General features: G+C 67.2%; 54 protein-coding genes and 1 tRNA gene (1 of these 55 only partly in view). 26 read left to right on the top strand and 29 right to left on the bottom strand.

What is annotated here, in order from left to right:
* From AC5JDC_RS07975 to AC5JDC_RS07945, 7 genes are all read right to left on the bottom strand, one after another.
* Positions 1–348, bottom strand: the 5' portion of a protein-coding gene (locus tag AC5JDC_RS07975) for a cytochrome c oxidase assembly protein (RefSeq protein ID WP_495840665.1). It extends 312 nt beyond the left edge of the window; 348 of the gene's 660 nt are visible here — the first part of the coding sequence; it begins with the start codon at positions 346–348; the stop codon falls past the left edge of the window.
* Positions 345–728: a hypothetical protein gene (locus tag AC5JDC_RS07970; RefSeq protein ID WP_106772994.1), complete on the bottom strand. Its 384-nt coding sequence runs from the start codon at positions 726–728 to the stop codon at positions 345–347. The genes AC5JDC_RS07975 and AC5JDC_RS07970 overlap by 4 nt, the downstream gene beginning before the upstream one ends.
* The gene (ctaD, locus tag AC5JDC_RS07965; protein WP_495840663.1) at positions 728–3,235 is read right to left on the bottom strand and encodes a cytochrome c oxidase subunit I; all 2,508 of its coding nucleotides are present in this window, start codon (positions 3,233–3,235) and stop codon (positions 728–730) included. Before ctaD ends, AC5JDC_RS07970 begins: the two co-directional genes overlap by 1 nt.
* Positions 3,232–4,155 carry a cytochrome c oxidase subunit II gene (coxB, locus tag AC5JDC_RS07960; protein WP_495840661.1) on the bottom strand — a complete coding sequence of 308 codons (924 nt, stop codon included), beginning with the start codon at positions 4,153–4,155 and terminating at the stop codon, positions 3,232–3,234. Before coxB ends, ctaD begins: the two co-directional genes overlap by 4 nt.
* 178 nt (positions 4,156–4,333) lie before the next feature.
* On the bottom strand, positions 4,334–5,572 hold the full coding sequence (locus AC5JDC_RS07955) for a c-type cytochrome (RefSeq protein ID WP_495840659.1): 1,239 nt from the start codon (positions 5,570–5,572) through the stop codon (positions 4,334–4,336).
* Positions 5,573–5,574: 2 nt separating this feature from the next.
* Positions 5,575–7,335, bottom strand: a complete 1,761-nt coding sequence (locus AC5JDC_RS07950; RefSeq protein WP_495840657.1) for a GMC family oxidoreductase — start codon at positions 7,333–7,335, stop codon at positions 5,575–5,577.
* A gap of 39 nt (positions 7,336–7,374) precedes the next feature.
* Complete coding sequence (locus AC5JDC_RS07945; protein WP_495840655.1) at positions 7,375–8,073, bottom strand: gluconate 2-dehydrogenase subunit 3 family protein; 699 nt, start codon at positions 8,071–8,073, stop codon at positions 7,375–7,377.
* Between the two features lie 229 nt (positions 8,074–8,302).
* On the opposite strand from AC5JDC_RS07945, the gene AC5JDC_RS07940 reads away from it, so the two are divergent.
* Positions 8,303–8,806, top strand: coding sequence for a cytochrome b (locus AC5JDC_RS07940; RefSeq protein WP_106772988.1), 504 nt, complete (start codon positions 8,303–8,305; stop codon positions 8,804–8,806).
* A 153-nt stretch (positions 8,807–8,959) separates the two neighbouring features.
* On the opposite strand, the gene AC5JDC_RS07935 is transcribed toward AC5JDC_RS07940, so the two are convergent.
* Together AC5JDC_RS07935 and AC5JDC_RS07930 are read right to left on the bottom strand one after the other, a co-directional pair.
* A tRNA-Arg gene (locus AC5JDC_RS07935) sits at positions 8,960–9,036 on the bottom strand.
* A 307-nt stretch (positions 9,037–9,343) separates the two neighbouring features.
* The gene (locus tag AC5JDC_RS07930) at positions 9,344–10,837 is read right to left on the bottom strand and encodes a sensor histidine kinase (protein ID WP_106772987.1); all 1,494 of its coding nucleotides are present in this window, start codon (positions 10,835–10,837) and stop codon (positions 9,344–9,346) included.
* Positions 10,838–11,148: 311 nt separating this feature from the next.
* Here AC5JDC_RS07930 and rpmH point away from each other — a divergent pair, with 311 nt between their 5' ends.
* From rpmH to AC5JDC_RS07910, 4 genes are read left to right on the top strand one after another with little or no spacing between them, the layout of a single operon-like run.
* On the top strand, positions 11,149–11,283 hold the full coding sequence (rpmH, locus tag AC5JDC_RS07925) for a 50S ribosomal protein L34 (protein WP_008833937.1): 135 nt from the start codon (positions 11,149–11,151) through the stop codon (positions 11,281–11,283).
* A gap of 16 nt (positions 11,284–11,299) precedes the next feature.
* Positions 11,300–11,653 (top strand): ribonuclease P protein component, encoded by a 354-nt coding sequence (gene rnpA, locus AC5JDC_RS07920; RefSeq protein WP_495840651.1) that lies wholly within the window; start codon positions 11,300–11,302, stop codon positions 11,651–11,653.
* 7 nt (positions 11,654–11,660) lie between these two features.
* A complete protein-coding gene (gene yidC, locus AC5JDC_RS07915) occupies positions 11,661–13,460 on the top strand; it encodes a membrane protein insertase YidC (RefSeq protein WP_495840649.1) in 1,800 nt (599 codons plus the stop codon).
* 45 nt (positions 13,461–13,505) lie between these two features.
* Positions 13,506–17,153: a hydantoinase B/oxoprolinase family protein gene (locus AC5JDC_RS07910; protein ID WP_495840647.1), complete on the top strand. Its 3,648-nt coding sequence runs from the start codon at positions 13,506–13,508 to the stop codon at positions 17,151–17,153.
* A 128-nt stretch (positions 17,154–17,281) separates the two neighbouring features.
* On the opposite strand, the gene AC5JDC_RS07905 is transcribed toward AC5JDC_RS07910, so the two are convergent.
* The gene (locus AC5JDC_RS07905) at positions 17,282–17,431 is read right to left on the bottom strand and encodes a lipoprotein (protein WP_495840646.1); all 150 of its coding nucleotides are present in this window, start codon (positions 17,429–17,431) and stop codon (positions 17,282–17,284) included.
* Between the two features lie 269 nt (positions 17,432–17,700).
* On the opposite strand from AC5JDC_RS07905, the gene AC5JDC_RS07900 reads away from it, so the two are divergent.
* A complete protein-coding gene (locus AC5JDC_RS07900) occupies positions 17,701–18,339 on the top strand; it encodes a CatB-related O-acetyltransferase (RefSeq protein ID WP_495840645.1) in 639 nt (212 codons plus the stop codon).
* A complete protein-coding gene (gene yihA, locus AC5JDC_RS07895; protein ID WP_495840643.1) occupies positions 18,336–18,995 on the top strand; it encodes a ribosome biogenesis GTP-binding protein YihA/YsxC in 660 nt (219 codons plus the stop codon). The genes AC5JDC_RS07900 and yihA overlap by 4 nt, the downstream gene beginning before the upstream one ends.
* Positions 18,996–19,152: 157 nt before the next feature.
* Here the strand turns inward: yihA and AC5JDC_RS07890 are convergent, their stop codons facing one another.
* The gene (locus tag AC5JDC_RS07890; protein ID WP_495840641.1) at positions 19,153–19,881 is read right to left on the bottom strand and encodes a TetR/AcrR family transcriptional regulator; all 729 of its coding nucleotides are present in this window, start codon (positions 19,879–19,881) and stop codon (positions 19,153–19,155) included.
* A 116-nt stretch (positions 19,882–19,997) separates the two neighbouring features.
* Between AC5JDC_RS07890 and AC5JDC_RS07885 the strand changes: the two genes are divergently transcribed.
* The 3 genes from AC5JDC_RS07885 (at position 19,998) to AC5JDC_RS07875 (ending at position 23,885) form a co-directional block, all read left to right on the top strand.
* A complete protein-coding gene (locus AC5JDC_RS07885) occupies positions 19,998–21,260 on the top strand; it encodes an HlyD family secretion protein (RefSeq protein ID WP_495840639.1) in 1,263 nt (420 codons plus the stop codon).
* Positions 21,261–21,282: 22 nt separating this feature from the next.
* The gene (locus tag AC5JDC_RS07880; protein WP_495840637.1) at positions 21,283–22,863 is read left to right on the top strand and encodes a DHA2 family efflux MFS transporter permease subunit; all 1,581 of its coding nucleotides are present in this window, start codon (positions 21,283–21,285) and stop codon (positions 22,861–22,863) included.
* Between the two features lie 200 nt (positions 22,864–23,063).
* Positions 23,064–23,885, top strand: coding sequence for a hypothetical protein (locus AC5JDC_RS07875; protein ID WP_495840635.1), 822 nt, complete (start codon positions 23,064–23,066; stop codon positions 23,883–23,885).
* Between the two features lie 115 nt (positions 23,886–24,000).
* Here AC5JDC_RS07875 and AC5JDC_RS07870 read toward each other — a convergent pair whose 3' ends face one another.
* From AC5JDC_RS07870 to AC5JDC_RS07855, 4 genes are all read right to left on the bottom strand, one after another.
* The gene (locus tag AC5JDC_RS07870) at positions 24,001–24,183 is read right to left on the bottom strand and encodes a hypothetical protein (protein ID WP_495840633.1); all 183 of its coding nucleotides are present in this window, start codon (positions 24,181–24,183) and stop codon (positions 24,001–24,003) included.
* 406 nt (positions 24,184–24,589) lie between these two features.
* Positions 24,590–25,141, bottom strand: coding sequence for a fasciclin domain-containing protein (locus AC5JDC_RS07865; protein ID WP_495840631.1), 552 nt, complete (start codon positions 25,139–25,141; stop codon positions 24,590–24,592).
* A gap of 299 nt (positions 25,142–25,440) precedes the next feature.
* On the bottom strand, positions 25,441–26,151 hold the full coding sequence (locus tag AC5JDC_RS07860; RefSeq protein ID WP_495840629.1) for an anti-sigma factor: 711 nt from the start codon (positions 26,149–26,151) through the stop codon (positions 25,441–25,443).
* Complete coding sequence (locus tag AC5JDC_RS07855) at positions 26,148–26,729, bottom strand: sigma-70 family RNA polymerase sigma factor (RefSeq protein ID WP_495840627.1); 582 nt, start codon at positions 26,727–26,729, stop codon at positions 26,148–26,150. Before AC5JDC_RS07855 ends, AC5JDC_RS07860 begins: the two co-directional genes overlap by 4 nt.
* A gap of 143 nt (positions 26,730–26,872) precedes the next feature.
* Between AC5JDC_RS07855 and AC5JDC_RS07850 the strand changes: the two genes are divergently transcribed.
* From AC5JDC_RS07850 to AC5JDC_RS07835, 4 genes are all read left to right on the top strand, one after another.
* Positions 26,873–27,304, top strand: a complete 432-nt coding sequence (locus AC5JDC_RS07850; protein ID WP_106772973.1) for an anthrone oxygenase family protein — start codon at positions 26,873–26,875, stop codon at positions 27,302–27,304.
* An 85-nt stretch (positions 27,305–27,389) separates the two neighbouring features.
* Positions 27,390–28,283 (top strand): acetylglutamate kinase, encoded by an 894-nt coding sequence (argB, locus tag AC5JDC_RS07845; protein WP_106772972.1) that lies wholly within the window; start codon positions 27,390–27,392, stop codon positions 28,281–28,283.
* On the top strand, positions 28,283–28,462 hold the full coding sequence (locus AC5JDC_RS07840; protein ID WP_495840624.1) for a DUF4160 domain-containing protein: 180 nt from the start codon (positions 28,283–28,285) through the stop codon (positions 28,460–28,462). The genes argB and AC5JDC_RS07840 overlap by 1 nt, the downstream gene beginning before the upstream one ends.
* Before the next feature lie 45 nt (positions 28,463–28,507).
* A complete protein-coding gene (locus AC5JDC_RS07835) occupies positions 28,508–28,768 on the top strand; it encodes a DUF2442 domain-containing protein (protein WP_495840622.1) in 261 nt (86 codons plus the stop codon).
* A gap of 43 nt (positions 28,769–28,811) precedes the next feature.
* Here AC5JDC_RS07835 and AC5JDC_RS07830 read toward each other — a convergent pair whose 3' ends face one another.
* A complete protein-coding gene (locus AC5JDC_RS07830; protein WP_495840620.1) occupies positions 28,812–29,621 on the bottom strand; it encodes a sterol desaturase family protein in 810 nt (269 codons plus the stop codon).
* Positions 29,622–29,937: 316 nt separating this feature from the next.
* Between AC5JDC_RS07830 and amaB the strand changes: the two genes are divergently transcribed.
* Both amaB and rpe read left to right on the top strand, forming a co-directional pair.
* Positions 29,938–31,449: an L-piperidine-6-carboxylate dehydrogenase gene (gene amaB, locus AC5JDC_RS07825; protein ID WP_495840618.1), complete on the top strand. Its 1,512-nt coding sequence runs from the start codon at positions 29,938–29,940 to the stop codon at positions 31,447–31,449.
* A 127-nt stretch (positions 31,450–31,576) separates the two neighbouring features.
* A complete protein-coding gene (gene rpe / locus AC5JDC_RS07820; protein ID WP_495840616.1) occupies positions 31,577–32,254 on the top strand; it encodes a ribulose-phosphate 3-epimerase in 678 nt (225 codons plus the stop codon).
* A 36-nt stretch (positions 32,255–32,290) separates the two neighbouring features.
* Here rpe and nagA read toward each other — a convergent pair whose 3' ends face one another.
* From nagA to AC5JDC_RS07800, 4 genes are read right to left on the bottom strand one after another with little or no spacing between them, the layout of a single operon-like run.
* A complete protein-coding gene (gene nagA, locus AC5JDC_RS07815) occupies positions 32,291–33,457 on the bottom strand; it encodes an N-acetylglucosamine-6-phosphate deacetylase (RefSeq protein WP_495840614.1) in 1,167 nt (388 codons plus the stop codon).
* Positions 33,457–34,485 (bottom strand): SIS domain-containing protein, encoded by a 1,029-nt coding sequence (locus AC5JDC_RS07810; RefSeq protein ID WP_495840612.1) that lies wholly within the window; start codon positions 34,483–34,485, stop codon positions 33,457–33,459. Before AC5JDC_RS07810 ends, nagA begins: the two co-directional genes overlap by 1 nt.
* Positions 34,482–35,267 carry a GntR family transcriptional regulator gene (locus tag AC5JDC_RS07805; RefSeq protein ID WP_495840609.1) on the bottom strand — a complete coding sequence of 262 codons (786 nt, stop codon included), beginning with the start codon at positions 35,265–35,267 and terminating at the stop codon, positions 34,482–34,484. Before AC5JDC_RS07805 ends, AC5JDC_RS07810 begins: the two co-directional genes overlap by 4 nt.
* Entirely contained in the window at positions 35,260–36,141 is an 882-nt protein-coding gene (locus tag AC5JDC_RS07800) for a glucosamine kinase nucleotide-binding domain-containing protein (protein ID WP_495840607.1), read from the bottom strand. Before AC5JDC_RS07800 ends, AC5JDC_RS07805 begins: the two co-directional genes overlap by 8 nt.
* Positions 36,142–36,339: 198 nt before the next feature.
* Between AC5JDC_RS07800 and AC5JDC_RS07795 the strand changes: the two genes are divergently transcribed.
* The 5 genes from AC5JDC_RS07795 to AC5JDC_RS07775 all read left to right on the top strand — a co-directional run bounded on the left by AC5JDC_RS07795 (position 36,340) and on the right by AC5JDC_RS07775 (position 41,874).
* On the top strand, positions 36,340–37,266 hold the full coding sequence (locus AC5JDC_RS07795) for an N-acetylmuramic acid 6-phosphate etherase (protein ID WP_495840605.1): 927 nt from the start codon (positions 36,340–36,342) through the stop codon (positions 37,264–37,266).
* Between the two features lie 24 nt (positions 37,267–37,290).
* Positions 37,291–38,550 carry an ABC transporter substrate-binding protein gene (locus AC5JDC_RS07790; RefSeq protein WP_106772964.1) on the top strand — a complete coding sequence of 420 codons (1,260 nt, stop codon included), beginning with the start codon at positions 37,291–37,293 and terminating at the stop codon, positions 38,548–38,550.
* Between the two features lie 288 nt (positions 38,551–38,838).
* Positions 38,839–39,771: a carbohydrate ABC transporter permease gene (locus AC5JDC_RS07785; RefSeq protein WP_495840599.1), complete on the top strand. Its 933-nt coding sequence runs from the start codon at positions 38,839–38,841 to the stop codon at positions 39,769–39,771.
* A 224-nt stretch (positions 39,772–39,995) separates the two neighbouring features.
* Entirely contained in the window at positions 39,996–40,835 is an 840-nt protein-coding gene (locus tag AC5JDC_RS07780; protein ID WP_106772962.1) for a carbohydrate ABC transporter permease, read from the top strand.
* Between the two features lie 37 nt (positions 40,836–40,872).
* Positions 40,873–41,874 carry an ABC transporter ATP-binding protein gene (locus tag AC5JDC_RS07775; RefSeq protein ID WP_495840597.1) on the top strand — a complete coding sequence of 334 codons (1,002 nt, stop codon included), beginning with the start codon at positions 40,873–40,875 and terminating at the stop codon, positions 41,872–41,874.
* A 241-nt stretch (positions 41,875–42,115) separates the two neighbouring features.
* Here AC5JDC_RS07775 and ligD read toward each other — a convergent pair whose 3' ends face one another.
* Genes ligD through AC5JDC_RS07760 form a run of 3 tightly spaced genes read right to left on the bottom strand, consistent with a single transcriptional unit; the run spans position 42,116 to position 45,756 of the window.
* Complete coding sequence (ligD, locus tag AC5JDC_RS07770) at positions 42,116–44,635, bottom strand: DNA ligase D (protein WP_495840596.1); 2,520 nt, start codon at positions 44,633–44,635, stop codon at positions 42,116–42,118.
* Positions 44,636–44,638: 3 nt separating this feature from the next.
* Positions 44,639–45,529 carry a non-homologous end joining protein Ku gene (ku, locus tag AC5JDC_RS07765; RefSeq protein ID WP_495840594.1) on the bottom strand — a complete coding sequence of 297 codons (891 nt, stop codon included), beginning with the start codon at positions 45,527–45,529 and terminating at the stop codon, positions 44,639–44,641.
* Positions 45,529–45,756, bottom strand: coding sequence for a hypothetical protein (locus tag AC5JDC_RS07760; protein WP_495840592.1), 228 nt, complete (start codon positions 45,754–45,756; stop codon positions 45,529–45,531). Before AC5JDC_RS07760 ends, ku begins: the two co-directional genes overlap by 1 nt.
* Positions 45,757–45,895: 139 nt before the next feature.
* On the opposite strand from AC5JDC_RS07760, the gene AC5JDC_RS07755 reads away from it, so the two are divergent.
* Positions 45,896–46,375, top strand: coding sequence for a GNAT family N-acetyltransferase (locus AC5JDC_RS07755; RefSeq protein WP_495840590.1), 480 nt, complete (start codon positions 45,896–45,898; stop codon positions 46,373–46,375).
* A gap of 17 nt (positions 46,376–46,392) precedes the next feature.
* Positions 46,393–46,809 (top strand): hypothetical protein, encoded by a 417-nt coding sequence (locus AC5JDC_RS07750; protein WP_495840588.1) that lies wholly within the window; start codon positions 46,393–46,395, stop codon positions 46,807–46,809.
* A 30-nt stretch (positions 46,810–46,839) separates the two neighbouring features.
* Here the strand turns inward: AC5JDC_RS07750 and AC5JDC_RS07745 are convergent, their stop codons facing one another.
* The gene (locus AC5JDC_RS07745; protein ID WP_495840586.1) at positions 46,840–48,891 is read right to left on the bottom strand and encodes a M3 family metallopeptidase; all 2,052 of its coding nucleotides are present in this window, start codon (positions 48,889–48,891) and stop codon (positions 46,840–46,842) included.
* 117 nt (positions 48,892–49,008) lie between these two features.
* Between AC5JDC_RS07745 and AC5JDC_RS07740 the strand changes: the two genes are divergently transcribed.
* Together AC5JDC_RS07740 and AC5JDC_RS07735 are read left to right on the top strand one after the other, a co-directional pair.
* Positions 49,009–49,479, top strand: a complete 471-nt coding sequence (locus AC5JDC_RS07740; RefSeq protein ID WP_495840584.1) for a MarR family winged helix-turn-helix transcriptional regulator — start codon at positions 49,009–49,011, stop codon at positions 49,477–49,479.
* The gene (locus AC5JDC_RS07735; RefSeq protein ID WP_495840582.1) at positions 49,476–50,732 is read left to right on the top strand and encodes a multidrug effflux MFS transporter; all 1,257 of its coding nucleotides are present in this window, start codon (positions 49,476–49,478) and stop codon (positions 50,730–50,732) included. The genes AC5JDC_RS07740 and AC5JDC_RS07735 overlap by 4 nt, the downstream gene beginning before the upstream one ends.
* Here the strand turns inward: AC5JDC_RS07735 and AC5JDC_RS07730 are convergent.
* The 5 genes from AC5JDC_RS07730 to AC5JDC_RS07710 all read right to left on the bottom strand — a co-directional run bounded on the left by AC5JDC_RS07730 (position 50,726) and on the right by AC5JDC_RS07710 (position 53,776).
* Positions 50,726–51,151, bottom strand: a complete 426-nt coding sequence (locus tag AC5JDC_RS07730; RefSeq protein WP_495840580.1) for a nuclear transport factor 2-like protein — start codon at positions 51,149–51,151, stop codon at positions 50,726–50,728. The two genes, AC5JDC_RS07735 and AC5JDC_RS07730, sit on opposite strands and share 7 nt — an antisense overlap.
* Entirely contained in the window at positions 51,151–51,795 is a 645-nt protein-coding gene (locus AC5JDC_RS07725) for a carbonic anhydrase (protein WP_495840578.1), read from the bottom strand. Before AC5JDC_RS07725 ends, AC5JDC_RS07730 begins: the two co-directional genes overlap by 1 nt.
* 68 nt (positions 51,796–51,863) lie before the next feature.
* Positions 51,864–52,637 (bottom strand): DUF429 domain-containing protein, encoded by a 774-nt coding sequence (locus tag AC5JDC_RS07720; RefSeq protein ID WP_495840576.1) that lies wholly within the window; start codon positions 52,635–52,637, stop codon positions 51,864–51,866.
* Between the two features lie 19 nt (positions 52,638–52,656).
* A complete protein-coding gene (gene pdxY / locus AC5JDC_RS07715) occupies positions 52,657–53,541 on the bottom strand; it encodes a pyridoxal kinase PdxY (protein WP_495840574.1) in 885 nt (294 codons plus the stop codon).
* A 4-nt stretch (positions 53,542–53,545) separates the two neighbouring features.
* Positions 53,546–53,776: a hypothetical protein gene (locus AC5JDC_RS07710; protein WP_106772950.1), complete on the bottom strand. Its 231-nt coding sequence runs from the start codon at positions 53,774–53,776 to the stop codon at positions 53,546–53,548.
* A 208-nt stretch (positions 53,777–53,984) separates the two neighbouring features.
* Between AC5JDC_RS07710 and AC5JDC_RS07705 the strand changes: the two genes are divergently transcribed.
* Positions 53,985–54,557 (top strand): LemA family protein, encoded by a 573-nt coding sequence (locus AC5JDC_RS07705; protein WP_425351349.1) that lies wholly within the window; start codon positions 53,985–53,987, stop codon positions 54,555–54,557.
* Positions 54,558–54,666 lie beyond the last annotated feature (109 nt).

Genomic DNA, 54,666 nt, shown 5'->3' with positions numbered 1-54,666 from the left:
CGCGAAACTGGTGGACCACAGGAGGATGCCGGCAAGGAGGAACGTCGCCTGCTCCGCGGCCGTCGCGGCCAAAGAGGTTTCGGCCATGGCGCGCATGGCGGGGGCGTGCCAGCCCCAGACGGCGACCAGTTCGAACAGCGAAGCCAACACCGGCAGCGCCGCCGGCATGTTCGGGCCGGGCTGCCACTTCGCGGGCAGGCCGATGGCGATGAGCGGCGCGGCGATCGCGATCACGCCCATATGGGCGAGCATGTGAGCGGCAAAGGAGTCGCGCCATGCGCCGAGCAGCGGACCCAGCCAGATCAGCGCGAGCAGGAGCAGGCCGAGCGGCAGCGCGAGACGCTTCATCGCAGGCACTCGGTGACGAACAGCGCCGGAAGCGCGGTGAAGATGACCGCGACGAAGCTGAGACCCGACAGAAGCAGCGTCGCGTAGCCCTGGAACAGCGTGCGGTCGCGCCGGGTGGGGTCGTCATGCGGCGGGTCGTCCGTGCCGAACCCCCACTGCCGCCAGGCCAGCATCGCCGACATGACGATCATGGCCAGCGCCAAGGCGGTGACGACCGCGATGGCGACGCGCAGATTGTCGAAATCCGTGCCGAGGAAGCCGGGCTTCTCGCAGAAGATCGCCGCTCCGACATAGCAGATCAGGAAATGCAGTGCCCATACGACCGGGGCGGTGAACAGGGTCCACAGCGTCTCGAGCTGCCTGGGCAGGAGGTGCCACATCACAGCGCCTCCGGGAAAAGGCCGACCACCGCGAACGTGACAAGCGCCGTCACCAGCATGAAGTGCCAGTAGAGAGCGACATTGTGCAGGTCCATGTCATGGCGCGGGGTGAGCCGTCCGGCAAGGCTGCGCGCCAGGCAATAGACCAGCATGATGATGCCGACCGCACCATGCACCGCCGCCCAGATGAGGAGGATCCAGACGATCGCCGGATAGACATGCGTCGTCGGGTCCATGCCGCTCGCCCACGGGCCGGTCAGCGCGGCGCCGCAACCGGCCGCGGAAAGCAGCGCTCCGGCGACCAGCAGCGCCCGCGCAGGCAACACCCCGCCGCGCCTGTTTAATTCGCGTGCGCCGACGGTCGCCGCCCAGGCCGCCGCAAAGAGGCCAAGGGCGGTGAGCGGCCAGAAGACGCCGGGGCCGGCAAGCCCGCCGGTGAAATCGGAATGGATCGTCCAGAAGAAGAAGTAGCCGAAGACGAGGCTGGCGAAGGCGGTGCCGTCGCCGGTCATGGTGATGAACATCGCCCACCAGCCGGCGGACTTCACGCCCGAGGCATAAAGCGGCAGGCTGATGCCGTGGCCGATGTGCTTTTCCTCCTGCTCGGGAATCTCGCCGGTGCCGGTCCATAGCCACCACAGCACCGCCGCGACGAAGGCGACGCCGGCAAGACCCGACACGATCCACCACTTGAAGGTGAGCGCGACGAAGACCGTGCCGAGCAGCGCCGCGCTGACGATCGTCACGTAGGCGGTGCCGCCGACCCGCAGCACCTGTTCCGGCTCGGCATCGAGCACCGACGTGACCAGCGTTTCGCGGCGTCCTTCGCTGGCGTCGGGCAGGTACCATTCGCCGGCCCTCACCGCGCGGGCGAGGTCCTTCTGGTCCCACAGCGGATAGCGGCTCTCGATGCGCGGGATCGAACGGACGCCCCAGTTCTCCTCCGGCTCGCTGATCCATTCCAGCGTCCCGGCGTTCCAGGGGTTCTGCTCGCCGCGCGGCTTGTTGCGCCGGTGCAGCGTGACGTCGACGACGACGGCGAACATGCCGATGCCGAGCACCACCGCGCCCATTGTGGACACGAGGTTCAGCCAGTCCCAGCCGATGTCGGCGGGATAGGTGTAGACGCGCCGCGGCATACCGCGCAGCCCGGTGATGTGCATGGGGAAGAAGGTGATGTTGAAGCCGGTGAACATCATCCAGAAGGCGAACCGGCCGACCCGGTCCGACATGTGTTTCCCGTCGATCAGCGGGTAATAATAGTAGAGGCCGGCAAAGACCGGGAACAGCATGCCGCCGATCAGCACGTAGTGCAGGTGTGCGACGATGAAATAGGTGTCGTGCGCCTGCCAGTCGAACGGCGCCAGCGCCACCATGACGCCGGTCAGGCCGCCCATGACGAAGATGGCGATGCCGCCCATGGCGAACAGCATGGGCGTGGAGAAGATCACCCGCCCGGCCAGCATGGTCGCGATGAAGACGAAGATCTGTACCGCGGTCGGGATGGCCACGGCCTCGGAGGCGGCCGAGAAGAAGGCCAACGAGATCTGCGGCAGGCCGGTCGCGAACATGTGGTGGACCCACAGGCCGAAGGAGAGGAAGCCGGTGCCGACCGCCGCCAGCACGATCCATGAATAGCCGACGATCGGGCGACCCGCGAAGGTGGGCACGATCATCGCGAGCAGGGCGATGGCCGGCAGGAAGATGATGTAGACCTCCGGATGCCCGAAGATCCAGAACAGGTGCTGCCACAGGAGGGGATCGCCGCCGCGCGCGGCATCGAAGAACGGCCAGTCGAACATACGCTGCATCTCGAACAGCAGGTCGCCGGCGATCAGCGGCGGGAAGGCGAAGACGATCATCCCAGCGACGATCAGCAGGTACCAGGCGAAGAGCGGCATGAGATTGACGCGCATCCCGGGCGCCCGGCACTTCATGATGCCGACGATCAACTCGACCGCCGCGGCGAGCGAGGCGACCTCGATGAAGGAGAGGCCGAGCAGCCAGATATCGGCGCCGATACCCGCCTGCTCGGAGGTGGCCAGCGGCGGATACATGAACCAGCCGGTGGAGGGCGCGGCGCCGAAGAAGATGGAGCCGCAGACGAAGACGCCGCCGATCAGGAAGCTCCAGAAGCCGAAGGCGCCGAGCCGCGGGAACGGCATCTCGCGGGCCCCGAGCATCGGCGGCAGCAGGAAGATGGCGACCGCCTCGAAGATCGGCACGGCGAACAGGAACATCATCACCGTGCCGTGCAGCGTATAGGCCTGGTTGTAGAGATCAGGGGAGATCAGGTCGTTCTCGGGCACGGCCAGTTGGGCGCGCACGAGCAGGGCAAGCAGGCCGGCGAACAGCATGAAGGCGAAGGCGGTGGCGCCGTACCACAGACCGATCTGGTAGTTGTTGACCGAGGTCCAGTAGCGCCATCCGGACGGGTTTTCCCAGACCGCGCGAAGCTGTTCCTCCTCCGCCTTCCTGTCACGTTCCTGGCTCGCCACCTCGCTCATTGCAGCCCCTTCAGCCATGCCGCGATGCGGGCGAGTTCGTCCGCCGACAGATGCGTATAGGCGGGCATCCGGCTTCCATGCTTCAGCGACGCGGGATGCACGATGAAGCGCTCCAGGGCTTCGACGTCATTCACCAGAAGTCCGGCGCCGATGGTCAGCCGCGATCCGACATGCGAGAGGTCGGGACCTGTCGTCGACTGGGCCTGGGTGCCGTCGACGCGATGGCAACTGCCGCAACGCTCGCGCTCGAACAGTCCGCGCCCGGCTTGGTTGGCGCCAAGCCCCTCGGACGGCCGGCTGCGCGCCGCGAGCCATGCCTCGAAATCCGCCGGTTCCATGGCGATCGCCGGGAATGCCATATGCGCATGCGAGATGCCGCAGAACTCGGCGCACTGGCCGCGATAGGTGCCGGCCTTGGTGGCGAGCAGCGACAGCCTGTTGGTGCGGCCGGGGATCAGGTCCATCTTGCCGCCCAGCGCCGGAATCCAGAAGGAATGGATCATGTCGGCGCTGGTGAGCGAAAACTCGACGCGCTCGCCGACCGGCAGCCTGATCTCGTTGGCCGAGAAGACGCTCGTGCCGTCGGGCCGGCGGTAGGCGACGTGCCACCAGAACTGACTGCCGACGACCTCGACGCGCAGCCCGGCCCGGTCGGGGTCGGCGAAAGGGCGCAGCGACGGCATCAGCCACAGCGCGTAGGCGAGAAGCGCCGTCAGCACCGTCACCGGCAAGACGCCGCCGGCCCAGGGGATGAGCCGGGCAGCCGCCTGCTCGGAGATCGGCTCGCGCTTCCAGCGCGACGCGTAGAGCGAGAGGAGGACGACCAGGGCCCAGATGACCAGCCCGCCGATGGTCATCACCCAGAAGAGCGTCGCGACCTGGCTTGCTTCCTCGCCGGCCGGGTCGAGCGCCGACTGCACGCCGCCGCAAGAGGCGACGACGAGGCAAGCCGCCAGCAGGGCAACGGCGCGCAGCAGTCCCGCCCGCCGGGCGGACGGGGGAACCGTCGAACCGTCTGTTGTGCGCCTGTTGCTGTTGATGCGCGACTCCGTGGTCCCCCCGCAGGTTCAGTTCATTCGTTCATCGCGCGGCCCCGCGCTATCCTTGCGGCCCGAGGCCTTCCGCGAGCCGCTTCCTGAGATCGGCGACATCCGACGCCGAGACCGGGCCTCCATGGTTGCCCCAACTCGACCGGACATAGGTGGCAACGGCGGCGATCTGCGCGTCGGTCAGTTTCCAGTGGAACGCCGGCATGGTGAGCGGCGTCGGGTGCGCCTTGGTCGGCACCGCCCGGGCGCCCTCCAGGATGACGCGGATCACCGTCGTCGCGTCCTCGTTGTTGACCTTGCCGGAGCCGGCCAGCGGGGCGAAGAAACGCGGCACGCCGGAGCCGTCCGAGACGTGGCAGGCGCTGCAATTGTCGAAGTAGATGGCCGCGCCGGCCTCCATCACCGCCCGGTCCGGCGCGGGCGGAGCGGCCCGCTCCTCGCCTTCCATATCCTTGAGGTAGACGGCGATGGCGCGCAGGTCCTCGTCGACCATGTGCTGCGTCGAAAGCTCGATAACCTCCGACATGATCGAGAACGCCGCCGTATGGGCGTTGCGGCCGGTCTTCAGGAACTCGACAATGTCGTCCTCGCTCCAATGCGCCAGGCCGCCGTTCGCTCCGCCGCGTATGTCGGGCGCCGCCCAGTTCTCCAGCTGCCCGCCCATCAGGTGCCGGTCTTCCTTGTCGGCCCCGGCCAGGTTCTTCTCGGTGTGGCAGCCGGCGCAGTGTCCCGGCCCCTCGACCAGATAGGCGCCGCGATTCCACTGGTCGGACTTCCGCGGATCGGGCTGGAACGGCTCGGGCCGGAAGAACATCCATTGCCAGCCGGCCAGCGACACCCGCCAGGACAGGGGCCAGGGCAGCTCGTTGTCCGGCTTCTTCTTCTTCACGGGCGGCAGGGTCGACAGGTAGTCGTAGAGGGCGTCGACCTCGTCCCGCGGCATCCTGGCGAAATGCGGATAGGGAAAGGCGGGGTAGAGGCGCGACCCGTCCGGCGCCATGCCCTCATGCATGGCGCGCCAGAAATCGTCGCGCGACCAGCGTCCGAGGCCGGTTTCCGGCTCGAAGGTGATGTTGGGCGTGTAGATCGTACCGAACGGCGTCTCCAGTCCGCGGCCACCGGCGAAGGGCTCGTCGCCCGGCTCGGTATGACATCCCTGGCAATTGCCGGTGACGAGCGCGTAGCGCCCGCGCTCGACCTGCGGATACAGGGTCTCCTGGGCGCGCGTCGGGAGCGGCTCGCCGACGAGAGCGCCGGCGAGCACGGCGGCGGCTGAACAGCAGGCCATCCTCATGCCTGCACCAGGGGGCCGGGGTTGCGGAGATAGCGGGCGCGGATGGCGTCGGCCGACCAGTAGGCGAGCGCGGCGACGGTGCCGGTCGGATTGTAGCCGGCGTTCTGCGGGAACACGCCCGCACCCATGACGAACAGGTTGGGCACGTCCCAGCTCTGCAGGTAGCGGTTGACGACGCTGTTGGAGGGGTTGGTGCCCATGATCGTGCCGCCGGTATTGTGCGTCGTCTGGTAGGGCATGGAGTCGTAGGGGCCCTCGCGCGGGTTCAGCCTGATCTCGCGCCCGCCCATCCGCTCGGCGATCTCGCGCACCCGTTCCGTCAGGAAGACCGACATCGCCCGGTCATTGGCCGTGAAGTCGAAGGTCATCCGCATCAGCGGGCGGCCGTAGACGTCGGTGTAGGTCGGATCGAGGTCGAGATGGTTGCCGGCATGGGCCATCGAGGCGCCATGCGCGCCGACATTGGTCGACTTCAGAAAGTTCTCCGCCACCGCCTTCTTCCAGGCCGAACCCCAGGTAGGCGTGCCTTCCGGCGTGCGCTGCCGCTCGATCGGACGGGAATGCGTGGTCCAGCAGGCGATGTAGCCGCCGCCGATGAAGCCCAGCCCGGAATGGTCGAAATTATCGCCGTTGTAGTCGTCGACGCACATGCCGAGCGCGCCGGCGCCGACGAACTCGTTGGTGTACTTGTCGTCGAAGAACACGTCCGCGCCGGACATCACCTGGTAGCAGTAGTTCTTGCCGACCAGTCCGTCCCCGGTGGCCGGGTCGTAGATCTCGCCGATTCCCGACAGCATCATCAGCCGCGTGTTGGATAGCTGGTAGGCGCAGAGGATGACGAGGTCCGCCGGCTGCTCGTATTCCTCGCCGTTCTGGTCGACATGGATGACGCCGGTGGCGCGACGGCCGGTCGAATCGAGCTTCACCTGAAGCACCTCGTTGTGGGTCTTCACGGAAAAGTTCGGCTTGCGCATCAGGACCGGCAGGATGGTGGTCTGCGCGCTGGCCTTGGAATAATTGCCGCAGCCATATTTCTCGCAGAAGCCGCAATAGGTGCAGGGAGCGAGCTGGCAGCCGAGCGGGTTCACATAGGGCTGGCTCATGTTGGCCGACGGCCCGGGAAAGGGCTTCAGCCCAAGCTCCCCGGTCGCGGCCTCGAAACGGTGCTGGGCAAAGGTCATATGCATCGGCGGGTTGGGGTATTCGGCGCTGCGCGGCCCCTCGAACGGGTTTCCGCCCGCGCGGATTTCACCGTTCAGGTTTCCCGCTCTGCCGCCGATGCCGCACAGCTTCTCGAACCGATCGTAATGCGGCTCGAGCTCGTCATAGGTGACGCCATAATCCTGGACGGTCATCTCCGCCCCGAGCGGCCCGTAGCGCCCGGCATTGTGGCTGGCGGCGACGAAGTCGCTGGGCAGGAAGCGCCAGGTCTGGCCGTTCCAGTGGACGCCTCCGCCGCCGACGCCTTCGCCCGGCAGGAAGGAGCCCCAGCGCCGCATCGGCAGCGCCGTCTCACCGCGGCTGTTGCGGAAGGTCAGCGTCTCGCGCGCCGTGGACTGGAACATCTCCTTGCGCCAGTACCAGCGCAGCTCGTCCTGGGCGACCGTGGTGGGGAAGTGGCTCGGCGTGTCGCGCCAGGCGCCCCGCTCTATGGCCAGCACCTGAAGCCCGTCCTGCGTCAGCTCCTGTGCCAGGATCGCGCCCGTCCATCCGAACCCGACGAGCACGACGTCTACCGGCGGAAGCTTCCGCGTCATCCTGTTTCCTCCTGCCTGCCGACCCTTGCGGGGGTGGGGTCAATCGACGTTCCATGCCGCCCGGCCCGACAGGCCGACGGGCTCGATCGAGATCGCCGCTCCGTTGTGGTTGAGATAGTCGCGGTAGTCGTAGCGGGCGCCGGGGAAACCGACGAGCCGCCAGCCGATCATGTCGCGGTTGCCGCCGTGGACCGGATCGCAGAAGAAGCCCTCGATCGTGGCTTCCTGCAGGAGGGCGAAGAAGGCGGACGCCGATACCCCCGCGAATTCGAGGTCTTCGTCCTCGATCCGACCGAGGATGGCGTCCTGCTCGGCCTCGGACAGATCCGCGAAGAGGCGGTCCTGGAAATGCGCCCGACAGTGGGCGTCGAGTTCGGCCAGAGCAGCGCGATAAAGACCCGCCGGCGGTTGCTCGCTTTGATAACCCTGGGTTTCGAGGCCGTCGGCGAACGGGCCCATCATATACCAGCGCTCGCCGCGGCCGAACGGCCCGGCGAGCTGGTCGTCGATGAAATCGACGACGCCGGCCTCCCGCGCCCCCGGCCCCAGCTCATCCGCCGGGATCAGCCTCGCCACAAGCGCATCGACGCACCGTCGCTCCGCGGCCGTGAAGAAGCGCTGGCCGTCGAAGCCGCGAGGCGCGGGCGAGGTGCCGGCAATCCATGGAATGGAACCTGAGAGGGTTTTCGACAGGGCGCTCGGAACGATTACAGGCGCGCTGCCAAGCAGCGCCGCCACCAATATCCGTCGTCTCGAAACCCGCGTGCCCGCCAAACGTCCTCACTCTCTGTCTTGAGATGAGCGTAACCTCGCGACGCCGACAAGGTTCCGGAACGAATGGCATTTTCCGGTATTTCCAATGAAGGCCCGGCCGCAGGGGGGCCGGCCTGGCCCGCGGCGGGACGATGCCCCTCCCGGCGGAAAGCCGTGACGAGAAGCGTGACCGGAGAAGCGTCGAAGGCGAGCAATGGCTAAAAAGATAACCGGCTATTCGCGCCCGCAAGTGGCGCTGCATTGGATCGTCGTCGTCCTGGTCGCCTTTCAGTTCCTGGCCCATGACGGCATGGAAGCCTCCTGGCGGGCGTTCCTCAACGACGAGCCGCCGCCGGCGGGCCGGGTCGTGCTGACATACATGCACATCGCCGCGGGGTCGCTCGTGCTGCTGCTGGCGCTGGCCCGCATCTATCTGCGGTTCACCCGAGGAGCGCCCGCGCCGCCAGCCGACGAGCCGCGCCTGCTGCAAATCGTCGCCGAGGCAGTGCACGGGTTGATCTACCTGCTCCTGCTGGCGCTGCCGATAACGGGGGCCATCGCCTGGTTCATCGGCCTGGAAACGGCAGGCATCGTGCATGAGAAGCTGCAGACGATCCTGCTTGTCGCCATCGCCCTCCACATAGCCGGCGCCTTGTTCCAGCATTTCGTCCGGCGATCGACCGTGCTGATGCGCATGTTCAGGCCGGAGCACTCGTGACGATGCTGGCGGCGGAGGAGGGGCCAGGCGCCTGCGGTGCTACGGGCGATGGACGCGCATGTGCGTTCGCGTTCGGCTGGGCGAAGCTCAGCCAGCGATCGCCAGCGTCTCCAACTTCAGATTGCGAGAGTGGATGAAATCTCTGAAGAACATTGGCGCGCCCGAAGAGATTCGAACTCCTGACCCCCAGATTCGTAGTCTGGTGCTCTATCCAGCTGAGCTACGGGCGCGCAGAGGCTGCGTATGATGCAGCCAGCGGAGCCGGTCGCCGACCGGCCCGCAAGCGAGACAGTCCCTAATGGCTGGCCGCGAGAAAAGCAAGCGGCCCCGCAAAACTTTTGCCGACACGCACGACGGCATCAGCCGGAACCTTTCGGGCGGCGCGGCAAGCCGATCTTGCCGCGCCGCCCCGCGATGAGCGGTCCACGGTCAGGAAGGCGGCGGCGCTGCGCGGAAATTCGTGAAGGTGCTTGCTCCGGCGAAGGGCGGATCGCCCGGCCGCCGCCACGGCTTCGATGGTCGCCTCGCCGCGATCCGTCAGGCGCGGCGCTTGAGGCCGCCGCGTGCGTCGTCGAGCCGCACCGGCTGGTCGGGGATGGTGACGGCAAACACCGTCCGCCCGCCGCGGCTCTCGACGAGCTCCAGCGCGCCGCCATGCGCCCGCACCAGCTCCTGGGCAATGGCGAGCCCCAGACCCGTGCCGCCGCTGCGGGCGGCGCCGCGAAACGCCGCGAACAGATTGTCGCGCGCCTTCTGCGGCAGGCCGGGCCCGGTGTCGGCGACGAGGATGCGGCTGACGCTGCCCTGCCTTTCGGCGGTGATGCTCAGCCGGTTGACCGCCGCGGCGTCGGTCTCGGACGCCATCGCCTGGACGGCGTTGCGGCACAGATTGGTGAGCACCCGGAAAAGCTGCTCGGAATCGGCGTCGACCTCGAAGGTCGGATCGACGCCGTTGACGAACTCGACGCCGTTCTCGGGCTCGATGCCGAGCAGGCTCTGGACGTCGTCCACCACCTGCCGCAGCCGCAGGCGCCGCCGCGCCGGCGCCGGCTCCTGGGTGCGGCCATAAGCGAGCACGCCCTCGGAATAGGAGACGGCGCGGTCGAGCGCGCGCAGCAGCCGCGGCGCCAGCGCCTGCACGGTCGGGTCCTTCACCGTGCCCAGCCGGTCGGACATGAGCTGCGCCGAGGCCAGGATGTTGCGCATGTCGTGGTTGATCTTGGAGACGGCGAGCCCGAGATCGGCGAGGTGCTTCTGCTCGCCCAGCGTCCTCTGCAGGCGGATCTGCATGTCGGCCAGCTCGCGCTCGGCGACGCCGATCTCGTCGCCGCGGCTTTCCGGCCGGATGATGTGGCCGGGATCGTCGGGCCGGCGCGAGAAATCGAGCATGGAGCGCGTCATGGTGCGGATCGGCCCGATCATGATGCGGTCGATGGCATAGAAGACGAGGGTCGCGGTGATGAGCGAGATCAGCAGCGACAGCAGCGCCACGTTGCGCGAATAGGCGAGCATCGCCATGCGCAGCCGGCTGTCGGGGATGACCAGCTCGAACTCCTTGGCGCTGTCGCCCACCTTGCCGAAGACGCGCAGCATGCGCCCGCCGCCGGCGACCAGCGTGTCGAGCGCCCCCGCCATCGCCCGCACCGGCCCGATATTGGCGAGGTCGATGTGCTCGTCCACCTCGGGCGGCATCTCGGCCACCACCAGCAGCCGCGACACCCCGTCGTCGCGCACGGCGATCGCCTTGGCGCCGATCGCCATCAAAACCTCGTCCTGCATCTGCCGCGACAGGCTGTTGGCGTCCTCCTCGACCAGCACGATGGAGAGGGCTGCGGCCGTTCCCAGCCGCTCCTCCAGCCAGTTCAGGCGGAAATTGGCGATCGAGGGAAAGAAGATGAGGATCTCGGCGATCAGCACGAAGCAGGCGGTGAGCACCAGCAGCTTGGCCGACAGGCCGCGCGCCAGCGGGACCGTCCTGTCGGCCTCCGCCCGGGCCTCCCCGGCCTCCCGCTTCGTCTCCAGCTCGCTCATGCGGCCGTCCGTCCAGTCGAGGGCGCGCCGCCCTCCCGCTCCAGGCGGCGCAGGCGTCGAGCCGCAGCGCCGGCGGCCGCACCGGGGCCGCTTGCGTTAGAATAGGTGACGGGAGCGTGTTTGCCAAATTGGCCTATCGAAGGACACGCGGGATCCCGGCGATTGACTTGGCGGGGGGCACCCCCTATAAGCCCGCCACGCTCGGGCCCGGCGTCCGACGCAGGCCTTTCTGCGTCCCGCAACTGCCCGGCGAAGCTCCTGTTACCTGGTGACAGAACCAAGAAGGGCCGCACGCCGCGGTATTAAAACAAATGAAGCGTACCTATCAACCGTCCAAGCTCGTCCGCAAGCGCCGCCATGGTTTCCGCGCCCGCATGGCCACCAAGGGTGGGCGTGGCGTCGTCGCCGCGCGCCGCAACCGTGGCCGCAAGCGCCTGTCCGCCTGAACGGGAGGCCGGCGCGTTGCCGGTTCCCGGCATCCCCCAGCCCGTCGCCCCCGCGCGCCTGCGCAAGCGGGAGGAGTTTCTGGCCGTCCGGCGCGGTGAAAAGCGCCGCGGGCGGCTTTTCCTGCTGGAAGTGCTGAGGCGCGGCGACGAAGCGCCGCCGCGCGTCGGCTTCACCGTCACCAAGAAGGTGGGCAACGCCGTGGTGCGCAACCGGGTGCGGCGGCGGCTGAAAGAGGCCGTGCGCGCTCATGCCGCCCGTGACATGGCGCCCGGCCACGACTATGTCATCGTCGGGCGCGAGGATGTGCTTGCCGCGCCCTTCGACCATCTGGCCGCCGAACTGGCGCGCCGCGTCCGCGCAAGGCTCTAGGTATCCGATGGAAAACAACCGGAATTTCTTAATCACCATCGCCTTGTCGGTGCTGATCCTGACGGCCTGGCAGTTCTTCTACATGAACCCGCGCATCGAGGCGCAGCGCGAGGCGGCGCAGGTCGAGGCCGAGCGGGTCAAGACCGAGCAGCAGGCGGCGCAGCCCGGAGGCGTCCAGGCTCCCGTGCCGCAGGGTGCGGTTCCGGGCGTGCCCGGGACCGACGGCGCCACCGAAGCCGGCCGCGATCAGGCGATCGCCGCCACGCAGCGCGTGAAGATCGATACGCCGAGCCTCTCCGGCTCGATCAATCTCGCCGGCGCGCGGCTCGACGATCTCCGTCTCAAGGACTACCGGCTCACCGTCGACCCTAACTCGCCGACCATCGAGCTTCTGAACCCGCAGTCGCTGCCCAACGGCTTCCTCGCCGAGATCGGCTTCAGCGGCGGCGCCAAGGGCGAGTTCCCGGATTCCGAAACGGTGTGGACCGTCGAGAGCGGCGAGATGCTGACGCCGTCGACCCCTGTCACCCTTGCTTGGTCGAACGACAACGGCCTGACCTTCCGGCGCACGATCAGCGTCGACGCCGACTACATGTTCACCGTCACCGACACGGTGAGCAACAACGGCACGGCCCAGGCCAATCTCCACAATTACGGAATCGTCCGCCGCTACGACAAGCCGCTGCACGCCGCCGCCTACGTCCTGCATGAGGGCCTCATCGGCGTCACTGGCGAGGAGGGCCTGCAGGAGATCAGCTACTCGACGATCGAGGACGACAAGGAGATCAAGCCGGGCAAATCGAGCGACGGCTGGCTCGGCATCACCGACAAATACTGGGCGGTCGCCATGGTGCCGTCCGCCAAGCAGTCGTTCCAACCGCGCTTCGCCTATTTCGCCGACGGCCGGCCACGCTACCAGACCGACTTCCTGACCGACGCCATCCAGGTGGCGCCCGGACAGTCGGCCACGGTCGAGACCCTGGTGTTCGCGGGGGCCAAGGAAGTCGCCCAGATCAACGGCTACGAGGCCGACCGGCAGATCCGCCAGTTCAACCTGCTGATCGACTGGGGCTGGTTCTATTTCATCACCAAGCCGATGTTCTGGCTGATCGACAACCTCTACAAGCTGCTCGGCAATTTCGGCCTGGCCATCCTCGCCACCACAGTGCTGGTCAAGGCTGTCTTCTTCCCGCTCGCCAACAAGTCGTACGTGTCGATGGCGAACATGAAGAAGGTGCAGCCGAAGATGCTGGAAATCCGCGAGAAATACGCGGACGACAAGATGAAGCAGCAGCAGGCGATGATGGAGCTCTACAAGACCGAGAAGATCAATCCGATCGCCGGCTGCTGGCCGATCCTCATCCAGATCCCGGTGTTCTTCGCCCTCTACAAGGTGCTCTACATCACCATCGAGATGCGGCACGCGCCCTTCTTCGGCTGGATCCGCGACCTTGCGGCACCCGATCCCACGTCGCTGTTCAACCTGTTCGGCCTGCTGCCCTTCGCGGTTCCGGAATACCTGCACATCGGCGTGTGGCCGCTGATCATGGGCGTCACCATGTTCCTGCAGATGCGCATGAACCCGACGCCGCCGGACCCGACCCAGGCGATGATCTTCAACTGGATGCCGCTGGTCTTCACCTTCATGCTGGCGTCGTTCCCGGCCGGCCTGGTCATCTACTGGGCCTGGAACAATCTGCTGTCGATCCTGCAGCAGGGCGTGATCATGAAGCGGCAGGGCGCCAAGATCGAGCTGTGGGACAATCTCGCCGGCCTGTTCAAGCGAAAACCGACACCCGCCGAATAGCGGATCAGAGGGCCCGTCGCGTGCGGCCCTTCGTACAGCTGCGCCATGACCTGGGATTTCTGGATCGACAGAGGCGGCACGTTCACCGACGTCATCGGGCGGGCGCCGGACGGGCGCCTGCATGCCCGCAAGGTCCTATCCGACAACCCGGAATCCTATCGTGACGCCGCCGTCCATGGCATCCGGCTCGTGCTCGGCCTGAAGGCGGGCGAGCCGATCCCGGCGGGCACGGTCGGCGAGGTGCGCATGGGCACCACCGTCGCCACCAATGCCCTGCTGGAGCGGAAGGGCGAGCCGACGGCGCTGCTGACCACCCGCGGCTTCCGCGATGCGCTCGACATCGGCTACCAGGCGCGCCCCGACATCTTCGCGCGCAACGTGGTTAAGCCCGACCTGCTCTACAGCCGCGTCGCCGAAGTCGACGAGCGCGTGCTGGCCGACGGCACGGTGGAGAAGGCGCTGGACGACGATGCGGTGCGCGCCGCGCTGCGGGATATTCGGGCCGCCGGATACGGGTCGATCGCCATCGTCTTCATGCATGGCTACCGCTACCCCGAGCACGAGCGCCGCGCCGCCGGCATCGCGCACGAGTTGGGCTTTCCGCAGGTCTCGGTCAGCCACGAGGTCTCGCCGCTGGTCAAGTTTGTAGGGCGCGGCGACACCACGGTGGTGGACGCCTATTTGTCGCCGATCCTGCGCCGCTACGTGGCGCAGGTGGAGGACGAGCTGGAGGTGAGGCGCACCGGCGCGCGCGTGCTGTTCATGATGTCGTCGGGTGGGCTCACCGAGGCGGCACGATTCCAGGGCAAGGACGCCATCCTGTCGGGCCCCGCCGGCGGCGTCGTCGCGCTGGCGCAGACCGGCGCCGAGGCCGGGTTCGACAAGGTCATCGGCTTCGACATGGGCGGCACGTCCACCGATGTCGCGCATTTCGACGGCGAGTACGAGCGCGCCTTCGAGACCGAGGTGGCGGGCGTCCGCATGCGGGCCCCGATGATGCTGATCCACACCGTGGCGGCGGGAGGCGGCTCGGTCCTCCACTATGACGGCTCGCGCTTCCGCGTCGGCCCGGATTCCGCCGGCGCGAATCCCGGTCCCGCCTCCTACCGCCGGGGCGGACCGCTGACCGTCACGGACGCCAATGTGATGGTCGGCAAGCTGCGGCCCGAATTTTTCCCGCCGATCTTCGGTCCCTGCGAGGACCAGCCGCTGGACGCGGCACTGGTGCGCGAGAAATTCGAAGCGCTGGCGGCGGAGATCGGCGATGGGCGCAGCGCCGAGGAGATCGCCGACGGTTTCCTGAAGATCGCCGTCAACAACATGGCCGAGGCGATCAAGAAGATCTCCGTGCAGCGCGGCTACGACGTCACGCGCTACGCGCTGAACGGCTTCGGCGGCGCGAGCGGACAGCATGTCTGCCAAGTCGCCGACGCGCTGGCGATGAAATCGGTGCTGGTGCACCGGTTCTCGGGCCTGCTGTCGGCCTACGGCATGGGCCTGGCGGACATACGCTGCGTGCGCCAGAAATCGCTCGAGGCGCCGCTTGCCGCCGACCGCGCCGCCGACATCCTGAACGTGGCGCGCGAGCTGGGGAAGGAGGCGCGCGCCGAGTTGGTGCGGCAGGGCGTGGCCGAGGACCGGATCGCGGTCAGCGTCCAGGCCCATGTCCGCTATGCCGGGACCGACACGCCGCTTGCCGTCGCGGCTTTCACCGCCGGGGGCGGCGAACGCCTCGAACGGGCCGGACGGGCCATGTCGGTCGATGACATGCGCGGCCGATTCGAGACGGCGCACCGCGCGCGCTTCGGCTTCCTCGACCGCAGCAAGGCGCTCATCGTCGAAGCGGTCTCGGTGGAGGCGAGCAGCGGCACCGCGGCGCCCGCATCGGCATCCTCCAGCCGACCCGACATCATGGCGCCGCCGCGGCCGGCCGATCGGACACGATTCTTCTCGGACGGCCGGATGCACGATGCGGCGGTGCATCGCCGGGAAGCGTTGTCGCCCGGACATCTCGTGCAGGGACCGGCGCTTATCATCGAATCCCATCAGACCGTGGTCGTCGAGGCCGGCTGGCAGGCCCGGCTGACGGCGCAGGGCGATCTGGTGCTCGAACGCTACCTGGCGCTGCCGAAGGCGACCGCGATCGGCTCCGAGGCCGATCCGGTGATGCTGGAGATATTCAACAATCTGTTCATGTCCATCGCCGAGCAGATGGGCGTCACGCTGCAGAACACCGCCTATTCGGTCAACATCAAGGAACGGCTCGATTTTTCCTGCGGCGTGTTCGACGCCGGCGGCGCGCTGGTCGCCAACGCACCGCATATGCCGGTGCATCTGGGGTCGATGGACCGCTCCGTCGAGGCGGTCATCCGGCAGAACGCGGCGATCCGGCCCGGCGACGTCTATGCGCTCAACGCGCCCTATCGCGGCGGGACGCATCTGCCGGACATCACCGTCTGCACGCCGGTGTTCGACAGCGGCGGCGCTTCGATCCTGTTCTGGGTCGCCTCGCGCGGCCACCACGCCGATATCGGCGGCACGACGCCCGGCTCGATGTCGCCGTCGGCGCGGACCATCGAGGAAGAGGGCGTCTATATCGACAATTTCAAGCTGGTGGAGGAGGGCGCCTTCCGCGAGGAGGCGCTGCTGGAACTTCTCCAGGGCGCCCGCTATCCGGCGCGTAACGTCGTGCAGAACGTCAACGACCTCAAGGCCCAGGTCGCGGCGAACGAGAAGGGCGTGGCCGAGCTGCGCCGCATGGTCGAGCAGTTCGGCCTCGAAGCGGTGATCGCCTATATGGGGCACGTCCAGGACAATGCCGAGGAGAGTGTTCGTCGTGTCATCGGCAAGCTCAGGGATTCATCCTTCAGCTATCCGATGGACCAGGGCTGCGCCATCCAGGTGCGGATAGAAGTCGATCACGACAGGCGCGAAGCGGTGGTGGACTTCACCGGCACCTCGGGGCAGCGCAACGACAATTTCAACGCACCGGAGCCGGTGACGCGCGCCGCCGTGCTCTACGTCTTCCGCGCGCTGGTGGACGACGCCATTCCCATGAATGCCGGCTGCCTGCGGCCGATCCGCATCGTGCTGCCGGAGAACTCCATGCTCTCCCCGCAATGGCCGGCGGCGGTGGTGGCCGGAAATGTCGAGGTCAGCCAGGCGGTGACCAATTGCCTTTTCGGCGCGCTGGAAGTCTTGGGATCGGCGCAGGGCACCATGAACAATCTCACCTTCGGCAACGACAGATACCAGTACTACGAGACGATCTGCTCCGGCGCCCCCGCCGGGCCCGGCTTCAGCGGCACGCGCGCCGTGCATACCCACATGACCAACTCGCGGCTGACCGATCCGGAAATCCTCGAGGCGCGCTTCCCGGTCGTGCTCGAGGATTTCCACATCCGCGCCGGCTCGGGCGGCCGCGGCCGCTGGAATGCCGGCGACGGCACCAGCCGCACCATCCGGTTCCGCGAGACGATGGCATGCTCGATCCTGTCGGGGCACCGCAAGGTCGCGCCGTTCGGGACGCTGGGCGGCGAGCCCGGCGCGCTGGGCCGAAACGTGGTGCGGCGCCTGGATGGCGCGCTGGAAGAGCTCGCCGGCTGCGCCGTGACCGAGCTCGACGCAGGGGAGGCCATCACCATCGTGACGCCGACCGGCGGGGGTTTTGGCAGGCCCGAGGATGCGGATTGAGCTGCCGTCGGCTCGCCGCGATGAGCCGGCGCGCCCGGTGATGGAAGATCGCGGCGGGATACGGCGCCCGGAAATCTGCATCGTGACGGCCGGACGAGCGCTCCCGGCCAGCCGACATGATGCGCAGGCTATTGCGGATAGGTGCCGGGCACGCAGCGCCCGCTGTCGGTGGCGCGCGGGTCGCATTCCGAGGCGCTCACATCCGCGCCGCCGCCGCTTTGGCAGCCGGCCAGAATGGCGGCGGAGAGTGCGATCAAGAGCAGCCGGCGCATCGTCATCATGTTTTCCCGATCTCGGCAGTGTCGGTCCGTGCCTTGCCGGATGGCAACAAGGCGACGCGACTTCTTCTCACACTCAGCTCTGCGAGACAATATCGACGGATCCGCCGCGAGCGGCGCCGGTGTTTTCGCTTGAACGGTCCGGATGCCCATGCGATGAACCGGGCATTCACTGGGAAGGCCGGATCGCCGGCGACAGCTGGTGCCGAATCCCACACGGGCGCAACAGGCTGCACGCGTCTTTTCAAGGCAAGACATCCGGGATTTCCATGAAGGGGCCGCCTCCGAACGTCAAGCATCCGATGCCGATGCATCCGCGCGTCGGCTTCCTGAAGCCGCTGGTCGAGGCAGAGAACATCGAGATCGGCGAATTCACCTACTATGACGACCCGGCCGGCCCGGAGCATTTCCTCGAGAAATGCGTGCTCTACCACTATCCCTTCATCGGCGACCGGCTGGTGATCGGCCGCTTCTGCGCATTGGCGCAGGACGTGAAATTCATCATGAACGGCGCCAACCATGCGATGTCCGGTTTCTCGACCTATCCGTTCAACATCTTCGGCCATGGCTGGGAGGAAGGCTTCGACGTGGACACCTGGCGGCGGGAGGTGCGCGGCGACACCATCGTGGGACACGATGTCTGGCTCGGAATGGAGACCCTGGTGATGCCCGGCGTGAAGATCGGCAGCGGGGCGATCGCGGCGGCGCGCTCGGTGGTGACGCAGAACGTGCCGCCCTATGCGATCGTCGCCGGCAATCCGGCGCGGGTGGTGCGGACGCGCTACGATGCCGCGACCGTGGCGCGGCTGCTGGCGCTCGCCTGGTGGGACTGGCCTGTCGACAGGATCAGCCGCAACCTGGATGCCATCCGCGGCGCCGATCTCGCCGCGCTGGAGGCCGGGCAATGAATGCGCCGGCCGCGCAGGCGACATCGGAGGCAGGCTATTTCGGCAAGCCGTGGGTCTTCATCCGCAGCGTGCCGTCGATGGCGCTGCTGCCGCCGCAGGGACCCGCCGAGATCGCCTTTGCCGGCCGTTCCAACGTCGGCAAATCCTCGCTGATCAATGCGCTGGTCGGCAAGAAGGGGCTGGCGCGGACATCGAACACGCCGGGCCGCACCCAGGAGCTCAACTATTTCGTGCCGGACGGCCATTCGGGCGAGGCAGGCGACCTGCCGCCGCTGGCGCTGGTCGACATGCCCGGCTACGGCTACGCCAAGGCGCCGAAGACCGAGGTCGAGCGGTGGACGAAGCTGGTGCTCGACTATCTGCGCGGGCGGGTGACGCTGAAGCGGGTCTATGTGCTGATCGACGCCCGCCACGGCATCAAGCCGGTCGACGAGGAGGTGCTGACGCTGCTCGACAAGGCGGCCGTCTCCTACCAGATCGTGCTCACCAAGATCGACAAGATCAAGGCGGCCGGCGTGCCTAAACTGCTGGCGGAAACCGCGGAGAAGACGAGGAAGCGCCCGGCGGCCTATCCGGAGATCATCGCGACTTCGTCGGAGAAAAGTGCCGGCATCGACGACCTGCGCGCGGCGATCACGCTGGCGGCGACGCAGTAGGGATCGCGGACGCCGGGGACAGCGGCACTCGAACGGAAACGCAGGGGACAGTTTACTTTTTTCGGCCCGCGCGACTTCTGAACTGCTGCGGCTTTTCTGCCGAAAGAAAGTAAACTGTCCCCGGCACCTGCGTCATCCCTGTCGCGAACGTCCTGCGCTAATTTCGGGTTGTCGGTAGACGGGCAAAACCGTCCCCTGGACCCTCCTTCTCCGCCCCGTACGCCTTCAAAAACACGTCCACCCCCGCCGTCACCACCCGCTCCAGCTCGGCTTCGCTCGGTGTCGTGCTGCGATAGCCGTACAGGCACTGGCGGAACAGGCGCGCCATGCACAGGTCGGCGAACTGGTAGGCGGCCAGGTCGATGTCGGCGATGGCGAGATGCCCGGCTTCCACTTCGCGCGTCAGATAGGCGGCGAGCTTGTCGTGGCCGCGCTTGGGCCCGCGTTCGTAGAAGCGCACGCCCACCTCCGGCATGCGTTCGCAGATGCTGATCACCGTGCGTTGCGCCTTCAGCACGGTGGGCGAGGTGATCTTCCTCGCCAGTGCCAGGCCATAGGCGAGCAGGATCTCGCGCACGTCGCCGTCGCGCTCCAGCACCTGGTAGAGGTCGGCGTAGATGGTTCGCCGCTCTTCCTCGATGAGGGCCTCGAACAGCTCTTCCTTGTTGGCGAAATAGACGTAGATCGTGCCTTTCGACACGCCCGCCTCGCGGGTGATGTCGTTCATCGACGCGGCGTCGAAGCCCATGTTGATGAAGACGCGGCGCGCGCCTTCCATGATCTGGCGACGCTTGGCGGGATCCTGGCCCGCGGCGGGGCGGCCCTTGCGGCCGCATTCGTCTGTCTCAATGATCCGGTCCTCCAGGACCTTCGGTTCGGCAGACATTTGCTCCTCGAACTATTTCGAACCGATCGGTTCGATTGGTCTTGATATGGTCGCTTCCCTACGCTATGTCAACGTCGAACCGAACGGTTCAGTTCAATTGCTAGGCTCCCCGAATCATGTCCGTCCGCACCGCGAAACCCGCCGCATCCGAGACGCCTGCCGTGTCTGCTGTCCATCCGTTCCCCGCCATGAAGTCCGTGCCGGATGTCGAGCATCCAGCGCCGGTGGCGGAGCGTCCCTTACCCATCGCGCCGCCTGCGGCAGAGACTAACGTTTCCGCGCCCAAGAACAAGAAGCGTTCTGCGAAAAGGTTTCTTTTGCCCATTATTGCGGCCGGCCTGCTCGCGGCTGCCGGCTGGTACGGTTACGACTATTGGACCGAGGGCCGTTTCATGATCTCGACCGACGACGCCTATGTGCAGGCCGACATGGCCTTCGTGGCACCGAAGATCACCGGCTACGTGGCGCGCCGCGACGTTCTGGAGAACCAGCACGTCAAGGCAGGCGACCCGCTGATCACCATCGACGACGGCGACTACCGCATCGCGCTGGAGCAGGCGCAGGCGCAGGTGGACGTGCAGAACAAGTCGCTCGTCCGCATCCAGGCGCAAACCGAGGCGGCGCGCGCCGCCCTTGCGCAGGCGCAGGCGCAGAAGGCCTCGGCCGTGGCCGGGCAGCACAACGCCCAGCTCGCTGCCGGTCGCGCGAGCCAGCTCCTCAAGACCAAAGTTGCCACGCAGGCGCAGGTCGACGACGCCAACACCGCGCTCGAGCAGGCCGATGCGACGCTCGCCGGTGCCGACGCGCAGATCCAGAGCGCCCAGGCCAATATCGGCGTGCTGGAGGCGCAGTACCAGGAAGCGCAGTCGACGCTGCGCAATCTCGAGCTCGCCCGCGACAAGGCGGCGCGCGATCTGTCCTTCACCGTGCTGCGCGCGCCCTATGACGGCGTGGTCGGCAATTTCGCCGTCGAGCAGGGCGACCTGGTGTCGCCCGGCCAGAAGCTCGCGGTGGTCGTGCCGATGGAAAAGCTTTATGTCGTCGCCAACTTCAAGGAGACGCAGCTCGGCCACCTCGTCCCCGGCGAAAAGGTGAGGCTGTCGGTCGACGCCATCGACGGCACCGAACTTGAGGGCACCGTGTCCTCGCTGGCGCCGGCATCCGGCGCCGTGTTCTCGCTGCTGCCGGCCGAGAACGCCACCGGCAACTTCACCAAGGTGGTGCAGCGCGTGCCGGTGCGCATCGACGTTTCCGCCGAAGCGCTGGCCTCGGGCAAGCTGCGGGCCGGCCTTTCGGTGATCGTCGACGTCGACAGCCGTACCGCGCCGCCGGCCGGCGGGGCGACCGCGGCCAAGACGCCGGACACGGCGGTGAACTGAGGTTCTTGCCGGAGGCACGACAATGGCCACCGCAACCATCACCGGCGCGCCGCCGCGGCGCGAGGACGCCATGCCGGACACCCGCCGCATCATCGCCTTCTTCGCGATGGTGTTCGGCATGTTCATGGCGATCCTGGACATCCAGATCGTCTCGGCCTCGCTTACCGAGATCCAGGCGGGGCTGAGCGCCAGCTCCGACGAGATATCGTGGGTGCAGACCGCCTATCTGATCGCCGAGGTCATCATGATCCCGCTGTCGGGCTTCCTGGCGCGGCTCCTGTCGACGCGCGTGCTGTTCACCGTCTCGGCCGCGGGCTTCACAGCGGCAAGCGCGCTTGCCGCCACCGCCACCAATATCGACCAGATGATCGTCTACCGGGCGATCCAGGGCTTCATCGGCGGCGGCATGATCCCCAGCGTGTTCGCCGCCGCCTTCACCATCTTCCCGCCGTCGCGGCGCGCCATGGTGTCGCCGATGATCGGCCTCGTCGCCACGCTGGCGCCGACCATCGGGCCGACCGTCGGCGGCTATCTTACCAATGCCTTGTCCTGGCACTGGCTGTTCCTGATCAACGTGATTCCCGGCATTCTCGTCGCCACCGCCGCCTGGTCGCTGATCGACTTCGACAAGCCGGAGCACGGGCTGCTGGCGAAGTTCGACTGGTGGGGGCTGGCGGGCATGGCGGCCTTCCTCGGCTCGCTCGAATATGTGCTCGAGGAAGGCCCGAACAACGACTGGCTGCAGGACGAGAGCGTGTTCATCTTCGCCATCGTTCTGGTCGTGGGCGCCGTGATCTTCTTCTGGCGCGCCTTCACGCGCGAGGAGCCGATCGTCGACCTGCGCTCCTTCCGCAACGTCAATTTCGCCTTCGGCTCGGTGTTCTCCTTCGTCATGGGCATCGGCCTCTACGGGCTCACCTATCTCTATCCGCTCTTCCTCGGGCGCATCCGCGGCTACGATTCGCTGATGATCGGCGAGGCGCTGTTCGTCAGCGGCCTGGCGATGTTCTTCACCGCTCCGGTCGCCGGCTTCCTGTCGCGCAAGATGGACCCGCGGCTGATGATGATGATCGGCTTCGTCGGCTTCGCCGCCGGCACCTGGCGCATGACCTACATCACCGCCGACTGGGATTTCTACGAACTGCTGCTGCCGCAGATCCTGCGCGGCACGTCGCTGATGCTGTGCATGGTGCCGATCAACAATCTGGCGCTGGGCACGCTGCCGCCGTCCATGATCAAGAACGCGTCGGGCCTGTTCAACCTGACGCGCAATCTCGGCGGCGCCGTCGGCCTCGCCGTCATCAACACCGTGCTCACCGACCGCGGCGTGCTGCACTACGAGCGGCTTTCCGAGCACGTGACCTGGCGCAATCCCGAAGCCGTCCAGCAATTGGACAACATGGCTGCCAACTTCCAGGCGCACGGCATCGACGGGGCGACGGCGGCGCTGTCGAACCTGAGCAACATGGTGCATCAGCAGGCGATGCTGATGTCGTTCATGGACGTGTTCTACCTGCTGACCATGCTGTTCGCCTCGCTCGCGCTGTTTTCCGTGATGATGCGCAAGCCACCGGCCGCAGCCGGCGGGGGCGGCGGCCACTAAGCAGGTTGCGCCGGCTTCGCCGCCCGGCCGTTGCAATTTAGCCCTTTCGAGCAGGACGCGAATGTCCGGACAATGGTGGAATTGCCCGGAGTTCGCCGCGACCGTTGTCAGCATCCGTCAGGATGATTTTTCCTCATTTTATCCCCGCCCCTCCCGGCCGGAGCGACAATCCCGCCGCCTGTGCTGGAAAGGAGGCGGCGGTGGACTGGGATGCGGCAATCGAGAAGAATCGCGAGGCGCTGAAGCGCATCCTCGCCATGCTCGTCGCCATGGCCGGGCTGGATCTCGGGGAACTCAGGGGACAGTTTACTTTGTTTCGGCAGAAGGGCACAGCCGCTTCAAGGTTGTCGCGGGCCGAAAAAAGTAAACTGTCCCCGGCACTTGCGCCGGCACTCGACCCCTCGCTCACCCTTCCCCGCCGCCTCCACCGCGCCATACTCCGGCTGCTGCGCCCGGCCGAAGCGGCGGTGCGGCGCCTCATCGTCGTGGCCGCGCGCGGCCTCGTCGTCGCCTTGCCGGCGCCCCGGCAGAAACCGCAGCCGAAATTCCGGCCCGGAGCCGGCCCCGTCCGCATGCCGGCGCGGCCGAAAACCCGCGCCCGGCGCGCGACCCTGCCTCTGCTCGATCCGCTAAAACCCTGGAACCGCCGCCCGTGGCTGGCGCCCAGGGGCGTGCCGCGCATCTCCGTTCCCGGTATCACCGAGCCGTTCCGCATCCCCGCCTGGTCGCCCAACGATCCGATCGACGCGAGGCGGCTGGACTCGCGGCTGCGGGCGCTGGTTTTGGCGCTGGACGACCTGCCCGGCCAGGCAAGGCGCTTCGCCCGCTGGCGGGCACGCCGCGACGCCGCCCTCGCGCGCGAGCGGGAATCCGGCGGTCTGCGCCGGTTCGGCCGCTTCTCGCCGCTGAAACCCGGCCGGCCGCCGGGCTGGCAGCGAAAACCCACCCATGAGGTGCACGAGGTGTTGGACGTCCTGCACGGACTTGCCCAGTGGGCGCTGGAGCCGCCCGACACGTCGTGACGGCAGCGTCTGCTCGATATGAAAGCTGCCCCTCCGGGCACAAGGCGAACGGCCACAGCGGATTCTTCGCTGCGTGGCGACGATGGCTGCTGCCGGCGAACGAAGCCGGACGGCTTCAGGCCGCCGGTGCGCTGACCGGCCGGCTGCGCGCCTCGGCGATGTCGACATGCTCGGCGAGCAGGAAATAACCGGGCTCGTTCTTCTCCATGAACTGCCGCACCTTGACGACATGCTCGGCGAAGCGCTCGGTGCCGTGCACCCGCTGGTGGTCGGCGATCGAATCGAAGGTGCTGACCATGTCGCAGTGATGCCGTCGAGGCCGCGGTGCAGCCGGCTGCCCCGCCAGCCGGGAACGATGCCGCGCGAGCGCCGCAGATGGGCCTGCTGCAGGGCTATGAATTCGTCCATGCAGCCGGGCTTCACGGTGAAGATGTTGATGAAGACGACCGGGCTGACGGTGTCGTCGATGAAGTCCATGCGCGCTCTCCTGAAACGGTGGGCATCAGGCTAGGACCTCAAGCTCGGTTGAGGTCAAGCGCGTCGGGGAACGCGAAAAGCGAAGCGCTCCGCCTCGGTCGCGGATGCGGCGCGAAGGGTGCGGAGCGCTTGTCGGACGCGCGGGCGGTGAAGCCGGAAACCGCCCGCATGTCCGATAGCCTGAGACGGCGGGTTTCCGGCCCCGGCCTCTTCGGCCGGGATGGGAATTACATCTTCGGCAGCAGAACCTTGTCGATGACGTGGATGACGCCGTTCGATTGCTCGACATTGGCGATGGTGACGTTGGCGACGTTGCCGTTCTCGTCCTCGATCATGATCTTGTCGCCCTGGTATTTCGCGGTCCAGGTGCAGCCGCCGACGGTCTTGACCGGATGGGCGCCCTTGTCGTCGTCGACCATCTTCATGATGTCGGCCGACAGCACCTTGGCGCCGACCACGTGGCAGGTCAGGATTTTGGTCAGCTTGTCCTTGTTCTCCGGCTTCAGCAGCGTCTCGACCGTGCCTGCCGGAAGTGCCGCGAAGGCCTCGTTGGTGGGGGCAAGCACGGTGAAGGGTCCGGCGCCCTGCAGCGTCTCGACCAGGCCGGCGGCCTTGACGGCGGCGACCAGCGTCGTGTGGTCCTTCGAATTCACGGCATTCTCGACGATGTTCTTGTCAGCATACATCGGCGCTCCGCCTACCATCGGGTTCGCGGCATAGACTGCCGTCGCGGCGAGCGCGAACGCGGAGGCGAAGAGGGCTGCGGTGACCTTGCGCATTTCGGGATTCTCCTTGGTTGCTTCCCGTCTGGCGGGCGACACAAAGAGTTACGAGACAAAGCGAAGAAGAGTTTCAGGGCGGCGATGTCGCGACGGAATCCGCGCATCGCGAATGTTTGAAGCACCGGACAGCGTCCCGGGGAAAAGTTGGCCGGGCCATATCGCGAGGCAACGCAAGACAATCAGAAAATCCCACACAACCAGCAAGCCGAAGCTCAACTGTGGAACGTATGAGTCAGACAGGTGGAACGGGAGAGGGAGTGCGGGCAGCATCATTCGCTGGCCGCTGCGTGCCGACCCTAAAGCCGCAACAGGTCGCCCAGGGAGATCACCGGGCCGGTCGGCAGGCCGGTCGGCGAGCCGCCCGCCGGTTCGAGGCTGATCGCCAGCTTGGCGCCCGCGGCGAGCCTTCCGCCGACCTCCGCCTCGACCGGAAGCTGTGCCGTTTCGCCGGCCGGGATGACGCCCATGGAGATGGGCTGGTTGGCGCCTTCGATGACCCAGAGTTCGAAGTCTCGGCCGGCGGCCCTTTCGCCGGAGACATGGCGCAGGTCGACCTGGCCCGCGGCGGGATCGTACAAGGCGACGTAGCGAACGTCGCTGTCCGCCGCCGAGAGCGAGGCGACCAGACGGTCCTGCGGAGCGGGCGGGCGCACCGCGAAGGGCAGCAGGATGGCGAGGGCCAAAGCGGCGACCGCCGCGGCCGCCAGCCCGCGCCAGAAGGCGAGGCTCGACCACAGGCCCGGCCGCGACCGTTCCCCGCCTTCCGGGAACAGCCGCCTGTCGAGCCCGGCCTTCACCGAGGCCGGCGGCTCGACGGGCGCGTAGGCGGCAGCCATCGGCGCGAAATCGCCCTCCCAGCGCTCGACGAGCCGCGCGAAAGCCGGCTCCGCCTCGATGCGCCGCGCCGCCGCTGCCCGTTCCTCGGCGGACAGCACGCCGAGCACGAATTCGGCGGCGAGCAGGTCGTCGCCACCTTCGTCCGGCAGTCTGTCTTCCACGATGCTCATCGTTCGAGGCATTCCCTGAGTTTCAGCAGGCTGCGCCGCAGCCAGGTCCGCATGGTGTTCAGCGGCACGCCATGGCGAGCCGCCAGTTCCGCATAGCTCTCTCCCCGGATATAGGCGCCGCGCACCGCTTCAGCCCGGTCGGTGTCGAGTTCCTCGAGGCAGCGGTGGATGCGACCGGCCTCGCCGCCGGCCGCCGCCAGCGCCTCGGGATCGGGAGCCGGATCGGCGATCTCGGCGGCTTCCTCGATGCCGGCCGCCGTCTGCCGGCGCTGGCGCAGCCGGTCGATCGCGTGGTTGCGCGCGATCGCCACCAGCCAGGAGATCGGGCTGAGGTCGGAGGCGGCGAAGCGATCCGCCTTGGTCCAGATCTTGACGAATACCTCCTGCAGCGCTTCCTCGGCCTCGGAACGATCGTTCAAGACACGCAGGCAGACACCGAAGAGTTTCGCGCTGGTCTGGCGGTAGAGGAGGTCGAAGGCGGCGCGATCCTTCATCGAGACGCGCACGATCAGCCGCGTGACATCCGGCTGTCCCGCCGGAGACCGGTCACCTGCGGAGGCTGACGCTTTCGGTTCCATGCACGGCCAGACTATCACGATTTCGGACCATCACCACTGGCGGCCGCGCATCCGCTTCCGTCCGCGTCTGGCGCATGGGACCTTGCGCGCGGCTTCGGCCGGCATACCATCGTCGAAACTGATCAGCGCCGATTGGAGACGTCATGATCGCCGGCCATCTCGCCCTCGTCGTCGCGGCCCTGTTTTCCGGAGCGGCCGTCTACATCAACCTGGTCGAGCATCCGGCCCGGCTTTCCCTCGACGACCGCGCCCTGCTGGCGCAATGGAAGCCCTCCTACAAGCGCGGCTACGCCATGCAGGCGACGCTGGCGCTTGTCGGCTTCCTGCTCGGGCTCGCCGCCTGGTGGCAGACCGGCGGCTGGCCATGGCTCGCCGGCGCGCTGGTCCTGGTCGCCAACTGGCCGTTCACCCTGATCGCCATCCGGCCGGTCAACGACGTGCTGATGGGAATGGACCCGGCGCAGGCGGGACCGGACAGCCGCGATCTCCTGCGGAAATGGGCCGGCCTGCATGCCGTGCGCACCACTCTCGGCCTCGCCGCGACCGTCATCTTCCTGCTGGCTTCGTCCTGGTAGATCGTCGATCGGCGAATGGCCGCGACGCCATTTGCTAGCCGCCGGCTTTATCGCTAAGACGCGCCGCGGATCACCTCCGGAGGACCTGATGGACATCGCCGAAACCGCCGCCGCGCAAGCCGCCCTGCTGTCCCGCGCCCTGCCTTACATGCAGCGCTACGAGAACAAGACGGTGGTGGTGAAATATGGCGGCCACGCCATGGGCAATCCGGAACTCGGCCGTGCCTTCGCCCGCGACATCGCGCTGCTCAAGCAGTCGGGCGTCAATCCGATCGTCGTCCATGGCGGCGGGCCGCAGATCGGCGCCATGCTCACCAAGATGGGCATCGAGTCGAAATTCGAGGGTGGCCTGCGGGTGACAGACCAGAAGACCGTCGAGATCGTCGAGATGGTGCTGGCCGGCTCCATCAACAAGGAGATCGTGGCGCTCATCAACGCCGAGGGCGAATGGGCGATCGGACTGTGCGGCAAGGACGGCAACATGGTTTTCGCCGAGAAGGCGAAGAAGATGGTGCGCGATCCCGATTCCAACATCGAGCGGGTGCTCGACCTCGGCTTCGTCGGCGAACCGGTCGAGGTCGACCGCACGCTGCTCGACCTGCTCGCCCGCTCGGAGATGATCCCGGTGATCGCGCCGGTGGCGCCCGGCCGCGACGGCCATACCTACAACATCAACGCCGACACCTTCGCCGGCGCCATCGCCGGCGCCCTGGAAGCGAAGCGGCTGCTGTTCCTGACCGACGTTCCCGGCGTGCTCGACGGCGACAAGAAGCTGATCGACGAACTGTCGGTGGCGCAGGCCAAGGCGCTGATCGCCGACGGCACCATCTCCGGCGGCATGATCCCGAAGGTCGAGACCTGCATCGAGGCGATCGACCGTGGCGTCGAAGGGGTGGTCATCCTCAACGGCAAGACGCCGCACGCCGTGCTGCTGGAGCTGTTCACCGAGCATGGGGCCGGGACGCTGATCGTGCCGTGATGCCGGTCGTCTTTCGACACAAGGGCTTACGGTTCCACTTCTATTCGAACGAAGGGGAGCCTCGCGAACCGCCCCACATCCACGTGCTGAAGGACGACATCGATGCCAAATTTTGGCTCAGGCCGGATGTCGTGGTAGCTACAATGACGGCTTCAACGCCAAGACGCTTCGCGAACTGACCGAAATCATCGTGAGGCGTCGCGACGAAATTGAGCAGGCTTGGTATGAATTCTTCGGTTAGGGTTGTCAAAGTTGACTTCGATCAGGACAGCATGCGGATTGACCTGTCCGACGGGCGGGTGCTGAGTGTTCCTCTCGCATGGTTTCCGCGGCTGCTGCGCGCGACAAGCGCAGAACGCGAAGCGGTGACCATCAGCACGCGCGGGCTGCATTGGGAAGCGCTCGACGAGGATATCTCGATCCAGGGCCTGCTGGCCGGACACAGCGACCAGACGCGGCCGCGCTCCAGGCAGGCAGCGGAGTAGTCCGCCGGACTTCGCGACGCCGACGTGAAAATCCGGTGGCCGGTCACTCGGCCGGGGGGACGGCGCGCTTGTCCGGAAAGATCTCGTCGCCAGCATCGGCTTCCGGGGCAGACAGGTTCAGCGGCGCCGCGGTCCTCTCCAACGTCTCCACCCGCCTGTCGTAGCCGGGCGTGATCGTCCCCAGCATGCGGTCCCAGAACGAGAAGTAGTTCGCGTAGTTGTAGCGGAACTGCGCGTGGTGCTGGTCATGGTAGGTCGTGCACAGCATCGGCCAGGGGCTGCGCGCCGTCGGCGCGGCGAAATATTCGAAACCCGCATGCCCGAACGTGCCGTTGATCTGGTCGAAGACCTTGTGCGCGAGCAGGATGACCGGCGGAAACGGCACGAAGAAGACGATCACCGCGTAAAAACCCTGGCTGATCGCGGTGTCCACCAGGCCGATGGAATCGTTGCTCCACACCGTCGGCGCGACGCTGCGGTGGTGCAGCGCGTGGAAGCGGTAGAAGGGTCTGGTGTGCAGCAGCCGGTGGGCGAAATAGAACCAGGTATCGAACAGCACCATGCAAAGCAGGAACAGCGGCAGGGCGGTCCACCAGTCCAGCGCCCAGGGGATCGGTGCCCAGCCTTGCATCTGGGCATGGAGGCCGATCGCCAGCGAAAGGCTGGATACCAGGATCGAGGCCATGCTCTGGCGGATTTCCGCCGCCATGCGCCTTTCGCCGCGCCGCCGCTGCTGGATGCGGCGTTGCGGATTGCGGTCGTTGAGCCAGCTAATGCCGACGCCCAGGGCGAAATACAGCGCGACCGTGGCGAGGTAGACCGCCGCCAGCAGCACCACGAACTCGCCAATCACGCCGGCGACCCCCACACGTAACCCCCGTCGGCTCCGCCTTTGCGAAAAACGATTGCGAGCCTGCAAGACAAAACCTTAACACGGGAAGCGACAGCCGCAAGCTTGGAAGCCAGCAAGGGTTGCGGAAGATGGCACCCCGTCCACCGCTTCGTGCATGCGCAGCGGAAAATGGCTGTCCTCAGGTGGAATCCGGTGGAATTTTCGCGCCGTATCGCGATATAGCCGCACCCAATCGAGCCGCGGCGGCACTGAAGATGGGCACGCCGGCGACGTCGGAATGCGGACAGCGCCCGACACAAGCGTAAGGAGACGTTCGATGGACATCAGGAGCGAGACCACGGAACTGCTCGGCAGGCTGGGAGTTCGGGCGGATCGTCTTGCCGGCGGCGATCTCGTCGTTCGCAGTCCGGTGACGGGCGAGCAGATCGCGGCGCTGAAGACGATCTCGGCGGGCGACGCGGCGGCGGCGATCGAGGAGGCGGACGCGGCGTTCCGCGCCTGGCGCAACGTGCCGGCGCCCAAGCGCGGCGAGTTGGTGCGGCTGCTCGGCGAGGAGCTGCGCGCCGCCAAGACCGATCTCGGCCGGCTGGTGTCGATCGAGGTTGGAAAAATCCCGTCCGAGGGGCTCGGCGAAGTGCAGGAGATGATCGACATCTGCGACTTCGCCGTCGGCCTGTCGCGGCAGCTCTACGGCCTCACCATCGCCACCGAGCGCCCCGGCCACCGCATGATGGAGACCTGGCACCCGCTCGGCGTCGTCGGTGTCATCTCCGCCTTCAACTTCCCGGTGGCGGTGTGGTCGTGGAATGCGGCGCTCGCGCTGGTCTGCGGCAATTCCGTGGTGTGGAAGCCGTCGGAGAAGACGCCGCTGACCGCGCTCGCCTGCCAGGCCATCTTCGCCCGCGCGGCCGAGCGCGCAGCCGATGTGCCGAACGGGCTCGTGCAGGTGCTGATCGGCGACGGCGCGATCGGCGAGGTGCTGGTCGACCATCCGAAAGTGCCGCTGGTCTCGGCCACCGGCTCGACCCGCATGGGCCGCGCGGTCGGGCCGCGGCTGGCAAAACGCTTCGCCCGTGCCATCCTCGAGCTCGGCGGCAACAATGCCGGCATCGTCTGCCCAAGTGCCGATCTCGACATGGCCGTCCGCGCCATCGCCTTCGGCGCCATGGGCACGGCCGGCCAGCGCTGCACGACGCTGCGGCGCCTGTTCGTGCACGACAGCGTCTACGACACGCTCGTGCCGCGCCTGCGGAAGGCCTATCAGAGCGTGTCGGTAGGCAGCCCGCTGGAAACCAGCGCGCTGGTCGGCCCGCTTATCGACAAGGTGGCTTTCGAGGGCATGCAGAAGGCGCTCGACGCGGCCAGGGCCGAAGGCGGCACGGTGACCGGCGGCGAGCGCGTGGACACCGGCGGCGCCGATGCCTATTACGTCCGCCCGGCGCTGGTGGAGATGCCGAAGCAGACAGGTCCGGTGCTGGAGGAGACCTTCGCACCGATCCTCTACGTCATGAAATACAGCGACCTCGACCAGGCGATCGCCGAGCACAACGCCGTCGGCGCCGGCCTGTCGTCGTCGATCTTCACCCGCGACCTCATGGAGTCGGAGCGCTTTCTCTCGGCGGAGGGTTCCGACTGCGGCATCGCCAACGTCAACATCGGCACGTCGGGGGCCGAGATCGGCGGCGCCTTCGGCGGCGAGAAGGAGACGGGCGGCGGTCGCGAGAGCGGCTCGGACGCCTGGAAGGCCTATATGCGCCGCGCCACCAACACGGTGAACTATTCGAGGGCGCTGCCGCTGGCGCAGGGCGTGTCGTTCGACATCGACTGAGTTCGGAAATGCCGGGGACAGTTTACTTTCTTTCCGCGGAAAGGCCGAAGCGCGTCAAGGCCGATGCAGGCGGAAAAAAGTAAACTGTCCCCGGCGGTTCCTCTTCAACCCTTCGCAAGGAGACGTCGTGACCGGAAATGTGATCATCTCGCCGTCGATCCTCTCGGCGGATTTTGCGAGGCTGGGAGACGAGGTCGAGGCGGTCGTCGCCGCCGGCGCCGACTGGGTGCATCTCGACATCATGGATGGGCATTTCGTGCCCAACATCACCTTCGGCCCGCCGGTGGTGAAGGCGATCCGCGGCCGTACCGAAAGACTGTTCGACTGCCACCTGATGATCGCGCCGGCCGATCCCTACATCGCCGCCTTCGCCGAGGCGGGCGCCGACCTGATCACCATTCATGCCGAAGCCGGCCCGCATCTCGACCGCTCGCTTCAGACCGTGAAGAACCTCGGCAAGAAGGCTGGCGTGTCGCTCAATCCGGGGACGCCGGAGAGCGCAATCGAGCATGTGCTCGACCGGCTCGACCTGATCCTGGTCATGACGGTCAATCCTGGTTTCGGCGGCCAGGCCTTCATCCCGGCCATGCTGGAGAAGATCCGCCGCGTGAAGGCCATGATCGGCGACCGGCCGATCCATATCGAAGTCGATGGCGGGATCACGCCGGACACCGCGCCGCTGGTCGCTGCGGCCGGCGCCGACGTGCTGGTCGCCGGCTCGGCGGTGTTCAAGGGCGGCTCGACCGACGCCTATCGCGCCAATATCGAGGCGATCCGCACGGCGGCTGACGCTGGGGCGAAGTAGAAATCCAGCTTGTCGGCATACCGAGCAGCGGGACCGCTACGCGGTAGCGTGCCGGCTAGAAACCTTGTCGCCGCCGATCCAGACGCCTTCGACGTCGAGGTGGTCAGACAACTGCACGATGTCGGCGCGGCTGCCGCCGGCGAGCCGGCCGTGGCGCACCTCCACGCCCATCGCCATGGCCGGATAGAGCGAGGCCATCTTCAGCGCCTCGCCGAGATCGAGGCCGATCGACCGGTGCATGAAGCGCACCGCCGAGATCATGTCGAGATCGGCGCCGGCCAGCGTGCCGTCCTCCAGCGTCAGGCGGCCACCATTGCGAAAGATCGTGCGGCCGTTGAGCGTGAAGGAGGTCATGTCCGTGCCGGTCGGCGCCATTGCATCGGAGACCAGAAAGATGCGCGCCGGCCCAATCTTCGCCCGCATGGCGATGCCGACGGTCGCCGGGTCGACGTGAAAGCCGTCGGCGATCAGCCCCGTCCACAGCGTGCCGCAGCTCAGCCCCGCACCGGCCAAGCCCGGCTCGCGGTTGCCGATCTGGCTCATGGCGTTGAAGAGATGCGTCACCATGCTCGCGCCGGCCTCGGCATAGGCGCGGGCGGTCGCATGGTGCGTATCGGAATGGCCGAGGCTCACAACCACCCCCGCGCCGGCAAGCCGGGCTACGCGCTCCGGCTCGACCGATTCCGGTGCAACGGTCGTCAGCAGCGCCGGCAGGCGGGCACGCGCGTCGAGTAGAAACGCCTCGTCGGTATCGGTCATCGGCCGGATGAGGCGGATGTCGTGGGCGCCCTTGCGTGCGAAGGACAGGTGCGGTCCCTCGAGATGCAGGCCGAGAAAGCCAGGCACGCCGGCCTCGGCCGCGGCGGCGCCGGCATCGACGGCGCGCGCGGTGATCTCGGGCGAGTCGGTGATCAGCGTCGGCAGCAGCGCGGTCGTGCCGAACGGGGCGTGCGCGGCGCAGATGGTGCGGATGGTCTCGACGTCCTGCCGGTCGTTCAGCATGACGCCGCCTCCGCCGTTCACCTGCAGGTCGACGAAGCCCGGCGCCAGCATGCCGTCCGTTTCGGTCACAACCGTCCCGGCGGGGATTTTCGAGCGCGCGACCACGGCCTCGACATCGCCGCCGCGTACCAGGACGGCGGCGTCCTCGTGCCATGCCTCGCCGTCGAAGATTCTTGGCGCGGAGATCGCGAACGTCCGCATCAGCGCGTCTCCGTCACCTTGCGCAGGTTGCGCGGCTGGTCGGGATCGAGGCCGCGCCGGCGCGCGAAAGACTCGACGAAGGCGTAGAAGGAGACGATCAGCGGCAGCGGGTCGGTCAGCGGATGGCCGGTCGCGACATGCGGCAGCATGCGCGCCTGCGCGGTACGCCGCGACGTGGCGAAGACGGCGGCACCCTTCGCGGCCAATGCGTCGGAGGTCTCGGCGACCGAGGCCTCCGAGGCGTCGCGCGCGGCCAGCGCCAGCACCGGGAAACCGGGACCGACCAGCGCCAGCGGGCCGTGCATCACCTCGGCGGCGCTGTAGGCCTCGGCATGCATGCCGCAGGTTTCCTTGAATTTCAGCGCCGCCTCGCTGGCGATCGCATAGGAGGGGCCGCGTCCCAGGATGAAGAGGGAAGGCGCATCCTCCAGGGCCGCGGCGATCTCCATCCAGTCGCAATCGATCGCCTGGCGGAACTGCTCGGGCAGGCGCCGCAGCGCGGCGAGCAGGTCGGCATCGTCGGTGCAATGCGCCATCAGCACGAGGCCGGCCAGCGCCGAATTGACGAAGGTTTTCGTGGCGGCGACGCTGCGCTCCGGCCCGGCCAGTATGTCGATCGGATAGTCGGAGGCACGCGCCAGCGGCGAATCCGGCGTGTTGGTCAGCGCCACGGTCAGCGCGCCGCCGGCCTTGGCCTGCGCCGCCATGGCGACGATGTCGGGGCTTTTGCCGGATTGCGAGATGGTCAGGCAGAGCGAGCCGGCCAGCCTCAGGTTGGCGCCGTAGATGGAGGCGACCGACGGGCCGACCGAGGCGACCGGGATGCCGGCCGTGAGCTCGACCGCGTATTTCAGAAACGAGGCGGCATGGTCCGAGGAGCCGCGCGCCACGCTGATGACGAAGGAGGGATCGAGGTCGCGAATGCCTTTCCCGGCAGCCTCGAGCGCCTTGCCGCCGCCATTCAGCAGCCTTGCCGCGGCTTCGGGGATCTCCGCGATTTCGCGACGCATATGGGTGGGATCGTTCATGGCTCGCTCCTCGTGCCAGCGGAATCCCCCAGTCTCAGTTCGGCGACGAAATCATAGGTGTCGCCGCGGTAGATCGATCGCGTGAACTCCACCACCTTGCCGCTCGCCAGGTAGGAGATGCGTTCGATGTGCAGGCCTGCGGTGCCGGTCGGCAGGTCGAGCAGCCGCGCGTCCGCGGCGCCCAGATTGGCCGCCGAGATGCGCTGTATGGCGCGCACCGGCCGGCTGCCGGTCTTTTCCAGCGCCGCGTAGAGCGAGGAGCCGACGGCGGTCGGATCGGGCAGGGCCATTACCGGCAGGGCGGCGCGCTCGATGGCCAGCGGCGTTCCGTCGGCGATCCGAAGCCGGCTCACCCGCGCCACCGATTCCTGAGGAGAGAGCCCGAGCACCATCATCTCCTCGGGTGAGGGTGCATAGATGCCGCGGTCGAGCCATTCGGAACGCAGCGTCTTGCCACGCCGCGCCATGTCCTCGGTGAAGGAGGTCAGCAGCGACAGGGACTGCTCGACCCGCTCGACGGCGCGAGCGACGAAGGTGCCGGAGCCGTGGCGCTGCACCAGCAGCCCGTCGCGGACCAGATCCTGCACGGCCTTGCGCACGGTGACGCGCGAGATATCGGCCTTGGCGGCGATGTCGCGCTCCGAGGGCAGCGCATCGCCGGGAAGGAGGACGCCGCGCCGGACGGCTTCCTCGATCGAGCGCTTCAGCTTCAGGTAGAGCGGCGCGCCGTTGGGTCCGGCGCCCTTCAAGGCGCCGAAGATCGTATCTGCGAGGTCAGCCATGCCCCGGCCTCCCGGCGCCGAAACGGCGGGCCGCCATCGACACGGCGCCGCCCAGCGCGTCCTGCCGCGGCTGGCGCAGGCGTTCGCGGTAGTTTGGCGAAAGGCGCGGCGCGTAGAGCGCCGCGAGGCCGCCGAGCAGGCTGATCGGCTCGTCGTCGCCGAGTCCCAGCACGGCCAGCGACGCCTCGATGGCCGCCACACCGCGTGCGACGATGAATTCGGCGACAGCGTCGCCCTTCGTGGCATGGTCGAACACCATCGGCGCGAAGCCGCCGAAATCGCCCGGCTTGGCCGTGGTGGTGAACTCGACCACGTCGCGCGGATTGCCGCGGAAGACGGCGAGCAGGGCGTCTGTCAAAGGGGAGGCCGGACGGATGCCGTCATAGGCAAGCAGCGTCTCCTCGAGCAGATCGCGGCCGATGCGGCCGCCGCTCGCCTGGTCGCCGACGAGAAAACCCCAGCCGCCGACGGAGCGCACCATGTCGCCGCGCCGCATCATGTAGACGCTGCCGGTGCCGAGGATGGCGATGGCGCCGTCGCTGCCGCCGAGCGCGCCTTCCAGCGCGATCAGCCCGTCGCTCTCGACGGCGCAGCGCGGGAAGGGCAGGATGGCCTCGAGCTGCTGGCGGTAGGTGCCGACATTGCTGCCGGCGAGCCCTAGAACCGCCGGCGTCTCGGCGATCCGCTCCGGGTCAAGGCCGGCGTCGATGAAGGCCAGCCGCGCCGCCTCGACGATGCTGGCGCGGGCGCCGGTCAGGTCGGTGCGGATGTTGGCGGCGCCGCTCCTGGCGCGGCCGAGAATCTCGCCGCGGGATGTGGCGACCGCCGCCCGGCAGCTCGTGCCGCCACCATCGATGCCCAGTACCAGGTCCACGCGGAAATGCTCCTCTTTCTTGATAATACCAATAAAATACCATTCTCCAAGCGTTAATTTTTGGCCGGGGAATGGATCATGTAAGTAGCTGATATAGTTGCGCCGGCTTCGGTTGGTGCCTCAGCCGTGACCAAATCGTAAATGCCGCGCTGGACAAGTGGTATTTTTTTGGTATGGTCGCCGAATGGAGGGGATCTGATGGCGCATGCCGGTACGGAAGCGGTGAACGCAAAGGCGAAGGGGCTGGACGAGCAGCCGCCCGCTTCCATCCTGCGCTTGCTGGCCGATGCCCAGGTCGAGGCCGCGAAAAGCGTCCATGCCGCCGTCGATGCGATCGCCCTGGCCGCGGAAATAGCCGCCGGCCGGCTCGCCGGGGGTGGCCGCCTCTTCTATGCGGCGGCCGGAAGCTCCGGCCTGATGGCGCTGGCCGACGCGCTCGAGCTTCCCGGAACCTACGGCATCCCGTCTGAGCGGGTGGTGGTGCTGATCGCCGGCGGCAGGCAGGCCTTCGTCGACCTGCCAGGCGCGCCCGAGGACGATGCGGCGGAGGCTGTCAGGGAAGTTGCGGAAAACGGCCTCGACGCCGGCGACTGCCTGATCGCGCTGTCGGCCTCCGGAACGACGCCCTATGCGGTGGCCGCCCTCGACGAAGCGCGCCGGCGCGGTGCCGCCACCATCGGCATCGCCAACAATGCCGGTACGCCGCTGACGACGCGCGGCGATGTCGGCATCGTGCTCGCCACGCCGCCGGAAATGATCGCCGGCTCGACCCGCATGGGCGCGGGCACGGCGCAGAAGATCGCCCTCAACATGTTCTCGACCCTGGTCGCCATCCATCTCGGCCATGTCCACGACGGCTACATGGTCAACCTGCGTCCCGACAACATGAAATTGCGCGACCGCGCCGCCCGCATCGTGGCGGCGATCGCCGGCTGCGGTCGGGACGAGGCTCAGCGGCTCCTGGAAAAGACCGGCGGCGCCGTCAAGCCGGCGATCCTGCTTGCCGCCGGGGCGGACGACCTCCGCACCGCGACCCGTCTCTTGGCCGAGGCCGGGCAAAAGCTCAGGCCGGCGCTCGCCGGTCTCGAAGAGGGGAGCACCCGCTCTCATCACAATCGAACCTGAACAGGTCGAAACAGGGAGACTGCAATGACAACAAGACTCATCACGGCGTTGCTCACGGGCTCCAGCCTGCTCGCCTGCGCCGGCGCGGCGCTGGCCCAGGACAAGACGCTGACCATCGAGAGCTGGCGCAACGACGACCTCGCCATCTGGCAGGAGAAGCTCATCCCGGCCTTCGAGAAGGCCAATCCCGGCATCAAGGTGGTGTTCTCGCCGTCGGCGCCGACCGAGTACAACGCCGCGCTCAACGCCAAGCTCGACGCCGGCTCGGCCGGCGACCTCATCACCTGCCGGCCCTTCGACGCCTCGCTCGACCTCTACACCAAGGGCCATCTCGCCGATCTCAGCAGCCTGCCCGGCATGGAGAATTTCTCCGACGTCGCCAAGTCGGCCTGGCAGACCGACGACGGCAAGGCGACCTTCTGCGTGCCGATGGCGTCCGTCATCCACGGCTTCATCTACAATGCCGACGCCTTCCAGCAACTCGGCATCACGCCGCCGGCCACCGAGGCGGAATTCTTCGCCGCGCTCGACAAGATCAAGGCGGACGGCAACTACATCCCGATGGCGATGGGCACCAAGGATCTCTGGGAGGCCGCGACCATGGGCTACCAGAACATCGGCCCGAACTACTGGAAGGGCGAGGAGGGCCGCCTGGCGCTGATCAAGGGCGAGCAGAAGCTCACCGACCCGCAATGGGTCGAGCCTTATGCGACGCTCGCCAAGTGGAAGGACTATCTCGGCGACGGCTTCGAGGCGCAGACCTACCCGGACAGCCAGAACCTGTTCACGCTCGGCCGCGCCGCCATCTATCCGGCCGGCTCGTGGGAGATTTCCGGCTTCAACACGCAGGCGCAGTTCAAGATGGGCGCCTTCCCGCCGCCGGTGAAGACCGCAGGCGACACCTGCTACATCTCCGACCACACCGACATCGCCGTCGGCCTCAACGCCAAGAGCCCGAACGCCGACGCGGCAAAAACCTTCCTGTCGTGGGTCGCCTCGCCGGAATTCGCCACCATCTACGCCAACGCGTTGCCGGGCTTCTTCAGCCTGAACAACGCGGCGGTGAAGATGGAGGATCCGCTGGCACAGGAATTCGTGTCGTGGCGCGAGAAGTGCAAGCCGACGATCCGCTCGACCTACCAGATACTGTCGCGCGGCACGCCGAACCTGGAGAACGAGACCTGGGTCGAGTCCGCCAACGTCATCAACGGCACCGACACGCCGCAGGTCGCCGGCGAGAAGCTGCAGAAGGGCCTCGACGCCTGGTACAAGCCGGCGAAGTGATGCGCTGGTGAACCCTCCCCCTCGAGGGGAGGGTCGCGGCGAAAACCGAGCGGGACGCGAGGTTTTTGACGCGGGGAGGGGTCGGTGGTGAAGCGCTCGGCGGAAGAGAGCGTCGAGCACTTCCGCAGCAACCCCACCCCGTCTCGCGATCTCGCTTCGCTTCGACCGCTCGCCGACCCTCCCCTCAAGGGGGAGGGTTATGCCGGCGGCGCTGCCGGCGCCTTGCCGTGACCGAAGGGCGGCGGCAGATCGCGTCAATCGCCTGCCACATCTTTACCGGGGCCGCCAATGTCCGTGGACGACCAGCCAATCAAAAAACCCTTCCGCTGGCACATCCTGGTGTTCCTGGCGCCGGCCTTCCTCGTCTACACGGCGTTCATGATCGTGCCGCTCGCCGGCACGCTGCAGCTCTCGCTGTTCCGCCGCATCGACCAGCAGCTGGTCTATGTCGGCCTCGACAATTTCCGCATGCTGTTCGGCGACCCGCGCTGGTCCGCGAATTTCTGGAACGCGCTGTGGAACAATTTCTGGTTCTTCATCATCCACATGCTGGTGCAGAACCCGATCGGCGTGCTGCTGGCGGCGCTGCTGTCCAGCCCGACGCTGCGCTTCCGCGCCTTCTACCGCACCGCCATCTTCGTGCCGACGGTCCTGTCCTTCGTCATCGTCGGCTTCGTCTGGAAGCTCATCCTGTCGCCGCTGTGGGGCGTGGCGCCGTCGCTGCTGAACTCGGTCGGGCTGAGAAGCCTGTTCGCACCTTGGCTCGGCAAGGAGGAATATGCGCTGACCGCGCTCAGCCTGATCTCGGTGTGGCAGTTCGTCGGCATCCCGATGATGCTGATCTATGCGGCGCTGCTGTCCATTCCCGACGAGGTGATCGAAGCCGCCGAGATGGACGGCATCACCGGGATTTCGCAGTTCTGGAAGATCAAGCTGCCGCTGATCCTGCCGTCGATCGGCATCATCTCGATCCTCACTTTCGTCGGCAATTTCAATGCCTTCGACCTGATCTACACCGCGCAGGGGGCGCTTGCCGGCCCCAACTTCTCCACCGACATCCTCGGCACCTTCCTGTACCGTGCCTTCTTCGGCTTCCAGCTGCAGCTCGGCGATCCAAACATGGGCGCGGCGATCGCCACCATGATGTTCCTCATCATCCTCGCCGGCGTCGCCGTCTATCTGTTCGCCATCCAGACGCGGCTGCGGCGGTATCAGTTTTGAGGATTTGAGATGCTGGTCTTTCGCACCCCCCTCTGTCCTGCCGGACATCTCCCCCGCAAGGGGGGAGATTGGCCGGCCGCTTTGGTTTCGCCAATTGCAGACGTTGAAGGAAATGCGGCTTCGATGAAGCTGCCCATCTCCCCCCTTGCGGGGGAGATGTCCGGCAGGACAGAGGGGAGTGCGAAAGAATGCAGCTCTGGCGCTGAAACCTCCCGAGGCCGGGTATGAGCCGCGCCGCCCATTCCCCCGCCCGCTCGGCCGCCGCCCATGCGGTGCTGATCGCCTACACGGCGATCGCGCTGTTCCCGGTGCTGCTGATCGTCATCAACTCGCTCAAGTCGCGCAACGCCATCTTCCGCTCGCCGCTGGCCCTGCCGACGCCCGAGACCTTCGATCCGGTCGGCTACACCACCGTCATGGCGCAGGGCGATTTCCTGCTCTACTTCCAGAACAGCCTGATCGTCACGGTCGGCTCGCTGTTCTTCGTCATCCTGTTCGGCGCCATGGCGGCCTTCGCGCTGTCGGAATACCGCTTTCGCGGCAACACGCTGACCGGTCTTTATCTCGCGCTGGGCATCATGATCCCTATCCGGCTGGGCACCGTCGCCATCCTGCAGATGATGGTGGCGAGCGGACTGGTCAACACGCTGACGGCGCTGATCCTCGTCTACACCGCGCAGGGCCTGCCGCTCTGCATCTTCATCCTGTCGGAGTTCATGAAGACCGTCTCCGACGATCTGAAGAACGCCGGTCGCATCGACGGGCTGTCGGAATACCGCATCTTCTTCCGGCTGGTGCTGCCGCTGGTGCGCCCGGCCATGGCCACAGTCGCAGTGTTCACCATGATCCCGATCTGGAACGATCTGTGGTTCCCGCTGATCCTGGCGCCGTCGGAAGGCACCAAGACGGTGACGCTCGGCGCGCAGATATTCATCGGTCAGTTCGTCACCAACTGGAACGCGGTGCTGGCGGCGCTGTCGCTCGCCATCCTGCCGGTGCTGGTCCTTTACCTCATCTTCTCGCGGCAGCTCATCCGCGGCATCACCTCGGGAGCGGTGAAGTGAACGCCGGCTGCAACCGCGCACATCTGAAGGAACGCTTGTGGGCTCTCTAAAAATCGAGAACGTGAAAAAATCCTTCGGCAAGGTCGACGTGCTGAAAGGCATCGACCTGGAGGTGCAGGATGGCGAGTTCGTCGTCTTTGTCGGGCCGTCGGGCTGCGGGAAGTCGACGCTGCTGCGCGTGATCGCCGGGCTGGAGGATGCGACCTCCGGAAAGGTGCTGATCGACGGCGTCAACGTCGTCAACACGCCGCCGGCCAAGCGTGGCATCGCCATGGTGTTCCAGACCTACGCGCTCTATCCGCACCTCACCGTGCGCGACAATATGGGGCTGGGGCTCAAGCAGGCAGGCACGCCGACGGCCGAGATCGACAAGCGCATCGGCATCGCCTCCGCCATGCTGTCGCTCGAACCCTATCTGCAGCGCCGGCCGGCCGAGCTCTCGGGCGGCCAGCGCCAGCGCGTTGCCATCGGCCGCGCCGTGGTGCGCGAGCCGAAGCTTTTTCTCTTCGACGAGCCGCTGTCCAATCTCGACGCGGCGCTGCGCGTCAACACGCGCCTCGAGATTGCGCAACTGCACCGCCGGCTGAAGGCGACGATGATCTACGTCACCCACGACCAGGTCGAGGCGATGACGCTCGCCGACAAGATCGTGGTGCTCAACGCCGGCAGGATCGAGCAGGTCGGCGCGCCGATGGAGCTCTACAACAGCCCCGCCAACGAGTTCGTCGCCGGCTTCATCGGCTCGCCGAAGATGAACCTCGTCGATGGCGCGCGTCTCGGCGACGGCGGAGCCAAGACCGTCGGCGTGCGGCCCGAGCACCTGTCGGTCAGCGCCTCCTCCGGCGAGTGGAAGGGTACGGTGGTGCATGCCGAGCATCTCGGCGCCGACACCAACCTCTATCTCGACTGCGAGAAGGCCGGGCTGATCACCGTACGCATTTTTGGCGTCTACAACGCCGAGCCGGGCGCGACGATCTACGCCACGCCGCAGCCGGGCAAGATCTTCCGCTTCGACGCGGAAGGAAGGGCGATCAGGTAGCGCGCAGCCGTCTCGCACCCTGACTGCGGAAGTAGCCCCCTCTCCGTCTCGCCCTTCGGGCTCGCCACCTCTCCCCGCTTCGCGGGGCGAGGAACCGCTGCCGCGATGCCGGCGCTTCTCCAGCTTGGGTTCCTCGCCCCCACGCAGTGGGGGAGAGGTGGCGAGCCCGAAGGGCGAGACGGAGAGGGGGACTTGCAACCGACTCAAAGCGAAGTTCAAGCTCCCGGACAGTGCCGCCACCTCATCCCTTCCTGTTGAGCGCCTTGCCCGCCTTGAAAAAATCCTTCCAGGGATCGGCCGCCTTCAGCCGCTCGGCCAACGCATCGTTGCCGATGGCGAAGTGGTCGGGAGTCAGGTCGTCGAGCATGTTCCAGGGCACCGGCATCGACATCGTGGCGCCCGGCTTGCCGCGCGCGGAGTAGGGCGCCACCGTGGTCGAGCCCTTGCCGTTACGCAGGTAGTCGATGAAGATCCGCCCCGCACGCGCCTTCTTCGACAGCGTCGCGGTGTAGCGGTCCGGCTCCAGCTCGGCCATGGCCTGGGCGAAATCGTGGGCAAAACCCTTGACCGCAGCCCAGTCGGCCTTGGGCTTCAGCGGCACCACGACGTGAAAACCCTTGCCGCCGGAGGTCTTCAGGAAAGAGGGCAGCTCCAGATCGTCGAGCCGCGCCCTGACCGAGCGGGTGGCGTGGCGGACCGCCTCGACGTCCAGCCCCTCGTCGGGATCGAGGTCGAAGACGATCTGGTCGGGGGTCTCGATCGCCGCGATGGTGGAGCCCCAGATGTGGACCTCGATCACGCCGAGCTGCACCAGCGCCGCCAGCCCGTCGAAGTCGCTGATATAGAGCAGTTCCTCGCCGTCCTCCGGGTCCTGCATGGTCCGTATGGCCTCGTGCATGCCCTTTGAGGCGTGCTTCTGGAAGAAGCGCTGGCCTTCGACCCCGTCCGGCGCGCGCACCAGGCTGAGCGGCCTGTCGACCACGAACTGAAGCATGCGCGGCCACACGGTCTCGTAATAATCGAGAAGGTCCTGCTTGCTCACGCCGGCCTTCGGCCACAGCAGCTTGTCGGGATTGCTCAGCGTCACCGCGGTCCTCGCATGGCTTGCCGCCTTTCGCGCCTTTGTCGTCGCCGAAGCCGGCGGCGCCTTGCCCTTGACGGGCTTCTCCGCCACCACCTCCTCGGCCGGCTTGTCCTCGCGCAGGCCCTGGAAGGAAGAATGGCGTATGATGCCGTCCGCCGTCCAGCTGCGGAATTCGATCTCGGCCACCAGCTCCGGCTTCAGCCAGATCGCGCCCTTCTGGCCGGGCGGCGTCTTGTCGAACGGCGACGACTTCGCCTTCAGCCGGTCCATCTTCTTCTTGAGCTCGTCGCCCGCCCGGTTGGAGAAGCCGGTGCCGACCCGGCCGGCATAGCGCAGCGTGCCCTTGTCGTTGTAGCCGAGCAGCAGCGAGCGTACGCCGCGCCCTGTGGCTGTGGAAGGCACGTAGCCGACGATAACGAATTCCTGCCGGTTGGTGCATTTCGACTTGATCCAGTCGAGGCCCCGGCCGCTGCCGTAGTGCGAGTCGGCGCGCTTGGAGACGACGCCCTCCAGCCCCATGCGGCAGGCATGCCTCAGCATGGTCTCGCCGGGCTCGGCGAAATGCTCGCTGTAGCGCAGCGCGCCTTCGCCTTCTCCCACCAGCGCGGCAAGCCGGTCCTTGCGCTCGACCAGCGGCTCGGCGCGCAGGTCGCGGCCGTCGAGATAGAGCAGGTCGAACACGTAGTAGATCATGCTCGCGGTGCGGTTCTCGGACAGCGCCTGCTGCAGCGCCGAGAAGGAGGCGACGCCGTTGTCGGCAAGCACCACCACCTCGCCGTCGATGACGGCGCTGTCGCAGTCGAGCCCGGCCAGCGCCTGCTCGATCGGCTTGCCGAATTTTTTCGTCCAATCGAGCCCCTTGCGTGTCAGCAGCGTGACCTTCCCCCCGTCGATACGGGCCTGGATGCGGTAGCCGTCGAACTTCACCTCGTGCAGCCATTCCGCGCCCGAGGGCGGCGCGGAGCGCAGGGTCGCCAGCAGCGGCGGGACGAAGTCCGGCATCTTGTCCGGCTTTTCCGTCCTGGCGCTCCTGGCCCGGCCATCCTTCCGTCTGGCGGCTGCCTTCGGCTGCCGCTCGGCGCGCGGCGGCTTGCCTTCCGCCACCTCCTCGATGGTACGCCCTGTTGCCACCGATTGCGGCGCGTCCTGCAAAATGTCCTCGCCGGGCCGGGCGTAGCGATCCTTCGATTTGATCAGCAGCCAGTTGTCCTTCTTCTCGCCCGGCCGCGGGCGCAGCCGCACGAGATGCCAGTCGCCGGCGAGCTTGTTGCCTTTCAGCTTGAAATCGATGTGGCCCTTCTTCATGCCCTTGGCGGGATCGCCCTCGGGTTCCCATTCGCCCTCGTCCCAGACGATCACCGCGCCGGCGCCGTACTGCCCGGCGGGGATGACGCCCTCGAAGCTGCCATAGTCGAGCGGATGGTCCTCGACATGGACGGCGAGCCGCTTCTCCGACGGGTCGAGGCTCGGGCCGCGCGTCACCGCCCAGCTCCACAGCACGCCCTCATGCTCCAGCCTGAGGTCGTAGTGCAGGCGGCGCGCATCGTGCTTGTGGATCACGAACTTGCCGCCGGCCTTTTTCGCCTTGCGGCGCGCCTCGCCGCCCGACGGCTCGCTGGTGATGCGGAAGTCACGCTTGGCGCGGTAGGTGGTGAGCGGGTCGGGTGCGGTCGCCATGACTTACGCCCTCTTGCGGCGAGCGGTCTGCGAGCGCGTCTTGCCCTTGGCGGAAGCCGGGCGTTTTGCAGGCTTCCTGACGGGAGGCTTTGCCTTGTCCTTCTCTTCCTTTCCGCTGTCGTCGGAGAGGCTCTTCTTCAGTGCATCGAACAAATTGACCACGTTGGACGGCTTTTGCGCGGGTTTTGCCCTGGGCGCCTTGCGGCCTGCCTGCTTCGACTTGATGAGCTCCAGCAGGGCGTTCTCGTAGCGGTCCTCGAAGGTATCCGGGTCGAACTTGCCTTTCCGGCGTTCGATCACCCGCTCGGCAAGCTCCACCATCTCCTCGTCCAGCTTCATCTTTTCCGTGCCGTCAGCCACATCCTCGGCCTGCCGTACCGTCGTGTCGTAGCGCAACGTGGTGAGCAGCATGCCCTTGCCGAACGGCTCGATCAGGGCCGGCCGCTCGCGGCGAAAGAGAACGATGCGCGCCAGCCCGGCCATCTTCTTCTTGACCAGCGCCTCGCGGATCACCGTGAAGGCCTCTTCCGAGACCTTGTCGGCCGGCGCCACGTAGTAGGGTGTGTCGAGATAGATCTGCTCGATGTCGTGCCTGGCCACGAACCCTTCGAGGTTCAGCGTATGCGAGGACTCGATCTGCACCGCCTCGATGTCCTCCTCCTCGATCAGCAGGTACTCGTCTTGGCCGGTCTCGTAACCCTTCACTTCGTCCTTCTCGGAGAGCGGTTTTCCCGTGTCGGCGTCGACATACTGGCGGCGCACCGTGTTGCCGGTGGCGCGGTTGAGGATGCGGAAGGACACCTTCTCGCTGTGGGTCACCACATTGGAAAGCTCGACCGCGCAGGTCACCAGCGACAGCTTGAGATAGCCCCTCCAGGCTGGCCGCGGCGCCATCAGGCGGTGCCCCGCCGGCCGGGCGGCGGATCGGGCAGCACGAAGGCTTCGGCCGCCTCGAGATCCTCCTGGGAGACGTAGATCGCTTCGCGCCCGGCCAGGCGGGCCAGCATGTCGGGAGAGAAGGTTCCGTCGGCTATCGCCTGTTCGAGAGCCATTCTCGCCTCGCGCTCCGCCCTGACGAGCGCGGAAAGCGCGAGGATAAGCCTGTCGCGATGATCCATCATGTCTGTCGACCGTCCGAAGTCTTTTGAAGCGTGTTCTGTTGCCGCCGGCGCGGCTGGAGTGGGTCGGGCGCACAACGCGCGAGGCTTGCCGCGGTTCCCGCGGCATGGCATTTCCGCCGGCGTGTGCGACGAGGGCGAGATGGCTGACATACTGGATATCCGGGAAATGCCGCGGCACAGCGTGCTGGCGCTGAACAATGCGCATGCCGAAGAACTGTCCTGGCTGGAGCCGGCCGATCTCGACCACCTGCTCGCCCAGGCTTTTTACGCGCGTGGCGCCGGCGACAGCGATGCCTTCCTGATCGCCTTCGACCAGGGTGCCGGCTACCAGAGCCCGAACTTCCGCTGGTTCCAGGCCCGCTATCCCCGCTTCGTGTATGTCGACCGCGTCGTCGTGGCGGCGGCGGCACGCGGACGGGGGCTGGCGCGGGCGCTGTACGAAGATCTGTTCGGCAAGGCGGCCGCCGCCGGGCACACCATCATCACCTGCGAGGTCAATGCCGAGCCGCCCAACCCGGGGTCGGACGCCTTCCACGCGGCGCTCGGCTTTGCCGTGGTCGGCAGTGCCGCGATCCATGAGGGCAAGAAGAGTGTCCGCTATTTCGTCCGCGACCTGTGAACGGAATCGGAAACGGGATGTTAACGATCCGGGAGCCTTATGGAGTGGTTAAGACAACGGGAACGATTCCCGGTCGCGGCGGTTCTTCCGGCATGATGATTTCGGCTACATTCGGCGGCAAGTCCGGCAGATGGGTTGCAGGCGTGTTCGCACTCTGCGTCTCCGCTGCCGTGGTGCCCGCAAGCAGTGCCGCTCCCACCGGGAGCAACGAGGCTGTTCGCGTAGCCTTGCAGGAGCGATCGGCGGCGGAGAGTCGCGAGGCCACCCGGGGCATGCTCGCCGAGGAGCCCGCGCGCCGCTTCGACGATGCGCCGGATGGTGTCGACCCGATGGTGACTGGCCCCGTCAGCGCGGCCTTCAAGCAACGTCAGGAAGTTGCCCGCTGCGACGACGCCGTGTGGCCGAACGTGCCTGCTTCCTGCTACCCGGACTGACGGCCAGCCGGCCCCTGCATCGGCGGCGCTTTACACCAATCCACGTTTCTCCAGCATGGCATCGGGCGTCGGCATCTTGCCGCGGAATGCCATGTAGAGTTCTTCCGGATCCTTCGAGCCGCCGGCGGCGTAGATGTGCCTGCGCAGTTTTTCGGCGAGAGCCGGGTCGAACGCGTCGCCGGTTTCCTTGAACGCGGCGAAGGCGTCGGCATCCAGCACTTCCGACCACAGATATGAGTAGTAACCGGCCGAATAGCCGTCGCCGGCGAAGACGTGTTGGAAATGCGGCGTGCGGTGGCGCATGGCGATGGCGTCGGGCATGCCGAGCTTGTCGAGCGTCGCGGCCTCGAAGGCAATCGGGTCGGCGGGCGCGTCGGCGTGGGCGTGAAAGGCCATGTCGACCAGCGCAGAAGCGGTGAACTCCACCGTGGCGAAGCCCATGCCGAAGGTTCTGGCGGCCAGCATCTTGTCGAGCAGCGCCTTCGGCATCGGCTCGCCGGTCTTGTGGTGCAGCGCGTGCTTTTCCAGCACCTGCGGCTCGGTCAGCCAGTGCTCGTAGAGTTGCGAGGGCAGCTCGACGAAGTCGCGGCTCACCGACGTCCCGGACACCGACGGCCAGGTGACCTCGGTCAGCATGCCGTGCAGCGCATGGCCGAACTCGTGGAACAGCGTCTTCGCTTCGTCGAGCGACAGCAGCGCCGGCTCGCCCTCCGGCGCCTTGGCGAAGTTCATGATGTTGTAGATGACCGGGAAGGAGCCGTCGCCCAGCCGGTAGCCGGACTGCAGCGAGCTCATCCAGGCACCCGAGCGTTTCGACGGCCGGGCGAAATAATCCGCCAGGAACAGGCCAAGGTCGCTGCCGTCGCGGCGCCTGACCTGGAAGACGCGCACGTCCGGATGCCAGGCCGGGATGCCGCGCTGTTCGACGAAGGAGAGGCCGAACAGCCGATTCGCCACGTCGAAGCAGGCGTCGATGACGCGCTCGAGCTGCAGGTAAGGCTTCAGCTCCGCCTCGTCGAAGGCGAATTTTTCCGCCCGCAGCTTCTCCTGGTAGTAGCGCCAGTCCCATCCGGCGATGGTTTCGTTGCTGCCGGCCGCCGCCGCGAGCCGCTGCAATTCCGCCTGGTCGGCGGCCGCCTTGTCGCGCGCCTTCAGCCAAACGGGGTCGAGCAGACCGTGGACGTTGTCCGGCGTCTTCGCCATGGTGTCATCGAGCTTCAACGCTGCGTAGCTGCCGTAGCCGAGCAGCCTGGCCTTCTCGGCGCGCAGCGCCAGCATCTTCGCCACGATGCCGGTGTTGTCGGTCTTGCCGCCATTCTCGCCGCGGCGGATGAAGGCCTTCCAGGCCTGCTCGCGAAGGTCGCGGCGCGTCGAATAGCTGGTGAAGGGCTCGTAGATCGAGCGCGACAGCGTGACGGCATAAAGCCCCTTGCGGCCGCGCGCCTCCGCCGCCTGCGCCATGGCGTCGCGCAGGAAGGAAGGCAGGCCGTCGAGGTCGCCTTCCTCCAGGAACAACACCCAATCCTTCTCGTCGGCGAGCACGTTCTGACCGAATTTCGCGCCGAGGCCGGCCAGTTCCTCGTTGATGTCGGCTAGCCGCTTCTTGTCCGCGGCGCCGAGCTTCGCGCCGGCGCGGACGAAGTTCTTCCAGGTCTTCTCCAGCACGCGCAGCGTCTCGGGGTCGAGGCCGAGCGAGGCGCGGCGGGCGTAGAGGTCGTCGATGCGGGCGAACAGGCGCTCGTTCATCGAGATCGCCGAATAATGCCGCGCCATCTTCGGCGACATCTCGCGCTCCAGCGCCTGGATGGCGTCGTTGGTGTGGGCGCCGGCGCGGCACCAGAAAATCGACGAGACACGGTCGAGCGGATCGCCGGAGAGTTCCAGCGCCTTCAGCGTGTTGTCTATGCTCGGCGCGGCCGGATCGTCGGCGATCGCCTCGATCTCGGCCTCATGCGCCTTCAGCGCGGCGTCGAACACCGGCCCGAAATCGCCGTCATCGATGCGCGAGAAATCCGGTAGGCCGAGCGCGCCGGTCCACTGCGTCAGCGGATGGCTTTCGAGGTCGACGGCGGTATCGGTCATGAAGGGGTCTCCAGGGAAGGCGCTTCCGATGTAGGGCGGGCCGTCCGCGCACGCAACCGGGTTGACGGCAGACGTGCGATATACTAAGTCACCCAGATAATAAGGCTTACTTACAAAATGGCTGGCTCAATCGACCCCGACAGCGTCGGGTTCCTGCTCACCGACGCAACCCGGCTGATCCGCGCCGAGATGGACCGCAGGATCGCGGCCGCCGGGCTGGGGCTGAGCCCCGGCGACGCGCGTGCGCTTACGCATGCCGCACGCTGCGGACCAATCCGGCAGAACCTGCTTGCCGAACGCATGGGCGTCGAGGCGATGACGGTCAGCGCGGCCCTGGATCGGCTCGAGGGGCAGGGGCTGGTGGAGCGCCGCGCCGATCCGACCGATCGCCGCGCCAAGCTGGTCCACCTCACCGCGGCGGGCGAGGCCATGCTCGACGAGATCCGGCCGATCGGCGCCGACATTCGCGCCGACGTCGCAAAGGGCATCGCGCCCGCCGACTGGCAGCGATTCCTCGATACGCTCAAGCTGGTGCGCGCCAACCTTGCCGAAGCGCGCGACCAGCGCCGGGAGACCGACGCCGCATGAACGTGCAGAGCCGCATCGCCGCCGCGCCGGTCATGAGCGAGCGCCGCGTCAGCCTGCTCGGCGCGCTGCTGGTCGCCATCGGGCCCGTGTCGATGGCGCTCTACACGCCCGCCATGCCCGAGATCGTGCATGCCTTCGGCACCACCGAGGCGGCGGTGAAGCTGACGCTGTCGGTCTATTTCGCCGGCTTCGCGGTTGCACAGCTCGTCTGCGGCCCGCTGTCCGACGGCTTCGGCCGCAAGCCGGTGACGTTTGCCTTCATGGGCATCTATCTCGTCGCCTCGCTGCTGGCGCTCGCCGCGCCGACGGTGGAGCTGCTCATCATTGCCCGCCTGCTGCAGGGCGTCGGCGCGGCGGTCGGCTGGTCGATCGCGCGGGCAGTGGTGCGCGATCTGTTCACCAACGAGCGCTCGGCCCGCATCATGAACCTGATGGGCCTGATCCTCGCCGTCGGCCCGGCCTTCTCGCCGACGCTGGGTGGCATCACCATGGAGTTCGCCGGCTGGCATGCCGTTTTCGTGGTGATGTTCGTCGCGGCTGTCGTCATCATGATCGTCGTGCACTTCGCCATGGTCGAGACGGTTGAGCGCGACCTGTCGCGCATCCGGCCGCGCGCCCTGCTGGCGTCCTATCGCGAGGTTCTCACCACGCCGTATTTCGTATTGGCCAGCATCGTGCTCGCCGGCGCCGTCGGCGCGATCTACACGCAGGCGACGATCCTGCCCTTCATCCTGATGGAGCGGGTAGGCCTGTCGCCCAGCCAGTTCGGCGCCGGCATGCTGATGCAGTCGGGCTTCTACTTCGCCGGCTCGCTGGTGGTGCGCCCGCTGCTCGGCCGCTACGGCGCATTCACCCTGGTGCCGGTCGGGCTCGCCTTCGTCGCCATCGGGGCGGTCGCGCTCGCCGTCGCCCTGCGCGTCCAGGAGGCGAGCTTTCTCGGCGTCATGGGACCTGTGGCGTTCTCGGCCTTCGGCATCGCCTTCGTCATGCCGGCCATGGCGACGGCGACGCTGGCGCCGTTTCCCCACATCGCCGGCGCGGCATCCTCGATGAGCGGCTTCTTCCAGATGGGCGGCGGGCTTTTGGGCGGCCTGGTCTGCGCGGCGCTCGGCGAGCCGGTCTTCGCCATGGCCACCGTGATCCCGGCGATGGGCCTCATCGCCATCCTCGCCTGGGCCGCCTGGCGCCGCCTGCCGAAGCCTGCGGCGGCCGGGATCGTCCATCCGGCTCCGCCGCCGGAAGCCGGTCAGTAGCCGCCGCAGTCTTCCGCCACTACGGCCTGCTCGTTCTCAACGATGCTGCCGTTCCGGATGCGGAACAATTCCCGCATCAGAACGTCGTTAGCCTGAAAATCGTAGCAGGCGAGCACGGTTGTGGTTTCGCCGTCCGTCGCCTCGAGGCGATGGCGGATCGTCGCGCCGGCGACGGCCGTCTCCCATTCATCGAGCGCGGTGATGAACTCGGCCTTGGACTGCTCGACGCCGAGATCGGTGAGGCGGATGCGCGCATCGGGCGCGAGCAGCGCGTCCAGCCGGCTCCGGTCGGGAACGGCGAGCGCGGCATACCAGTCGTCGATCACGGATTGCTGCGCGATGGCAGCGGGGCAGCAGGTGCCGAGCAGCAAGGCGGTGATGGCGCCGGCGGCTCCGCCCCTCCGCACGGCCAGCTGCATCAGCCGATCTCGGGCCGCTCGAAATCGCCGGTCTGCCGGTTCATCACCCACAGCTCCCCGGTGGAGATGTCGAACCAGGCGCCGTACAGCTTCAGCCTGCCCTTGCCCTCGAGGATGTTGATGCAGGGGAACGTGCGCAGGTTGGCGATCGAATAGCGGATGGAGATGCGCTCCAGCGCGGTCTGCCGCTCGCCGGCGGTCAGTAGCGCGTTGCCCGAGACCGCGCTCGCCGAAGGGGCCAGCAGGCTCATCCACTTGCCGATGAAGTCGCCGGGCGACAGCGGCTCGCTGGCCGGCGCCAGCGCGGCGCGGATGCCGCCGCAGCGGCCGTGGCCGACGACGACGATGTTCTTCACCTTCAGCGCCTGCACGGCGAATTCCAGCGCCGCCGAGGTCGAGTGGAACTCACCGTCCGGCGTGTAGGGCGGCACCAGGTTGGCGACGTTGCGCACCACGAACAATTCGCCCGGCCCGGAATCGAAGATGACCTCGGGTGCCGCGCGCGAGTCGCAGCAGGCGATCACCATCGTCTCCGGTGCCTGGCCCTCGCGCGCCAGCGTGCGGAAACGGTCGCCCTCGGCGGCGTAGCGCCCCGTCATGAAGTTGCGATAACCGGCGAGCAGATGGTCGGGCAGATCGGTCATGGATTTCACCTAACGGCAATCGGCCCGTCGGATCAATGGCTATCGCTGCGGCGCAACAAGAAAGCCGGTCACGTCCAGATGGCGACCGGAATCCCGTGCTCGTCGCGGCCCGGCGGATCGGGAAACGGCGTTGCTTCGCCGCGCGCATGCCGGGCGGCGACCAGCAGCACCGCGGCGGCGTCGAGGACATCGTCCTCGCCGGCACCGCGCGGCGGCGCGGCATCGAGGAAGGCACGGTCGTAACCGTGCCGCGCCAGAAGCGCGCGGCGCTCCGCCATGCCGGCCGGGTTGACGCGGCCTTTGATCTTCTTCGGCAAGCTCATCGCCCGTCCGCCGTTCAGCCGCCAGAACGCCGCTTCCGGGTGCGATTCGATGACCCGGCCGCGCAATTCGGGGCGCGCCAGCAACAGCCGGTCGAGCTCGCGGATTTTCGAGAAGATACCGAAGGCCTGGATGGAGACGCCGCGGGGCGGGTCGGACGTGTCGCGCGCCACCGCGCTCGCCAGGCGGTGCGCCTCGTACCAGCGCTCGATGCCGGTAAAATCCTCGTCCGCCGCATAGACCGCGGCGCGCGACGGGATGGAGAAGACGCTGGACTGCCGCTCGCCGAGGAGTTTCCGGACGATCGTCTCAGGCCCACGGCCGCCGTGGCGAGTGATGGCCGGCAGGCCGATCGGCATGTCGACAGCCATCACTGCATCGTCAGGCAGGCCGTCGATCAATTCGGCGAAGGTCTTGCATATCCGCATCGCCGGCTCCGCTGCCGGCATCTTGACGACGGCGGTCCAGCCGGCCTTGCAGCCGTCGACGCCGGCGATCGCGACCGCCGCTTCCAGCGACATCAAACGGCTGCGAGGCGGTTCACGCCCGCCGGTCCCGTCCGGGATGCATGAGGTGGCGCAACTGCACCATAGCCATGGGATGCGACAGGCTCGCCGCGTCGGTCTCGATCTGCAACTCGTCGCCGCCGCGCTTGGCGGTGCGCGCCAGGATCTCGAACACCGATGCCGTGGTGCTCTGCAGCGCCTTGGCGATCGGCTGGTCGTCGAGCAGGCGGGCGAGCAGCACCGCCGCGGTGAGGTCGCCCAGCCCGTTCGGAGGCTTGTCGATCGCCCGGTGCTCGGCCAGCAGCGCCTCCGAGCGGGTGATCAGCAGATTGCCGATGCCGCCGGCCATCATGCCGGGTGTCGAGGTGACCAGCATGGTCGGCGGCCCGGCGTCCAGCGCGGCGGCCATGATCGAGCGCAGGTCGGGCAGCGCGCTGCCCGCTATCCACTCCAGCTCGAAGCGGTTCGGCGTGGCGATGTCAGCGATCGGCACCAGCAGGTCGCGCAGCGCCTCGGCGAGCTCCTGCGGCACATAGAGCCCGCCCTGATCGCCCATGACGGGGTCGCAGACATAGATCGCCCGCGGGTTGCGCGCCCGCACCGCGCCGACCAGCGAGGCCACCGCCTCGGCCTGGCGGGCATCGCCGAGATAGCCGGACAGCACGCCGGTCACCTCGCCCAGCCAGGGCGCCCGTTCCAAATCCTTCATCAATGCGGCAAACTGTTCCGCATCCGGTACGATCCTCGTCGCCCGGCCATGCCCGGGATGCCAGGGGAGGATGACGGTGGGAACCGCCCAGACCGGAAAGCCGAGCGTCTCCAGGGCGAACACCGCCGCACGGTTGCCGACCGAGCCGCGTGCGACATGGCTCGAGACGACGATGACGGCACGGGGGTTTTCGGTCGGGACGGCAGTCATCGGGTCAAAGGCTCCGCACGATATAGAAAGCGAGCGTTATCATCAGCACGATGGCGATGGCCAGACCGAGCATGCGGCCGATGCGCGTGCCCCAATATTCGATCGGATCGCTCTGCCGGTCGGCCGCTTGCGGGGTGGCCTGCTGTGCGAAGCCGCTGCTGTCGGCCTCGCGCCCGACACGATCCAGGATGCGCCGGGATTCCCGCTCGCGGCCCGCGTCGCCGTCGCTTGCCAATGTTCCATCCTCGGGCCGGTTCGCTGCAAGCGCTATCACAGGCGGCGGGCCACGTCCAAGGCCGTTCGCCGCTGGCCCATTCCTTTGCCCCGCGGTTGTGGTAAGTCTTTGCCGCCTGATGCCTTTTCGAGGGAGGGGACCGATGATTCTCGAAAACGCCGCCGCCGTTCCGAATGTCCGCCGCACGGCCGCGCTGCTGGTCGTCGCCATGCTGCTGCCGCTGCTGTCGGCCTGCGGCTACAACACCATCCCGACCGCCGAGGAGAAGGCCAAGGCGGCCTGGAGCGAGGTGCTCAACCAGTACCAGCGCCGCGCCGACCTCATCCCCAACCTGGTCGAGACGGTGAAGGGCTATGCCTCGCATGAGCGGGAGACGCTGGATGCGGTGGTCGAGGCACGCGCCAAGGCGACGCAGGTGACGGTGTCGCCGGAAGCGCTCAGCGATCCCGACGCGTTCCGGGCCTTCCAGGAAAACCAGGCGGGGCTCACCAGCGCGCTGTCGCGGCTGCTCGCCGTGGTGGAGAACTATCCCGACCTCAAGGCCAACCAGAATTTCCTCGGCCTGCAGGCGCAGCTCGAAGGCACCGAGAACCGCATCGCCGTGGCGCGGCGCGACTACATCGAGACGGTGCGCGAGTACAACACGACGCTGCGCACCTTCCCGTCGATCCTGTGGGCGACCTTCTGGTTCCGCGACAACAAGCCTTTCCAGAATTTTTCGGTCAGCGAGGACAAGATGGAAGCGCCGAAGGTGGATTTCGGCACCAATCAGGGCGGGTAAGGATATGTGCTGAGCCGACAATCTTTTCACACTCGGTCCATGCTCGCGCCCTTAGCACCCCCCTCTGTCCTGCCGGACATCTCCCCCGCAAGGGGGGAGATTGGCAGCT

This window comes from Kumtagia sp. (genome assembly GCF_059502445.1).
The sequence above is the reverse complement of the archived record's forward strand: the minus strand, read 5'-3'. Positions and strand labels throughout refer to the sequence as shown.

Excerpts from the sequence above, each read along its gene's own strand:
- AC5JDC_RS07970 (WP_106772994.1), bottom strand. The coding sequence starts at position 728 with ATGTGGCACCTCCTGCCCAGGCAGCTCGAGACGCTGTGGACCCTGTTC.
- ctaD (WP_495840663.1), bottom strand. The coding sequence starts at position 3,235 with ATGAGCGAGGTGGCGAGCCAGGAACGTGACAGGAAGGCGGAGGAGGAA.
- AC5JDC_RS07955 (WP_495840659.1), bottom strand. The coding sequence starts at position 5,572 with ATGGCCTGCTGTTCAGCCGCCGCCGTGCTCGCCGGCGCTCTCGTCGGC.
- AC5JDC_RS07950 (WP_495840657.1), bottom strand. The coding sequence starts at position 7,335 with ATGACGCGGAAGCTTCCGCCGGTAGACGTCGTGCTCGTCGGGTTCGGA.
- AC5JDC_RS07940 (WP_106772988.1), top strand. The coding sequence starts at position 8,303 with ATGGCTAAAAAGATAACCGGCTATTCGCGCCCGCAAGTGGCGCTGCAT.
- AC5JDC_RS07930 (WP_106772987.1), bottom strand. The coding sequence starts at position 10,837 with ATGAGCGAGCTGGAGACGAAGCGGGAGGCCGGGGAGGCCCGGGCGGAG.
- rpmH (WP_008833937.1), top strand. The coding sequence starts at position 11,149 with ATGAAGCGTACCTATCAACCGTCCAAGCTCGTCCGCAAGCGCCGCCAT.
- yidC (WP_495840649.1), top strand. The coding sequence starts at position 11,661 with ATGGAAAACAACCGGAATTTCTTAATCACCATCGCCTTGTCGGTGCTG.
- AC5JDC_RS07910 (WP_495840647.1), top strand. The coding sequence starts at position 13,506 with ATGACCTGGGATTTCTGGATCGACAGAGGCGGCACGTTCACCGACGTC.
- AC5JDC_RS07905 (WP_495840646.1), bottom strand. The coding sequence starts at position 17,431 with ATGACGATGCGCCGGCTGCTCTTGATCGCACTCTCCGCCGCCATTCTG.
- AC5JDC_RS07900 (WP_495840645.1), top strand. The coding sequence starts at position 17,701 with ATGAAGGGGCCGCCTCCGAACGTCAAGCATCCGATGCCGATGCATCCG.
- yihA (WP_495840643.1), top strand. The coding sequence starts at position 18,336 with ATGAATGCGCCGGCCGCGCAGGCGACATCGGAGGCAGGCTATTTCGGC.
- AC5JDC_RS07890 (WP_495840641.1), bottom strand. The coding sequence starts at position 19,881 with ATGTCTGCCGAACCGAAGGTCCTGGAGGACCGGATCATTGAGACAGAC.
- AC5JDC_RS07885 (WP_495840639.1), top strand. The coding sequence starts at position 19,998 with ATGTCCGTCCGCACCGCGAAACCCGCCGCATCCGAGACGCCTGCCGTG.
- AC5JDC_RS07880 (WP_495840637.1), top strand. The coding sequence starts at position 21,283 with ATGGCCACCGCAACCATCACCGGCGCGCCGCCGCGGCGCGAGGACGCC.
- AC5JDC_RS07870 (WP_495840633.1), bottom strand. The coding sequence starts at position 24,183 with ATGGTCAGCACCTTCGATTCGATCGCCGACCACCAGCGGGTGCACGGC.
- AC5JDC_RS07865 (WP_495840631.1), bottom strand. The coding sequence starts at position 25,141 with ATGCGCAAGGTCACCGCAGCCCTCTTCGCCTCCGCGTTCGCGCTCGCC.
- AC5JDC_RS07860 (WP_495840629.1), bottom strand. The coding sequence starts at position 26,151 with ATGAGCATCGTGGAAGACAGACTGCCGGACGAAGGTGGCGACGACCTG.
- AC5JDC_RS07855 (WP_495840627.1), bottom strand. The coding sequence starts at position 26,729 with ATGGAACCGAAAGCGTCAGCCTCCGCAGGTGACCGGTCTCCGGCGGGA.
- AC5JDC_RS07850 (WP_106772973.1), top strand. The coding sequence starts at position 26,873 with ATGATCGCCGGCCATCTCGCCCTCGTCGTCGCGGCCCTGTTTTCCGGA.
- AC5JDC_RS07840 (WP_495840624.1), top strand. The coding sequence starts at position 28,283 with ATGCCGGTCGTCTTTCGACACAAGGGCTTACGGTTCCACTTCTATTCG.
- AC5JDC_RS07835 (WP_495840622.1), top strand. The coding sequence starts at position 28,508 with ATGAATTCTTCGGTTAGGGTTGTCAAAGTTGACTTCGATCAGGACAGC.
- amaB (WP_495840618.1), top strand. The coding sequence starts at position 29,938 with ATGGACATCAGGAGCGAGACCACGGAACTGCTCGGCAGGCTGGGAGTT.
- nagA (WP_495840614.1), bottom strand. The coding sequence starts at position 33,457 with ATGCGGACGTTCGCGATCTCCGCGCCAAGAATCTTCGACGGCGAGGCA.
- AC5JDC_RS07810 (WP_495840612.1), bottom strand. The coding sequence starts at position 34,485 with ATGAACGATCCCACCCATATGCGTCGCGAAATCGCGGAGATCCCCGAA.
- AC5JDC_RS07805 (WP_495840609.1), bottom strand. The coding sequence starts at position 35,267 with ATGGCTGACCTCGCAGATACGATCTTCGGCGCCTTGAAGGGCGCCGGA.
- AC5JDC_RS07795 (WP_495840605.1), top strand. The coding sequence starts at position 36,340 with ATGGCGCATGCCGGTACGGAAGCGGTGAACGCAAAGGCGAAGGGGCTG.
- AC5JDC_RS07790 (WP_106772964.1), top strand. The coding sequence starts at position 37,291 with ATGACAACAAGACTCATCACGGCGTTGCTCACGGGCTCCAGCCTGCTC.
- AC5JDC_RS07785 (WP_495840599.1), top strand. The coding sequence starts at position 38,839 with ATGTCCGTGGACGACCAGCCAATCAAAAAACCCTTCCGCTGGCACATC.
- AC5JDC_RS07780 (WP_106772962.1), top strand. The coding sequence starts at position 39,996 with ATGAGCCGCGCCGCCCATTCCCCCGCCCGCTCGGCCGCCGCCCATGCG.
- ligD (WP_495840596.1), bottom strand. The coding sequence starts at position 44,635 with ATGGCGACCGCACCCGACCCGCTCACCACCTACCGCGCCAAGCGTGAC.
- ku (WP_495840594.1), bottom strand. The coding sequence starts at position 45,529 with ATGGCGCCGCGGCCAGCCTGGAGGGGCTATCTCAAGCTGTCGCTGGTG.
- AC5JDC_RS07760 (WP_495840592.1), bottom strand. The coding sequence starts at position 45,756 with ATGATGGATCATCGCGACAGGCTTATCCTCGCGCTTTCCGCGCTCGTC.
- AC5JDC_RS07755 (WP_495840590.1), top strand. The coding sequence starts at position 45,896 with ATGGCTGACATACTGGATATCCGGGAAATGCCGCGGCACAGCGTGCTG.
- AC5JDC_RS07750 (WP_495840588.1), top strand. The coding sequence starts at position 46,393 with ATGTTAACGATCCGGGAGCCTTATGGAGTGGTTAAGACAACGGGAACG.
- AC5JDC_RS07745 (WP_495840586.1), bottom strand. The coding sequence starts at position 48,891 with ATGACCGATACCGCCGTCGACCTCGAAAGCCATCCGCTGACGCAGTGG.
- AC5JDC_RS07740 (WP_495840584.1), top strand. The coding sequence starts at position 49,009 with ATGGCTGGCTCAATCGACCCCGACAGCGTCGGGTTCCTGCTCACCGAC.
- AC5JDC_RS07735 (WP_495840582.1), top strand. The coding sequence starts at position 49,476 with ATGAACGTGCAGAGCCGCATCGCCGCCGCGCCGGTCATGAGCGAGCGC.
- AC5JDC_RS07730 (WP_495840580.1), bottom strand. The coding sequence starts at position 51,151 with ATGCAGCTGGCCGTGCGGAGGGGCGGAGCCGCCGGCGCCATCACCGCC.
- AC5JDC_RS07725 (WP_495840578.1), bottom strand. The coding sequence starts at position 51,795 with ATGACCGATCTGCCCGACCATCTGCTCGCCGGTTATCGCAACTTCATG.
- AC5JDC_RS07720 (WP_495840576.1), bottom strand. The coding sequence starts at position 52,637 with ATGTCGCTGGAAGCGGCGGTCGCGATCGCCGGCGTCGACGGCTGCAAG.
- pdxY (WP_495840574.1), bottom strand. The coding sequence starts at position 53,541 with ATGACTGCCGTCCCGACCGAAAACCCCCGTGCCGTCATCGTCGTCTCG.
- AC5JDC_RS07705 (WP_425351349.1), top strand. The coding sequence starts at position 53,985 with ATGCTGCTGCCGCTGCTGTCGGCCTGCGGCTACAACACCATCCCGACC.